The sequence below is a fragment of the Streptomyces sp. NPDC015127 genome (genome assembly GCF_043080095.1).
In the GTDB taxonomy this organism is placed as follows: domain Bacteria; phylum Actinomycetota; class Actinomycetes; order Streptomycetales; family Streptomycetaceae; genus Streptomyces.
On sequence record NZ_JBIBVE010000010.1, the window covers coordinates 1 to 57,671 of the forward strand.

The 57,671-nt window shown below is 71.2% G+C and carries 47 protein-coding genes, 1 tRNA gene and 1 rRNA gene (1 of these 49 running past the window's edge); 31 read left to right on the forward strand and 18 right to left on the reverse strand.

What is annotated here, in order from left to right:
* Positions 1–87 (forward strand): 5S ribosomal RNA (rrf, locus tag ACF08N_RS20280); the annotation flags it as partial.
* A 168-nt stretch (positions 88–255) separates the two neighbouring features.
* Positions 256–331: transfer RNA gene (locus ACF08N_RS20285), tRNA-Thr, on the forward strand.
* 48 nt (positions 332–379) lie between these two features.
* Here the strand turns inward: ACF08N_RS20285 and ACF08N_RS20290 are convergent.
* Positions 380–3,034 (reverse strand): SpoIIE family protein phosphatase, encoded by a 2,655-nt coding sequence (locus ACF08N_RS20290; protein WP_392326016.1) that lies wholly within the window; start codon positions 3,032–3,034, stop codon positions 380–382.
* A gap of 268 nt (positions 3,035–3,302) precedes the next feature.
* On the opposite strand from ACF08N_RS20290, the gene ACF08N_RS20295 reads away from it, so the two are divergent.
* From ACF08N_RS20295 to ACF08N_RS20340, 10 genes are all read left to right on the forward strand, one after another.
* On the forward strand, positions 3,303–8,762 hold the full coding sequence (locus ACF08N_RS20295) for a HAMP domain-containing protein (RefSeq protein WP_392326017.1): 5,460 nt from the start codon (positions 3,303–3,305) through the stop codon (positions 8,760–8,762).
* 274 nt (positions 8,763–9,036) lie between these two features.
* Positions 9,037–9,720: a two-component system response regulator gene (locus ACF08N_RS20300; protein ID WP_392326018.1), complete on the forward strand. Its 684-nt coding sequence runs from the start codon at positions 9,037–9,039 to the stop codon at positions 9,718–9,720.
* A 133-nt stretch (positions 9,721–9,853) separates the two neighbouring features.
* Positions 9,854–12,655, forward strand: a complete 2,802-nt coding sequence (locus ACF08N_RS20305) for a DNA translocase FtsK (RefSeq protein WP_392326019.1) — start codon at positions 9,854–9,856, stop codon at positions 12,653–12,655.
* 189 nt (positions 12,656–12,844) lie between these two features.
* Entirely contained in the window at positions 12,845–13,663 is an 819-nt protein-coding gene (locus ACF08N_RS20310) for a helix-turn-helix domain-containing protein (protein WP_392326020.1), read from the forward strand.
* 114 nt (positions 13,664–13,777) lie between these two features.
* Positions 13,778–15,244, forward strand: a complete 1,467-nt coding sequence (rimO, locus tag ACF08N_RS20315) for a 30S ribosomal protein S12 methylthiotransferase RimO (protein WP_392326021.1) — start codon at positions 13,778–13,780, stop codon at positions 15,242–15,244.
* Positions 15,241–15,927: a CDP-diacylglycerol--glycerol-3-phosphate 3-phosphatidyltransferase gene (pgsA, locus tag ACF08N_RS20320; RefSeq protein ID WP_392326022.1), complete on the forward strand. Its 687-nt coding sequence runs from the start codon at positions 15,241–15,243 to the stop codon at positions 15,925–15,927. The genes rimO and pgsA overlap by 4 nt, the downstream gene beginning before the upstream one ends.
* On the forward strand, positions 15,924–16,433 hold the full coding sequence (locus ACF08N_RS20325; RefSeq protein WP_392326023.1) for a CinA family protein: 510 nt from the start codon (positions 15,924–15,926) through the stop codon (positions 16,431–16,433). The genes pgsA and ACF08N_RS20325 overlap by 4 nt, the downstream gene beginning before the upstream one ends.
* A 109-nt stretch (positions 16,434–16,542) precedes the next feature.
* Positions 16,543–16,926, forward strand: a complete 384-nt coding sequence (locus ACF08N_RS20330) for a helix-turn-helix domain-containing protein (protein WP_392326024.1) — start codon at positions 16,543–16,545, stop codon at positions 16,924–16,926.
* A 149-nt stretch (positions 16,927–17,075) separates the two neighbouring features.
* A complete protein-coding gene (locus ACF08N_RS20335; protein WP_392326025.1) occupies positions 17,076–17,546 on the forward strand; it encodes a Dps family protein in 471 nt (156 codons plus the stop codon).
* A gap of 194 nt (positions 17,547–17,740) precedes the next feature.
* Positions 17,741–17,980 (forward strand): hypothetical protein, encoded by a 240-nt coding sequence (locus ACF08N_RS20340; protein ID WP_392326026.1) that lies wholly within the window; start codon positions 17,741–17,743, stop codon positions 17,978–17,980.
* Here the strand turns inward: ACF08N_RS20340 and ACF08N_RS20345 are convergent.
* From ACF08N_RS20345 to ACF08N_RS20355, 3 genes are all read right to left on the reverse strand, one after another.
* Complete coding sequence (locus tag ACF08N_RS20345; protein WP_392326027.1) at positions 17,928–18,743, reverse strand: SDR family NAD(P)-dependent oxidoreductase; 816 nt, start codon at positions 18,741–18,743, stop codon at positions 17,928–17,930. The genes ACF08N_RS20340 and ACF08N_RS20345 overlap by 53 nt on opposite strands.
* Before the next feature lie 32 nt (positions 18,744–18,775).
* Positions 18,776–19,576 carry an Fpg/Nei family DNA glycosylase gene (locus ACF08N_RS20350; RefSeq protein WP_392326028.1) on the reverse strand — a complete coding sequence of 267 codons (801 nt, stop codon included), beginning with the start codon at positions 19,574–19,576 and terminating at the stop codon, positions 18,776–18,778.
* A gap of 280 nt (positions 19,577–19,856) precedes the next feature.
* A complete protein-coding gene (locus ACF08N_RS20355; protein WP_392326029.1) occupies positions 19,857–24,482 on the reverse strand; it encodes an ATP-dependent helicase in 4,626 nt (1,541 codons plus the stop codon).
* A gap of 91 nt (positions 24,483–24,573) precedes the next feature.
* Between ACF08N_RS20355 and ACF08N_RS20360 the strand changes: the two genes are divergently transcribed.
* The 3 genes from ACF08N_RS20360 to ACF08N_RS20370 are packed head-to-tail and all read left to right on the forward strand — an operon-like array spanning position 24,574 to position 26,598.
* The gene (locus tag ACF08N_RS20360) at positions 24,574–25,446 is read left to right on the forward strand and encodes an AraC family ligand binding domain-containing protein (RefSeq protein WP_392326030.1); all 873 of its coding nucleotides are present in this window, start codon (positions 24,574–24,576) and stop codon (positions 25,444–25,446) included.
* A gap of 10 nt (positions 25,447–25,456) precedes the next feature.
* Positions 25,457–26,293 carry an AzlC family ABC transporter permease gene (locus ACF08N_RS20365; RefSeq protein ID WP_392326031.1) on the forward strand — a complete coding sequence of 279 codons (837 nt, stop codon included), beginning with the start codon at positions 25,457–25,459 and terminating at the stop codon, positions 26,291–26,293.
* Complete coding sequence (locus ACF08N_RS20370; RefSeq protein WP_392326032.1) at positions 26,290–26,598, forward strand: AzlD domain-containing protein; 309 nt, start codon at positions 26,290–26,292, stop codon at positions 26,596–26,598. Before ACF08N_RS20365 ends, ACF08N_RS20370 begins: the two co-directional genes overlap by 4 nt.
* Before the next feature lie 109 nt (positions 26,599–26,707).
* On the opposite strand, the gene ACF08N_RS20375 is transcribed toward ACF08N_RS20370, so the two are convergent.
* Complete coding sequence (locus ACF08N_RS20375; RefSeq protein ID WP_392326033.1) at positions 26,708–27,643, reverse strand: hypothetical protein; 936 nt, start codon at positions 27,641–27,643, stop codon at positions 26,708–26,710.
* A 79-nt stretch (positions 27,644–27,722) separates the two neighbouring features.
* Between ACF08N_RS20375 and ACF08N_RS20380 the strand changes: the two genes are divergently transcribed.
* The 4 genes from ACF08N_RS20380 to recX all read left to right on the forward strand — a co-directional run bounded on the left by ACF08N_RS20380 (position 27,723) and on the right by recX (position 31,285).
* A complete protein-coding gene (locus ACF08N_RS20380; RefSeq protein ID WP_392326034.1) occupies positions 27,723–27,917 on the forward strand; it encodes a DUF3046 domain-containing protein in 195 nt (64 codons plus the stop codon).
* Between the two features lie 196 nt (positions 27,918–28,113).
* Positions 28,114–29,277 (forward strand): AI-2E family transporter, encoded by a 1,164-nt coding sequence (locus tag ACF08N_RS20385; protein WP_392326262.1) that lies wholly within the window; start codon positions 28,114–28,116, stop codon positions 29,275–29,277.
* 307 nt (positions 29,278–29,584) lie between these two features.
* A complete protein-coding gene (recA, locus tag ACF08N_RS20390; protein ID WP_392326035.1) occupies positions 29,585–30,712 on the forward strand; it encodes a recombinase RecA in 1,128 nt (375 codons plus the stop codon).
* Positions 30,713–30,715: 3 nt separating this feature from the next.
* A complete protein-coding gene (recX, locus tag ACF08N_RS20395) occupies positions 30,716–31,285 on the forward strand; it encodes a recombination regulator RecX (protein WP_392326036.1) in 570 nt (189 codons plus the stop codon).
* A gap of 214 nt (positions 31,286–31,499) precedes the next feature.
* On the opposite strand, the gene ACF08N_RS20400 is transcribed toward recX, so the two are convergent.
* The 8 genes from ACF08N_RS20400 to ACF08N_RS20435 all read right to left on the reverse strand — a co-directional run bounded on the left by ACF08N_RS20400 (position 31,500) and on the right by ACF08N_RS20435 (position 37,777).
* On the reverse strand, positions 31,500–31,886 hold the full coding sequence (locus tag ACF08N_RS20400; RefSeq protein WP_392326037.1) for a rhodanese-like domain-containing protein: 387 nt from the start codon (positions 31,884–31,886) through the stop codon (positions 31,500–31,502).
* Complete coding sequence (locus ACF08N_RS20405; protein ID WP_392326038.1) at positions 31,883–32,497, reverse strand: cysteine dioxygenase; 615 nt, start codon at positions 32,495–32,497, stop codon at positions 31,883–31,885. The genes ACF08N_RS20400 and ACF08N_RS20405 overlap by 4 nt, the downstream gene beginning before the upstream one ends.
* A 67-nt stretch (positions 32,498–32,564) precedes the next feature.
* On the reverse strand, positions 32,565–32,651 hold the full coding sequence (locus ACF08N_RS20410) for a putative leader peptide (protein WP_311605579.1): 87 nt from the start codon (positions 32,649–32,651) through the stop codon (positions 32,565–32,567).
* A gap of 32 nt (positions 32,652–32,683) precedes the next feature.
* Positions 32,684–34,279: an FAD-dependent monooxygenase gene (locus ACF08N_RS20415; protein WP_392326039.1), complete on the reverse strand. Its 1,596-nt coding sequence runs from the start codon at positions 34,277–34,279 to the stop codon at positions 32,684–32,686.
* Between the two features lie 175 nt (positions 34,280–34,454).
* The gene (locus ACF08N_RS20420; protein WP_392326040.1) at positions 34,455–35,360 is read right to left on the reverse strand and encodes an amino acid ABC transporter permease; all 906 of its coding nucleotides are present in this window, start codon (positions 35,358–35,360) and stop codon (positions 34,455–34,457) included.
* The gene (locus tag ACF08N_RS20425) at positions 35,357–36,025 is read right to left on the reverse strand and encodes an amino acid ABC transporter permease (RefSeq protein WP_392326041.1); all 669 of its coding nucleotides are present in this window, start codon (positions 36,023–36,025) and stop codon (positions 35,357–35,359) included. Before ACF08N_RS20425 ends, ACF08N_RS20420 begins: the two co-directional genes overlap by 4 nt.
* A 74-nt stretch (positions 36,026–36,099) precedes the next feature.
* Positions 36,100–36,939: a glutamate ABC transporter substrate-binding protein gene (locus tag ACF08N_RS20430; protein ID WP_392326042.1), complete on the reverse strand. Its 840-nt coding sequence runs from the start codon at positions 36,937–36,939 to the stop codon at positions 36,100–36,102.
* Positions 36,940–36,991: 52 nt separating this feature from the next.
* Complete coding sequence (locus ACF08N_RS20435) at positions 36,992–37,777, reverse strand: amino acid ABC transporter ATP-binding protein (protein WP_392326043.1); 786 nt, start codon at positions 37,775–37,777, stop codon at positions 36,992–36,994.
* Between the two features lie 319 nt (positions 37,778–38,096).
* Here ACF08N_RS20435 and ACF08N_RS20440 point away from each other — a divergent pair, with 319 nt between their 5' ends.
* Complete coding sequence (locus tag ACF08N_RS20440) at positions 38,097–38,804, forward strand: response regulator transcription factor (RefSeq protein WP_392326044.1); 708 nt, start codon at positions 38,097–38,099, stop codon at positions 38,802–38,804.
* Positions 38,805–38,819: 15 nt separating this feature from the next.
* A complete protein-coding gene (locus tag ACF08N_RS20445; protein WP_392326045.1) occupies positions 38,820–40,211 on the forward strand; it encodes a sensor histidine kinase in 1,392 nt (463 codons plus the stop codon).
* 58 nt (positions 40,212–40,269) lie between these two features.
* On the opposite strand, the gene ACF08N_RS20450 is transcribed toward ACF08N_RS20445, so the two are convergent.
* The gene (locus ACF08N_RS20450; protein WP_392326263.1) at positions 40,270–41,268 is read right to left on the reverse strand and encodes a TAXI family TRAP transporter solute-binding subunit; all 999 of its coding nucleotides are present in this window, start codon (positions 41,266–41,268) and stop codon (positions 40,270–40,272) included.
* A gap of 125 nt (positions 41,269–41,393) precedes the next feature.
* Between ACF08N_RS20450 and miaB the strand changes: the two genes are divergently transcribed.
* Complete coding sequence (gene miaB / locus ACF08N_RS20455; RefSeq protein ID WP_392326046.1) at positions 41,394–42,884, forward strand: tRNA (N6-isopentenyl adenosine(37)-C2)-methylthiotransferase MiaB; 1,491 nt, start codon at positions 41,394–41,396, stop codon at positions 42,882–42,884.
* A 244-nt stretch (positions 42,885–43,128) separates the two neighbouring features.
* Positions 43,129–43,836, forward strand: a complete 708-nt coding sequence (locus ACF08N_RS20460; protein WP_392326047.1) for a class III extradiol dioxygenase subunit B-like domain-containing protein — start codon at positions 43,129–43,131, stop codon at positions 43,834–43,836.
* A gap of 64 nt (positions 43,837–43,900) precedes the next feature.
* Here the strand turns inward: ACF08N_RS20460 and ACF08N_RS20465 are convergent, their stop codons facing one another.
* Both ACF08N_RS20465 and ACF08N_RS20470 read right to left on the reverse strand, forming a co-directional pair.
* Positions 43,901–44,149: an antitoxin gene (locus ACF08N_RS20465; RefSeq protein WP_392326048.1), complete on the reverse strand. Its 249-nt coding sequence runs from the start codon at positions 44,147–44,149 to the stop codon at positions 43,901–43,903.
* A 33-nt stretch (positions 44,150–44,182) separates the two neighbouring features.
* A complete protein-coding gene (locus tag ACF08N_RS20470) occupies positions 44,183–44,419 on the reverse strand; it encodes a gliding motility protein (protein ID WP_392326049.1) in 237 nt (78 codons plus the stop codon).
* 181 nt (positions 44,420–44,600) lie between these two features.
* On the opposite strand from ACF08N_RS20470, the gene miaA reads away from it, so the two are divergent.
* From miaA to hflX, 6 genes are all read left to right on the forward strand, one after another.
* Positions 44,601–45,539 carry a tRNA (adenosine(37)-N6)-dimethylallyltransferase MiaA gene (gene miaA / locus ACF08N_RS20475; RefSeq protein ID WP_392326050.1) on the forward strand — a complete coding sequence of 313 codons (939 nt, stop codon included), beginning with the start codon at positions 44,601–44,603 and terminating at the stop codon, positions 45,537–45,539.
* Positions 45,540–45,645: 106 nt separating this feature from the next.
* Positions 45,646–46,086, forward strand: coding sequence for a hypothetical protein (locus tag ACF08N_RS20480; RefSeq protein ID WP_392326264.1), 441 nt, complete (start codon positions 45,646–45,648; stop codon positions 46,084–46,086).
* Positions 46,087–46,290: 204 nt separating this feature from the next.
* A complete protein-coding gene (dapF, locus tag ACF08N_RS20485) occupies positions 46,291–47,205 on the forward strand; it encodes a diaminopimelate epimerase (protein WP_392326051.1) in 915 nt (304 codons plus the stop codon).
* A 138-nt stretch (positions 47,206–47,343) separates the two neighbouring features.
* Positions 47,344–49,422: a RelA/SpoT family protein gene (locus ACF08N_RS20490; protein WP_392326052.1), complete on the forward strand. Its 2,079-nt coding sequence runs from the start codon at positions 47,344–47,346 to the stop codon at positions 49,420–49,422.
* A 76-nt stretch (positions 49,423–49,498) separates the two neighbouring features.
* Positions 49,499–50,962 carry a M1 family metallopeptidase gene (locus ACF08N_RS20495; protein WP_392326053.1) on the forward strand — a complete coding sequence of 488 codons (1,464 nt, stop codon included), beginning with the start codon at positions 49,499–49,501 and terminating at the stop codon, positions 50,960–50,962.
* Between the two features lie 183 nt (positions 50,963–51,145).
* Positions 51,146–52,636, forward strand: a complete 1,491-nt coding sequence (gene hflX, locus ACF08N_RS20500; RefSeq protein WP_392326054.1) for a GTPase HflX — start codon at positions 51,146–51,148, stop codon at positions 52,634–52,636.
* Between the two features lie 88 nt (positions 52,637–52,724).
* On the opposite strand, the gene ACF08N_RS20505 is transcribed toward hflX, so the two are convergent.
* Together ACF08N_RS20505 and ACF08N_RS20510 are read right to left on the reverse strand one after the other, a co-directional pair.
* On the reverse strand, positions 52,725–53,897 hold the full coding sequence (locus tag ACF08N_RS20505) for a trypsin-like serine peptidase (RefSeq protein ID WP_392326055.1): 1,173 nt from the start codon (positions 53,895–53,897) through the stop codon (positions 52,725–52,727).
* 317 nt (positions 53,898–54,214) lie between these two features.
* The gene (locus ACF08N_RS20510) at positions 54,215–55,390 is read right to left on the reverse strand and encodes a trypsin-like serine peptidase (protein ID WP_392326056.1); all 1,176 of its coding nucleotides are present in this window, start codon (positions 55,388–55,390) and stop codon (positions 54,215–54,217) included.
* 333 nt (positions 55,391–55,723) lie between these two features.
* On the opposite strand from ACF08N_RS20510, the gene ACF08N_RS20515 reads away from it, so the two are divergent.
* Together ACF08N_RS20515 and ACF08N_RS20520 are read left to right on the forward strand one after the other, a co-directional pair.
* Entirely contained in the window at positions 55,724–57,097 is a 1,374-nt protein-coding gene (locus ACF08N_RS20515) for a diaminobutyrate--2-oxoglutarate transaminase family protein (protein WP_392326057.1), read from the forward strand.
* A gap of 35 nt (positions 57,098–57,132) precedes the next feature.
* Positions 57,133–57,671 carry the start of an IucA/IucC family protein gene (locus tag ACF08N_RS20520; RefSeq protein WP_392326058.1) on the forward strand. 1,420 nt of this gene lie beyond the right edge of the window, so the window shows 539 of its 1,959 coding nt (coding positions 1–539); its start codon is at positions 57,133–57,135; the stop codon falls past the right edge of the window.

Sequence of the window (57,671 nt, forward strand, 5' to 3'; positions counted from 1 at the left end):
GGTTACATTCCGAACCCGGAAGCTAAGCCTTTCAGCGCCGATGGTACTGCAGGGGGGACCCTGTGGGAGAGTAGGACGCCGCCGAACAATCATTGAGCCTCAACCCCCGGATACTCTTCGGGGGTTGAGGCTTTTTTGCGTCCTGCCGTGCTCCCTTGCGACTCCGGACGTACGGCGCTCACACGTTTTGGAAACGCCCGTACGGATGGGCTATGCTTCATCTCGTTGCCGCGCGGAGCACCGCGAAAGCAACAGGCCCCTATAGCTCAGTCGGCAGAGCGTCTCCATGGTAAGGAGAAGGTCAACGGTTCGATTCCGTTTGGGGGCTCCAAACTGAAGAAGGCCCCCCGCCATGTGGCGGGGGGCCTTCTTCATTTGGTCAGTTCTGGTGCGGCTCGTGGACGCGCATCGCCAGGATCGCCATGTCGTCCGATGCCGGCTCCGCGGCGAAGCGTTCGACCGCCCTGAGCACTCGGGCCGCCACCGCTCCCGCCGTCAGGCCCGTGCACGTCGTGAACACGTCGGCCAGGCCGTCGTCGCCCAGCATGCGCGTGCCCTCGCGGCGCTCGGTCACGCCGTCCGTGACGCACAGCAGGACGTCGCCCGGATCCAGCGTGACGACCTGCTCGTACAGCTCCAGGTCGTCCATCACGCCGAGCAGCGGCTGAGGGTCCGCCGCCGGCTCCACGGTGCCGTCCTGGCGCAGGCGCAGGGGCAGCGGATGGCCGGCGCAGACCACCTTGAGGACGGCGCTGCCGTCCTCCTGGGGCCACAACTCCCCGTACAGCAGCGTGAGGAAGCGACTGCGTGCGCCCTCGTCGAGGATGGCGGCGTTCAGCCGCTCCAGCACCGCGGGGCCGCCGAAGCCCTCACGGGCCAGCAGCCGCAGGGCGTGGCGGGCGAGGCCGGTGACGGCCGCGGCCTCCGGGCCCGTACCGCAGACGTCGCCGATGGCGAAGCCGTAGGCACCGTCGCGGATGGGGAACAGGTCGTAGAAGTCGCCGCCCACCTCGTTGCCCTCGCCGGCGGCGCGGTAGATGACCTCGACCTCGACGCCCGGGATCTGCGGCAGTTCCGGCGGCAGCAGGCTGCGCTGCAGGGACTGGCTGATCGCCATGCGCTCGGAGTAGAGGCGGGCGTTGTCGAGGGCGAGAGCGGCCCGGCGCGAGAGGTCCTCGGCGAGTTCCAGGATTTCCTGGCGGAAGTGGTCGTCGGACGGCTTGCCGAGCGTCAGCATGCCGATGACGCGGTTTCGCGCGACGAGTGGGAGAACGACCGTCTCGCCGCCGACGGCCGCGGCCGTTGCCAGCGTCGCGCCGATGCCGGAGGAGACCGGTGGGGTGGAGCCGAGGCCCAGTTCACGCTTGGAGGCGAGCAGGGCGGCGCGTTGTGCCGTCTCGGCCGGAGCGTTCCACACGCGGGCGCCTGGGGTCGGTACGGGTTCCGGTGGATCGATCCTGGACAGAAGGGCCTTGAGGCCGTCGATGCGGTCCTCGTCCTCGTGGAGCACATAGCTGAGGTACGGCTCCGAGGACTGGTCGGCGATCGTGTAGACGGCGCACCAGGTGGCGAGGGTGGGGACCGTCATCTGGGCCATCAGGGCCAGGGTCTGGTCGCGGTCCAGCGTGCCCGCGAGAAGGTCGGAGGCCTCGACGAGGAAGGACAGGGAGCCGCGTCGCAGCCGTTCAAGTTCGCCGAGGCGGGCCGACTCGACGGCCAGCGCGATGCGGTCGGCGGCGAACTGCAGGCGCAGGGCCTCCTCGTTGGAGTAGCGCCCCGCGGACTCGGCGGCCACGCCGAGGGAGCCGGTGAGCCGGCCCTCGACCTTGAGCGGGACGGTGACGACCGAGCGCATGCCGGTGGAGTTGAGGAGCGGTACGGCGCCGGGGACGGCGGTGAGGTCCTCGTGGACGGCGGGCATGCGTGCCGAGCCGTAACGGCCGGTGCCGGCCTCGACCGGGACGCGGGCGAACCGCTGGCGTGCCGAGGGGAGTCCGGTGGTGGCGCGTACTTCGAGCTCGGTCTCGTCGTCGGTGGCGAGGAGCAGGAAGGCGGCGTCGCCGTCGAGCATGTCGCGGGCCCGTTCGACGGTGCGTTGGAGCAGGCCGTCGAGATCGTCCGGCGCCGGGGAGCCGATGAAGACCTCGAACGGGTCGGTGGCGCGGTTCTCGGAGCCATGGTCGGAGCCCGGAGCGCGCTGAGGGGTCTGCAGAATGGCCCGTTCCTCGTCGCGTACGAGGAGACAGACCGTGGAGGGCTCACCGTTGGTGTCGCGTACCCGGAGGTGGGAGGCGTAAACCGGAACGACGCGGCCGTCGGTGCCGCGGATGCCGTAGCTGCCCTCCCAGCGGGAGAGTTGCAGCGCCTCGGCGATGCCCGTGCCGATGCCGGGGGTGTGCGGCCAGGCGGCGAAGTCTGTGAGCGGTTTGCCGATGACCTGTTCCGACGGGTAGCCGAAGAGGCGTTCGGCGTCCTCGTTCCATACGACGATCGTCCCGGTGCGGTCGATCTGGGTGAGGGCCACGCGTACCCGCTCGTCGGCGACCGGCAGCAGGGCCGTGGGGAGGGCGGGGCCCGCGGAGCGGGTGCCCACCCGGCGCTGGGGGAGGTCGAGTTGGAACCAGACCTGTTTGTGGGTGGGTGTGTACTCGACGCCCCAGCGGGAGGCGAGTGCCGCGCACAGCAGCAGGCCGCGGCCGTTCTCCCGGTCGGGGCTGCCGAGCGGATGGCCGGTGCCCTGGATCGGGATCTCGCGCTCGGGATAGCGGTCGGCGACCTCGATCCGTACGCCGTCCTCGCTGCGCAGGCACAGGACGTCGGCCGAGGTGCCCGCGTGGATGACGGCGTTGGTGACCAGCTCGCTGGTGAGGACCACGGCGTCGTCGACGACGTCCGAGTACCCCCAGCCCTGGAGGGTGTCGCGGACAAAGGCACGGGCGGTCGCGACGGACCGCCCGACAGGATCGAAGCTGGCGGCCGCCCGCGCGGTGATCACAGAACTCCTCGTACGCGTCTCGACGCCCGGCTCTGCCATGATCGGCTCGCCCCTCCCCGTGCCCGGTGGTCGTAGATGCACCGCACCGCCCCCGCCGGGCGGACCGGGGCGGTTGGACAGCCGGATGCCAGGTTACTTACCTTCGCTGTCCGAGCGGATGCCGGTTACGGCTGTTTCCGCCCTCCGGGGGTGGGGACGCTATGCGAAGCTGCCGAACTGTTATGGCCTGGTTCCGGCATGGTGAAACACTGGGCAGGCTTCTTGAGTAGGCCCGGGCAGTACGGTCAACCCCTGCGGGAGGGACACGGTGGAGTCTGGCGTGGCGGCGCGTGGCAAGGATACGCGCGCGAAAGGCGGACGGTCCCGGAACAATGGGACAACCGAAGTCGATACAGCGGCTGCGAACAGGCTGCTGTCGGCACTGGTGGCGATGCGGGACGGGAACTTCCGGCGTCGTTTGACGGTGTCGGGCGACGGCGTCATGGCCGAGATCGCGGCGGTCTTCAACGAGGTCGCCGACCGTAATCTGCACCTCACCGGGGAGATCGCGCGCGTCCGCAGGATGGTCGGTCGCGAGGGAAAACTCACAGAGCGGCTGGAGACCGGGGCGTGCGAGGGCTCCTGGGCGGCGGCCATCGACGCCTCCAACGAGCTGGTGGACGACCTCGCGCGGCCGGTCTCGGAGGTCGGCCGGGTGCTGTCGGCGGTCGCCGAGGGTGACCTGGACCAGCGCATGGAGCTGCGCTCGCATTCGACGGACGGCCAGGACGGCACGGTGCGGCCGCTGCGGGGCGAGTTCCTGAAGGTCGCTCGTACGGTGAACAGCCTGGTGGACCAGCTGTCCGCGTTCACCGACGAGGTGACGCGGGTCGCGCTGGAGGTGGGCACCGAGGGCAAGCTCGGCGGCCAGGCGCAGGTGCGCGGAATGTCCGGTTCGTGGAAGGACCTCACGGATTCGGTCAACACCATGGCGTATCGGCTGACGGCTCAGGTGCGGGACATCGCCCTGGTGACGACGGCCGTCGCCAAGGGCGATCTGTCGCAGAAGGTGACCGTCCATGTGGCGGGCGAGATGCTGGAGTTGAAGAACACCGTCAACACGATGGTGGACCAGCTCCAGTCGTTCTCCTCCGAGGTGACGAGGGTCGCCCGTGAGGTGGGTACCGAGGGTGAGCTGGGCGGTCAGGCGACCGTCCCGGGTGTGGCCGGCGTGTGGAAGGACCTCACCGATTCGGTGAACACGATGGCCGGGAACCTGACGTCCCAGGTGCGGGGCATCGCCGAGGTGACCACGGCCGTGGCCAACGGCGACCTGTCGCAGAAGGTCACGGTGAGCGCACGCGGCGAGGTCGCGCAGCTCGCCGAGACGATCAACCAGATGACGGAGACGCTGCGGACATTCGCGGACGAGGTCACGCGCGTGGCCAGCGAGGTCGGCGCGGAGGGTCTGCTGGGCGGCCAGGCGCAGGTGCCGGGTGCGGCGGGTACGTGGAAGGACCTCACCGATTCGGTGAACACCGTCTTCCGTAATCTGACCACCCAGGTGAGGGACATCGCCCAGGTGACGACGGCGGTGGCCAACGGTGACCTGTCGCAGAAGGTCACGGTGGATGTCGCGGGCGAGATGCTGGAGTTGAAGAACACCGTCAACACGATGGTGGACCAGCTCCAGTCGTTCGGTTCCGAGGTGACCCGGGTGGCCCGGGAGGTCGGTGTCGAGGGCCGGCTGGGCGGCCAGGCCGAGGTGCCGGGTGCGGCGGGTACGTGGAAGGACCTCACCGATTCGGTGAACACCGCGTTCCGCAATCTGACCGGCCAGGTGAGGGACATCGCCCAGGTGACGACGGCGGTGGCCAACGGTGACCTGTCGCAGAAGGTCACGGTGGATGTCGCGGGCGAGATGCTCGAGCTGAAGAACACCGTGAACACGATGGTGGCGCAGCTTTCCTCGTTCGCCGACCAGGTCACGCGGATGGCGCGGGACGTGGGCACGGAGGGCCGGCTCGGCGGTCAGGCCCGTGTCGACGGCGTCAGCGGTACGTGGAAGGAGCTGACGGACTCCGTCAACTTCATGGCCGGCAATCTGACGTCCCAGGTGCGCCAGATCGCACAGGTGACGACGGCTGTGGCGCGCGGTGACCTGTCGCAGAAGATCGACGTGGACGCGCGCGGCGAGATCCTGGAGCTGAAGAACACCATCAACACGATGGTCGACCAGCTCTCCGCGTTCGCGGAGCAGGTGACGCGGGTGGCCCGTGAGGTGGGCACCGACGGACGGCTGGGCGGTCAGGCGCAGGTGCCCGGCGTGGCCGGCGTGTGGCGCGATCTGACGGACTCGGTGAACGGCATGGCCGAGAACCTCACCGGCCAGGTGCGCAACATCGCCCAGGTCGCGACGGCGGTGGCGCGCGGTGACCTGTCGCAGAAGATCGACGTGGACGCGCGCGGCGAGATCCTGGAGCTGAAGAACACGCTCAACACGATGGTCGACCAGCTGTCGAACTTCGCGGAGCAGGTGACGCGGGTGGCCCGCGAGGTGGGCACCGAGGGCATCCTCGGCGGCCAGGCGGAGGTGCAGGGCGTCTCCGGCACCTGGAAGGACCTCACGCAGTCCGTCAACTTCATGGCGAACAACCTCACCAGTCAGGTGCGCAACATCGCCGAGGTGACGACGGCGGTCGCCAAGGGCGATCTGTCGAAGAAGATCACCGTCGATGCCAAGGGCGAGATCCTGGAGCTGGTGACGACGGTCAACACGATGGTCGACCAGCTGTCCGACTTCGCCGACGAGGTGACGAGGGTCGCCCGCGAGGTGGGTACGGAAGGTGTGCTGGGCGGCCAGGCGCGGGTGCGCGGCGTCACCGGCATCTGGAAGGACCTCAGCGACAACGTCAACCTGATGGCCAACAACCTGACCAACCAGGTGCGCAACATCGCCCGCGTCTCCTCCGCGGTCGCCAACGGCGACCTGACCAAGAAGGTGACGGTCGAGGCGCGCGGTGAGGTGGCCGAGCTCGCGGACACGGTCAACACGATGGTGCGGACGCTGTCTTCCTTCGCCGACGAGGTGACCCGCGTGGCCCGTGAGGTGGGCACGGACGGGCGGCTGGGCGGTCAGGCGCATGTGCCAGGTGTCTCCGGCACCTGGAAGGACCTCACCGAGTCGGTGAACTCCATGGCCTCCAACCTCACCGGCCAGGTGCGGCAGATCGCCACGGTCACCACCGCCATCGCCAAGGGTGATCTCACTCGCAAGATCGACATCGATGCGCGCGGCGAGATCCTGGAGCTGAAGACGACGATCAACACGATGGTCGACCAGCTGTCGTCGTTCGCCGAGGAGGTCACGCGGGTGGCCCGCGAGGTGGGCACCGACGGGCAGCTGGGCGGTCAGGCGAGGGTGCGGGACGTCGACGGCACCTGGCGCGACCTGACCGAGTCGGTGAACGAGATGGCTGGGAATCTGACCCGGCAGGTTCGCGCCATCGCGGCCGTCGCGACCGCGGTGACCCGCGGCGATCTGAACCTGAAGATCGACGTGGATGCGGCCGGGGAGATCCAGGTTCTCCAGGACAACATCAACACGATGATCGCGAATCTGCGCGACACCACCCTCGCCAACGAGGAGCAGGACTGGCTCAAGGGCAACCTGGCCCGTATCTCCGGTCTGATGCAGGGCCGGCGCGATCTGGACGACGTGGCCTCGCTGATCATGAGCGAGCTCACCCCGGTGGTCTCGGCGCAGCACGGCGCGTTCTTCCTGGCGATGCCGACCGGCAGCGGCCCGGAGGTGTCGGACGGCGGGGAGTCGTACGAGCTGGTCATGCGCGGCAGCTACGGCTACTCGGCGGGCCTGATGCCGACGTCGTTCCGGCCGGGGGAGACCCTGATCGGTACGGCGGCCGAGGAGAAGCGGACCATCCAGGTCAATGTGCCGCCGGGTTATCTGAAGATCTCCTCGGGGCTGGGTGAGGCGTCCCCGGCGTATGTGATCGTCCTGCCGGTGCTGTTCGAGGGGAAGGTCCTCGGGGTCATCGAGCTGGCGTCGTTCCAGCCGTTCACGCAGATCCAGCGGGACTTCCTGAACCAGATCGCCGAGATGATCGCCACGAGCGTCAACACGATCAGCGTCAACACCAAGACCGAGGTGCTGCTGAAGCAGTCGCAGGAGCTCACGGAGCAGCTGCGCGAGCGGTCGGCCGAGCTGGAGAACCGGCAGAAGGCGCTCCAGGCGTCCAACGCCGAGCTGGAGGAGAAGGCCGAGCTGCTGGCGCAGCAGAACCGCGACATCGAGGTGAAGAACACGGAGATCGAGGAGGCGCGGCAGGTGCTGGAGGAGCGGGCGGAGCAGCTCGCGGTCTCCATGCGTTACAAGTCGGAGTTCCTGGCGAACATGTCGCACGAGCTGCGCACGCCGCTCAACTCGCTGCTGATTCTCGCCAAGTTGCTCGCGGACAACGCCGACGGGAACCTGTCGCCGAAGCAGGTCGAGTTCGCGGAGACGATCCACGGCGCCGGTTCCGACCTGCTCCAGCTGATCAACGACATCCTCGACCTGTCGAAGGTCGAGGCGGGCAAGATGGACGTCAGCCCGACGCGGATCGCGCTGGTGCAGCTCGTCGACTACGTGGAGGCGACGTTCCGGCCGCTGACGGCGGAGAAGGGGCTCGACTTCTCGGTCCGGGTCTCCCCGGAGCTGCCCGCCACGCTGCACACCGACGAGCAGCGGCTGCTGCAGGTGCTGCGCAACCTGCTGTCCAACGCGGTGAAGTTCACCGACAGCGGCGCGGTCGAGCTGGTGATCCGGCCGGCGGGCGCCGATGTGCCGCAGTCCATCAGGGAGCAGCTGCTGGAGGCGGGTTCCCTGCGGGACGCGGATGCGGACCTGATCGCCTTCTCGGTGACGGACACCGGCATCGGTATCGCGGCCGGCAAGATGAGGGTGATCTTCGAGGCGTTCAAGCAGGCGGACGGCACGACCAGCCGGAAGTACGGCGGTACGGGTCTGGGGCTGTCGATCAGCCGGGAAATCGCACGGCTGCTCGGCGGCGAGATCCACGCGGCGAGCGAGCCGGGCCGCGGCTCCACGTTCACCCTGTACCTGCCGCTGCACCCGAGCGAGCTGCCGCCGCACGGGTACCCGCAGCTCGTGCCCGGAGCGGGCGACCTCCGGGACGAGGACACGGCCGCGGAGGACGCGGGCGCCCCGGCGCGGACCGTTCCCTCGCGTCCGGCCGCGGCTCCCGCGGGCACGGCGGCGCTGCTGCGCCGCCGCCGCAAGGCGCTGAACGCGATGAACGCGCAGCAGGCGCACCCCGGGGAGGTGCAGGAGCCGTGGGGTGATGCGACGGCCGGTCAGGAGGGCGCCGAGGAGCGGCGGGTGTTCGCTTTCGACGGCGAGAAGGTGCTGATCGTCGACGACGACATCCGCAACGTGTTCGCGCTGACGAGCGTGCTGGAGCAGCACGGCCTGTCCGTGCTGTACGCGGAGAACGGCCGGGAGGGCATCGAAGTCCTGGAGCAGCACGACGATGTGACGGTGGTGCTGATGGACATCATGATGCCCGAGATGGACGGGTACGCGACGACGACGGCGATCCGCAGGATGCCGCAGTTCGCGGGGCTGCCGATCATCGCCCTGACCGCCAAGGCGATGAAGGGGGACCGGGAGAAGGCGATCGAGTCCGGCGCTTCGGACTATGTCACCAAGCCGGTCGATCCCGACCATCTCCTCTCCGTCATGGAGCAGTGGATGCACGCGAAGTGAGCGGGTGTGGCCCGGATCACCGGTTGTTGCTGATCGGTTGCGTTCGAATGCGTGTGGGAGCGAGAGCTGCGGGGAACTATCCGGTCTCCCCCCACGTTTTCGGTACGTGCACAGTGACATCACGGTGACAGGGTGTGGCGACGGGCGGGGTGCGGCTACCATGACCGGCACAAGGACGGGCGACGCAAGGGAGTCGTCCCCTGGGGCGGCGCCCGGTGCGTCCTCCGGCTCTGTGAGCCGGAGAGACCCCATGCCGGGGCGAGGAGGACGGGGCATGGTGCAGAAGGCCAAGATCCTCCTGGTCGATGACCGGCCGGAGAATCTGCTCGCGCTGGAGGCCATCCTCTCCGCGCTCGATCAGACACTGGTGCGGGCATCGTCAGGGGAGGAAGCGCTCAAGGCGCTGCTGACGGACGACTTCGCGGTCATTCTGCTGGATGTTCAGATGCCGGGAATGGACGGTTTCGAGACCGCCGCGCACATCAAGCGGCGTGAGCGGACCCGCGACATTCCGATCATTTTCCTCACCGCGATCAATCACGGCCCGCACCACACCTTCCGGGGGTACGCCGCGGGGGCCGTCGACTACATCTCCAAGCCGTTCGACCCCTGGGTGCTGCGCGCCAAGGTGTCGGTGTTCGTCGAGCTCTACATGAAGAACTGCCAACTGCGCGAGCAGGCGGCTCTGCTGCGACTCCAGCTGGAGGGCACCGGCCAGGTCGAATCGGGCGGCGGCCGCGAGCCCGCCGGCCTCCTCGCGGAGCTGTCCGCGAGGCTCGCGGCAGTTGAGGAGCAGGCGGAGGCGCTCTCCAAGCAGCTCGACGACGACTCCGCGGATGCCGCGGCGGTGGCGACCGCCGCCCATCTCGAGCGCAAGCTCACCGGTCTGCGCCGGGCTCTCGACGCGCTGGAGCCCGGGACCGGCGGCGGCACGCCGACGCTGCCCTCCCAGAGCTGAGCCGCCACCGGCCCGCGACACGGCCCACGACGCCCTGAAGAGGCGTCAGTTCCTGTCCCTCCAGGCACGACACGAACGGGTGAAGCAGTGGGCACACGTGTCCGCTGCCGTCAACACCGGTAACCTCACCACCATGGCCTCACGTACGTCCGGCAAGGGTTCCCAGGGCACGGCGGGCACCGCGAAGCCGCGCACCGGCCGTACGACCGGCGCGGCGAAGAAGGCGGCGCCCGCCAAGAAGACCGCCGCGAAGAAGTCGGCACCCGCCAAGAAGGCACCCGCGAAGAAGGCCGCGGCCAGGAAGACGGCCGCGCCGAAGCCCGCACCGTCCCCCACCGGGGGCGTGTACCGGCTCACGCGTGCCCTCTGGCTCGGCTTCGCGCACGCGGTGGGTGCGATGTTCCGCGGGATAGGGCGGGGCGCCAAGGGACTTGACCCCGCGCACCGCAAGGACGGCCTCGCGCTGCTGCTCCTCGGCCTCGCGCTCATCGTCGCCGCCGGTACCTGGTCGAACCTGCGGGGGCCGGTCGGCGATCTGGTCGAGATGCTGGTGACGGGCGCCTTCGGACGCCTCGATCTGCTCGCCCCCCTGCTGCTCGGCGGGATCGGCGTGCGCCTGATCCTCTATCCCGAGAAGCCCGAGGCCAACGGCCGCATCGTGATCGGCCTGTCCGCGCTCGTCGTCGGCGTGCTCGGCCAGGTCCACATCGCCTGCGGCTCACCCGGCCGCGGGGACGGCACCGAGGCCATGCAGGACGCGGGAGGTCTGATCGGCTGGGCCGCGTCCAAGCCGCTGATCTTCATGATGGGCGAGGTGCTCGCGGTCCCGCTGCTGGTGCTGCTCACGGTCTTCGGCCTGCTCGTCGTGACCGCGACCCCCGTCAATGCCATTCCGCAGCGCCTGCGCCTGCTCGGCTCCAAGCTGGGCCTGGTCGACGCCGAGCGCGGGCCGGCCGACGACCTCACCCACGACGACGAGCGCTACGACGATCAGTGGCGCGAGTCCCTGCCCGGCCGCCCGCGCCGTGCGGCCGCGCGGCGCCGGGACGAGACCGACGACGTCTACGACCACGACCACGCCGAGCAGGAGGCGCTCGCCCGGCGCAGACGACCGCGCCGGCCGTCCGTGCAGCCCGCCATGGGGCGCGAGATGGACGCCGTGGACGTCGCCGCCGCGGCGGCGGCCGCTCTCGACGGAGCCGTACTGAACGGCATGCCGCCGTCCCCGCTCGTCGCCGACCTCACGCGCGACGTCACCGCGGAGCGCCGGCGGGCCGCCTCCCCGGTGCCGACCGCGCGTGAGCCCGAGGAGGCCGCGCCGCAGCAGCCGGCGGCCGGGAGCTCCGTACCCGACCTGACGAAGCCGGCGGCCAAGGGCTCCGTGCCCGACCTGACGAAGCCCGCGCCCGACGAGTCACAGCCGCTGCCGCCGCGCGCCGAGCAGCTGCAGCTGTCCGGCGACATCACGTACGCGCTGCCCTCGCTGGACCTGCTGGAGCGCGGCGGCCCGGGCAAGACGCGCAGCGCCGCCAATGACGCGGTCGTCGCGTCGCTGACCAACGTGTTCATGGAGTTCAAGGTCGACGCGGCCGTCACCGGCTTCACCCGCGGCCCGACGGTCACCCGCTACGAGGTGGAGCTCGGCCCGGCCGTGAAGGTCGAGCGCATCACGGCCCTGACCAAGAACATCGCGTACGCGGTCGCGAGCCCCGACGTGCGGATCATCTCGCCGATCCCCGGCAAGTCGGCGGTCGGCATCGAGATCCCCAACACCGACCGCGAGATGGTCAACCTCGGAGACGTGCTGCGCCTCGCGGACGCCGCCGAGGACGACCACCCGATGCTCGTCGCGCTCGGCAAGGACGTCGAGGGCGGCTACGTGATGGCCAACCTCGCCAAGATGCCGCACGTCCTCGTCGCCGGCGCCACCGGCTCCGGCAAGTCGTCCTGCATCAACTGCCTGATCACCTCGGTGATGATAAGAGCCACGCCGGAGGACGTCCGGATGGTGCTGGTCGACCCCAAGCGGGTCGAGCTGACCGCGTACGAGGGCATCCCCCACCTGATCACGCCGATCATCACCAACCCCAAGCGGGCCGCCGAGGCCCTCCAGTGGGTGGTGCGCGAGATGGACCTGCGCTACGACGACCTCGCGGCCTTCGGCTACCGGCACATCGACGACTTCAACCAGGCCGTGCGCAACGGCAAGGCCAAGGCGCCCGAGGGCAGCGAGCGCGAGCTCCAGCCGTACCCGTACCTGCTGGTGATCGTCGACGAGCTCGCGGACCTGATGATGGTCGCGCCGAGGGACGTCGAAGACGCCATCGTGCGCATCACGCAGCTGGCGCGCGCGGCGGGCATTCATCTGGTATTGGCCACGCAGCGCCCCTCGGTCGACGTCGTCACCGGTCTGATCAAGGCGAACGTGCCCTCCCGGCTCGCGTTCGCGACCTCCTCGCTCGCCGACAGCCGGGTCATCCTCGACCAGCCGGGAGCGGAGAAGCTCATCGGCAAGGGCGACGGGCTGTTCCTGCCGATGGGGGCCAACAAGCCCACCCGTATGCAGGGCGCTTTCGTCACCGAGGAAGAGGTCGCGGCGGTCGTCCAGCACTGCAAGGATCAGATGGCACCGGTCTTCCGCGACGACGTCGTGGTCGGCACGAAGCAGAAGAAGGAGATCGACGAGGACATCGGCGACGACCTCGACCTGCTCTGCCAGGCCGCTGAGCTGGTCGTCTCCACCCAGTTCGGCTCGACGTCGATGCTCCAGCGCAAGCTGCGCGTGGGCTTCGCGAAGGCCGGCCGGCTGATGGACCTGATGGAGTCGCGCAATGTCGTCGGCCCCAGCGAGGGGTCCAAGGCGCGTGACGTTCTCGTGAAACCGGACGAATTGGATGGAGTGCTCGCCGTGATCCGGGGAGAGACTCACTCGTAAGGGTTCCGGGAGCAACCGTTTCCCTTGGTCGTACGTCAAGTTGGAGGGAGGGACAGACACATGTTCCGCCCCTGGGAAGTACGGCCATTCCGATGGCGTACAAAGTTACGCCGCCCGGTTGCCCCACCCTTTCGTACCACCCATAGACTGAACCTCCAGCAGGTGGCTACACGCTCGAAAGGCGCCCCCGTGTCCATCGGCAACTCCCCCGAAGACAACCGGCCTTCATTCGAAGACGACCGGCCGTCGATCGGCCACGCCCTGCAGCAGGCGCGTATCGCCGCCGGTCTGACCGTCGACGAGGTCAGCTCCTCCACCCGGGTGCGCATCCCCATCGTGCACGCGATCGAAGAGGACGACTTCACCCGCTGTGGCGGCGATGTGTACGCGCGCGGTCATATCCGCACGCTCGCGCGCGCCGTCGGGCTCAATCCGGAACCTCTGGTCGCGCAGTACGACGCCGAGCACGGCGGACGCCCTTCGCCGACGCCCGCCGCACCGCTGTTCGAAGCGGAACGCATCCGTCCCGAACGACGACGGCCCAACTGGACCGCGGCCATGGTGGCCGCCATCGTCGCCGTGGTCGGCTTCGCCGGCTTCACGCTCTTCAGCGACGGCGACAGCATGGACACCCAGGTCGCCGAGGGGCCCGCGCCCGAGAAGCCCGCCCCGACGAAGCCCGGGGTGACCAAGCCGGCCGACCCCAAGCCCGATCCCTCGGACAGTGCCATCGCGGCGGTGCCCAAGGACAAGGTCACGGTGAAGCTGTCCGCCACCCACGACAAGAGCTGGATCTCCGCGAAGTCGCACAACGGCAAGCTGCTCTTCGACGGCACACTGCTCAAGGGCGAGTCCAAGACCTTCCAGGACGACGAGCGCGTCGATCTGATCCTCGGCAACGCGGGCGCGATCGAGCTGTTCGTCAACGGCAAGAAGGTCGAGGGCGACTTCGAGATGGGCGGCGTCGAGCGGCTTTCCTACACCAAGGGCGACCCCGCGGCCGGCTGACCGGCCCGGGTGGCGCCCGGCCGACGGGCGGCCGTCGGGCGGCTGACAGGTGGCCGACGGCCCGGCGAACCCTCGGGGCAGGGACGCGGGCCGGGACAAAGTAGTCTTGAGTCCATGCCCGAACGCCGTACCGTCGCCCTCGTCACTCTTGGCTGCGCCCGTAACGAGGTGGACTCGGAGGAGCTCGCAGGCCGCTTGGCAGCGGACGGCTGGGAGCTCGTCGAGGAAGCCTCCGACGCCGATGTCGCCGTCGTCAACACCTGCGGATTCGTCGAGGCCGCCAAGAAGGACTCCGTCGACGCCCTGCTGGAGGCCAACGATCTCAAGGATCACGGCCGCACCCAGGCCGTCGTCGCCGTCGGCTGCATGGCCGAGCGGTACGGCAAGGAGCTCGCCGACGCGCTGCCCGAGGCCGACGGCGTGCTCGGCTTCGACGACTACGCCGACATCTCCAGCCGCCTCCAGACCATCCTGAGTGGCGGCAGCGTGGAGGCCCACACCCCCCGCGACCGGCGCAAGCTGCTGCCCCTGAGCCCCGTCGAGCGCCAGCAGGCCACCGAGGTGGCCCTGCCCGGCCACGGCGACGTCGCCCCGGCGCCCGAGGACCTCCCGGAGGGCGTCGCACCGGTGTCCGGCCCGCGCGCGCCGCTGCGCCGCCGCCTCGGCAGCAGCCCCGTCGCCTCCGTGAAGCTGGCCTCCGGCTGCGACCGGCGGTGCACCTTCTGCGCCATCCCGTCCTTCCGCGGCTCCTTCATCTCGCGCCGCCCGAGCGATGTGCTCGGCGAGACGCGCTGGCTGGCCGAACAGGGCGTCAAGGAGATCATGCTGGTCTCCGAGAACAACACCTCGTACGGCAAGGACCTCGGCGACATCCGGCTCCTCGAGACGCTCCTGCCCGAGCTGGCCGCGGTCGACGGCATCGAGCGTGTCCGCGTGAGCTACCTCCAGCCGGCCGAGATGCGCCCCGGCCTGATCGACGTGCTCACCTCCACGCCCAAGGTCGCCCCGTACTTCGACCTGTCCTTCCAGCACTCCGCCCCCGGCGTGCTGCGCGCGATGCGCCGCTTCGGCGACACACAGCGCTTCTGGGAGCTGCTGGAGACCATCCGGTCCAAGGCCCCGCAGGCAGGTGTACGGTCCAACTTCATCGTCGGCTTCCCCGGCGAGAGCGAGGCCGACTTCGCCGAGCTGGAACGCTTCCTCGGCGCGGCCCGCCTCGACGCCATCGGCGTCTTCGGCTACAGCGACGAAGAGGGCACCGAGGCCGTCTCCTACGACAACAAGCTCGACGCGGACGTCATCGCCGAGCGCCTCGCGCACCTGTCGAGACTCGCCGAGGAGCTCACGGCGCAGCGCGCCGAGGAGCGCATGGGTGAGACCCTCGAGGTACTCGTCGAGAGCGTGGACGACGAGGACGGCGCCGTGGGCCGCGCCGCGCACCAGGCGCCGGAGACGGACGGCCAGGTGCTGTTCACCTCCCCCGGGGGCCTGGTGCCCGGCCGGATGGTCGAGGCCAAGGTCGTCGGTACGGAGGGCGTCGATCTGGTCGCCCAGTGTCTTGGCGAGGAGGCGGGCAGATGACCGGAGTGCCGGCATCCGCTGCGGGCGGCACCGGGAAGCCGGCGCCCGGCGGGAAGCTGGGCGCTGCGGCCGTCAACCAGGCCAGCCTGTGGAACATCGCCAACATCCTGACCATGATGCGCCTGGTGCTGGTGCCCGGCTTCGTGGTGCTGATGCTCCAGGACGGCGGCTACGACCCGGCCTGGCGGGCCTGGGCCTGGGCGGCCTTCGCCGTCGCCATGATCACGGACATCTTCGACGGCCACCTCGCGCGCACGTACAACCTCGTCACCGACTTCGGGAAGATCGCCGACCCCATCGCCGACAAGGCGATCATGGCGGCGGGGCTGATCTGCCTGTCGGCCCTCGGTGACCTGCCGTGGTGGGTGACCGGCGTCATCCTCTTCCGGGAGCTCGGGATCACGCTCATGCGGTTCTGGGTGATCCGGCACGCGGTCATTCCGGCCAGTCGCGGCGGCAAGATGAAGACGCTCGCGCAGGGCACGGCGGTCGGCATGTACGTGCTGGCGCTGACCGGCCCGCTGGCGACGCTGCGCTTCTGGGTGATGGCGCTCGCGGTCGTACTGACGGTGGTCACCGGTCTCGACTACGTGCGACAGGCCATCGTCCTGAGGCGCAGGGGACTCGCCGAGGAGAGCGCGGCCCGGGCGGCGAAGGCCGAGGCCGAGGGCGCGGAACGGTGAACACGGCGGCTCGCGTGCTGGCGCTGCTTGCGGAGCGTGGCGAGACGCTGGCCGTCGCGGAGTCCCTCACGGGCGGTCTGGTGGCCGCGGAGCTGACGGCCGTCGCAGGAGCCTCCCGGTCCTTCCGCGGGTCCGTGACGGCCTACGCGACCACCCTGAAGAGGGATCTGCTGGGCGTGGACGGGACCCTTCTGGCGGAGCGCGGCGCGGTCGACGCGGACGTCGCGGCGCAGATGGCAGCGGGTGTACGGGGTCGTCTGGACGCCGTGTGGGGCATCGCCACCACGGGCGTCGCGGGCCCCGAACCGCAGGACGGACAGCCGGTCGGCACGGTCTACGTTGCCGTTTCGGGACCTTCCGGGGTCGGGAAAGTGGCCGCTTTGCGGTTGAACGGCGACCGGCAGGAAATCCGTAGAGAGAGTGTACGCAGAGTGCTCGACCTGCTCTCTGACGAACTTCACGGGAATGCGCGGACACAGGATACGGAACAGAACGGGGGGACTTGATGTTTGCAGCCCTGAGTGAACACGACATCGCTCCCCGCACGGCCGCGGCGCAAGGCGGTACGGTGGGGCGTGAAGGATGCGGCTACGCGGTCCGAGGAGGGAGCCACCGATGATTCTGCTCCGTCGCCTGCTTGGTGACGTGCTGCGTCGGCAGCGCCAACGCCAGGGCCGTACTCTGCGCGAAGTCTCCTCGTCCGCCCGAGTCTCGCTCGGCTATCTCTCCGAGGTGGAGCGGGGGCAGAAGGAGGCATCCTCCGAGCTGCTCTCCGCCATCTGCGACGCGCTTGACGTACGGATGTCCGAGCTCATGCGTGAGGTGAGCGACGAGCTTTCTCTGGCCGAACTGGCCGAGTCGGCAACCGCCACCGAGCCGGTGCCCGCGCCGGTACGCCCGATGCTCAATTCCGTCTCTGTGACGTCGGTGGCAGGCGTGCCGACGGAGCGGGTGACGATCAAGGCGCCCACGGAAGCGGTCGACGTCGTCGCCGCCTGATCCGTAAGGCACTGCACGGCTGGGTTTGAGGCAGGCCCCGAGTGGTACGCGAGTACCGGTCGGGGCTTTCTTCTTGTCCCCGAATGACCCTTTTGAGTAGTTGTGCGATCGTGGAGCGTAGTCGTGCACAGCCAAGGGAGGACATCCACATGTCAGTCGTGAAGAGCCCTCTGCCCGAGGCGGACCTCAAGACGGTCGGTGACGCGCTGAAGGGCGCGCTGGTCGATCTGGTCGATCTGGGCCTGGTGGCCAAGCAGGTCCACTGGAACGTGATCGGCCCTCGCTTCAGGTCCGTGCACCTCCAGCTCGACGAGGTCGTCGCCACCGCGCGCCAGCACTCCGACACAGTGGCGGAGCGTTCGTCGGCGATAGGTGTGACGCCGGACGGGCGGGCCGCGACGGTGGCCAAGCAGAGCGCGATCGGGTCCGTGCCGGACGGCTGGGTCAAGGACGGGGACGCGGTGCAGATTCTGGTCGACGCGCTGGGGGCCGTCATCGTCCGGATGCGGGAACGCATCGACGCGACGGAGAAGCCGGACCCGGTGACCCAGGACATTCTCATCCAGCTGACGGCCGACCTCGAGAAGCACGCCTGGATGTTCCAGGCGGAGAACGGGTAACCGGCGGCAGGGTGCGGAGTGTTCGTCATGCCGGGGCTCCGCCGCCGGAGGATGCGCGCGTCGCGCGCCGGGAACCGGTGGCCCCCGGTGCCGGTCTGCCGGGCGGACACGGACGTTCGAGCGCCGGGGGCTGCTGACCGTGCGCCCTCCCGGCGCTCGGATCCGTCCCGCTAACGTGGACCGGAGGAGGCGGCATGGCGATACGCACAGCGGTCCTCGTGCCCGTCGCGATGCTCGTGCTCGTGGCGGGCGCGGTGTGGTGGTGGGCCGTCCTGCGGCTGGCGCTCGTGCCGGAGGACGCGGGGGTTCTCGAGGGGGCGGTGGCGGCGAGCGGTTGGGGACTGAGCCTGCTGCCTGTGCACGTGTCGGCGTCCCGCGGAGTCACCAGGGCATCGCGACGCCGCCGTTCGGACGGAATATCTGACCCGTCGTGAAAGACGAGGCGTCGGACGCCAGATGGAGCACGATGTGCGCGATGTCCTCCGGTTCTCCGACGCGGCGCAGCGGGGACATCCAGATGAGCGCCGCCTCGACTTGGTGCTGCTTCTCCGCTTCGTGACGGTCCGTCATCGGTGTGCGGATCCAGCCGGGGGCCACCGCGTTGACGCGGATGGCGTGCGGCCCGAGTTCGGTCGCGAGGGTTCTGGTGAGCTGGACGACCGCCGCCTTGGCCGCGCTGTAGCAGAGCAGGCCCGCCTGGGCCGCGTCCACGGCGCCGGACGCCATGGTGATGATCGAGCCGCGGCTCCCGCGATCTCGGTTGGTGTCTCCGGACCGTGGTCCGACGGCCGGCGAATCCGCACAGGCGATCATGGCGCGGGCCGCCTCCTGGCAGGTGTACAGCACACCCTTGAAGTTGACGGCAAGGACGTGGTCGAGGTCCTCGTCGCGTGTGTCGAGCACCGTGCTGGTGTGCATGATCCCGGCGATCGCTGCCGTGATGTCGAGGCCGTCCGCACTCTCGATCGCGGACCTGACCTGTGTCCGGTCGGTGACGTCCAGGGTGTGGGTGACGGCGGTGCCGCCGCAGTCCCGGATCAGGGACCCGGTCCCCTCCAGGCCCTTCTCGTCGATGTCGGCGCAGTGCACGACGGCCCCCGCTTCGGCGAGCAGGACGGCCGTGGCGCGACCGATGCCGCCGGCGGCTCCGGTGACGAACGCGGTGCGGCCGCTGAGGTCGTACGCCGAGAGGCCCATGAGCGGAACGTACGACTGAATCTGACGGGTAGTCAACCAGTGGGTCCGGTCTGACAGCGCGGACACCAGTAGGTGGGACGCTCGCGGCTGCCGTCGCCCTGGTCGGCCTTGCGCACGGGGGCGCCGCAGCGCGGACAGGGCCGCCCCTCACGGCCGTAGACGTACAGCCGCTGCCCGGGGCCGCGGCGGCCCGTGGTGACGCGGTCCGGACGGGACTTGTTGGCGTCGAGGAGCCGCTGGGCGGTGGCCACGAGACGGGCGAGCGTGCCGGCGGGCAGCTCGCCGACGGGGAGCCAGGGCGTCACGCGCGCCAGGAAGGCCAGCTCGGACTTGTAGACGTTCCCGATGCCGGCGAGATTGCGCTGGTCGAGAAGGGCCTCCCCGAGGGGGCGGGCGGGGTCGGCGAGGAGGTTGGCCACCGCGGTGTCCCGGTCCCAGTCGGGGCCGAGGAGATCGGGGCCGAGGTGGCCCACGGCCTGGTCCTCGTCCGCGGTACGGATCAGCTCGAGGACGGGCAGGCGGTAACCGACCGCCGTGTACGCCTCGTTGCCGAGGACGGCACGGATCTGGTGCGCTGGGCCGCCGCGCCAGCGCTCACCGGCCTCGTACACATGCCAGGAGCCGTCCATCCGCAGATGCGAGTGCAGCGTGAGGCCGCCCTCGACGCGGGCGAGGAGGTGCTTGCCGCGCGGGGTGACGTCCAGGACGGTCCGGCCGGTGAGGTCCGCGGTGGCGAAGCGGGGCACCCTCAGATCGGACCGGGTCAGCACACGGTCGGCCAGCGCATTGTGCAGGCGTTGGGCGGCCAGCCAGACGGTGTCTCCTTCGGGCATGGCATCAATGATGCGCGACGGGGTGGGATGGGGCTGGGCCGGGCGGGATGGGGCCGACGCCGAGGCAGGCCGGGGTCGGCGTCGGGGGTGCGTCCTCGGTGCGCCGGTCCGGGCGGGCCCTGGGCCGGCGTGGAGGTTCGGGTGGGCCCTGGGCCGGCGTGGAGGTCTGGGCGGGCCCGGGGGCCGTGCGGGATCCGGCCGCTTCGGACCCGTCCAGGCGCGGGCCCCCGCGGCATGGCGGGGACGGGGCCGGGGCCCCGACAGGTGGGGTGCCCTGTGGTCACGGGCGCAGGCGCAGTCCTCTCGGGGTGGCGTGGAATCCGGCGGTCTCCAGGGCGCGGCCCAGGGGCGAGGTCAGTGCCGGAGAGCCGTTGGCCCGCTCCACCGTGACCGTGCCCAGCGCGCCCTCGCGGGCCGCCGCGGCCAGCGCGGTGGCAGCCGCGTGCAGGGCTGGGGCCTCCGGGTCGGTCAGCCAGGACAGCAGCGTCTTGCCGCCGCGCTCCATGTAGAGCGTCAACTCGCCGTCCACCAGCACGACGAGGGAACCGGCCTTGCGGCCCGGCTTGTGCCCGGCGCCCTCGGGCGGCTCGGGCCACGGCAGCGCCGCGCCGTAGGCGTTCGCCGGGTCGGCGGCGGCAAGGACGACCGCGCGGGGCGCTGCCTGGCCCTCCTCCCGGTCCCGGGCGGTGGAGGCGGCGCGCAGCCGGTCGACCGCGCCGTCCATCGCGAACTGGGCGGCCCCCAGGCCCTCGACGACATAGCCCCGCCGGGCCTGCCCGCTGTCCTCGAAGGCCGAGAGGATGCGGTACGTCGCGGAGAAGCCGCCCTCCACGCCTTCGGCCGCCACCGCGCCGCGGGTCACCACGCCGTGGCGGTCGAGCAGGGTGCGGGCGAGGGCGTGCGCGCGGTGGGTCGGCTCGGGCTCGGCGGCCGGGAGCAGGGACCAGCGGCCGCTCACGGTCGGCGGGCCGGAACGGGAGGCGGGACGGGCTGCCGCCGTCAGCGTGCCGTAGCGGCCGCGGGGGACGGTGCGCTTGGCGCGGTGCGCCGTCGAACCGGCCGTGCGCCCCGAGCCCAGCAGGGCGCGCAGGGGTGCGAGCGTGTCGTTGGTGAGCCGGCCGGACCAGGCCAGGTCCCAGATCACATCGGCCAGTTGGGGATCGGTGGCGTCGGGGTGGGTGGTGGCGCGGACCTGGTCGGCGATCTGGCGGAAGAAGAGTCCGTATCCGCCGGACAGGGCACCGAGAACCGACTCGTGCAGGGCCGTCAGCTCCAGCGGGTGCGGCGGCGGGAGCAGGAGCGGTGCGGCGTCGGCGAGGTAGAGGGAGACCCAGCCGTCCTTGCCGGGCAGGGCGCCGGCGCCCGCCCACACCACCTCGCCCGTCGTGGTCAGTTCGTCGAGGAGCGTGGTGCTGTAGTGGGAGACGCGGGACGGAAGGACGAGCTTCTCGAGTGCGGAGGCCGGGACGGCGGCGCCCTGGAGCTGCTCGACGGCGCGGGCCAGCCCGTCGATGCCGCGCAGCCGGTTGTTGCCCATGTGCTGCCACTGGGGGAGGAACGCGGCGAGCGCGGCGGGCGGGACCGGCTCGAGCTCATGGCGGAGCGCGGCCAGGGAGCGGCGGCGCAGACGGCGCAGCACGGCCGCGTCGCACCATTCCTGGCCGATGCCCGAGGGATGGAACTCGCCCTGGACGACCCGCCCCGATGCGGCGAGCCGCGCAAGGCCCCCGTCCGTGACGGCCGCGCCCAGCCCGAAGCGGGCCGCCGCCTGGGCCGACGTGAACGGCCCGTGCGTCCGCGCGAAGCGGGCGAGGAGGTCGCCGAGGGGGTCCTTGACCGGCTCGGTGAACGCCTCGGGGACACCCACGGGAAGCGCGGTGCCCAGGGCGTCGCGCAGGCGCCCCGCGTCCTCGACCGCGGCCCAGTGGTCGGCGCCCGCGATACGGACGCGGATGGCGCGGCGCGCGCCCGCCAGCTCCCGGGGCCAGTCCGGGTCGCCACCGCGCTCGGCGAGCTCCGCATCGGTGAGCGGGCCGAGCATGCGCAGCAGGTCGGCCACGCCCTCGGCGTCCTTGACGCGCCGGTCGTCCGTCAGCCACTGGAGCTCCCGCTCCAGCTCGGTGAGGACGTCCGCGTCGAGCAGCTCCCGCAGCTCCGCCTGTCCCAGCAGCTCGGACAGGAGCCGGGAGTCCAGCGACAGGGCGGCCGCGCGCCTTTCCGCGAGCGGCGAGTCGCCCTCGTAGAGGAACTGGGCCACGTAGCCGAACAGCAGGGAGCGGGCGAACGGCGAGGGCTCGGGGGTGGTGACCTCGACCAGGCGGACCCGGCGGGACTCGATGTCGCCCATGAGCTCGGTGAGCCCGGGGACGTCGAAGACGTCCTGGAGGCATTCGCGGACCGCTTCGAGGACGATCGGGAACGAACCGAATTCGCTCGCCACCTGGAGCAGTTGAGCCGCACGCTGGCGCTGCTGCCACAGTGGGGTGCGCTTGCCGGGGTTGCGCCGCGGCAGCAGCAGCGCGCGGGCCGCGCACTCCCGGAACCGCGAGGCGAACAGGGCCGAGCCGCCGACCTGGTCGGTCACGATCTGACCGATCTCGCCCTTGTCGAAGACGGTGTCCGCCGCCCCGACCGGTGCCTGCTCGCTGTCGTACGCCGTGTCGACATGGACGGGGTCCTGGTCGAGGAGGTCGAGGCCCATGAGGTCGGCGTCGGGCAGGCGCAGCACGATGCCGTCGTCCGCGTGCATGACCTGCGCGTCCATGCCGTACCGCTCGGCGAGGCGGGCGCCCAGTGCCAGCGCCCAGGGCGCGTGGACCTGCGCGCCGAACGGCGAGTGGATCACCACCCGCCAGTCGCCCAGCTCGTCCCGGAAACGCTCCACGAGGATCGTGCGGTCGTCCGGGACATGACCGCAGGCCCGGCGCTGCTCGTCGAGATACGCCAGCACATTGTCCGCCGCCCAGGCGTCCAGGCCCGCCGCCACCAGGCGCAGCCTGGCGTCGTCCGGCGCCAGCCCGCCGACCTCGCGCAGGAACGCGCCGACCGCACGCCCCAGCTCCAGCGGGCGGCCCAGCTGGTCGCCCTTCCAGAACGGGAGGCGGCCGGGCACGCCCGGGGCAGGGGAGACGAGGACCCGGTCCCGGGTGATGTCCTCGATCCGCCACGACGTGGTGCCCAGGGTGAAGACATCGCCCACCCGGGACTCGTACACCATCTCCTCGTCGAGCTCGCCCACCCTGCCGCCGCCCTTCTTCGGGTCGGCACCGGCGAGGAAGACCCCGAAGAGACCGCGGTCGGGGATGGTGCCGCCGGAGGTGACGGCGAGCCGCTGCGCGCCCGGCCGGCCGGTCACGGTGCCCGCGACCCGGTCCCACACCACGCGCGGGCGCAGCTCGGCGAACGCGTCCGACGGATAGCGCCCGGCGAGCATGTCGAGGACCGCCGTGAACGCCGACTCGGGGAGGGAGGCGAACGGCGCGGCGCGGCGGACCAGCGCCAGCAGGTCGTCGAACTGCCACGTGTCCATCGCGACCATGGCCACGAGCTGCTGGGCGAGCACGTCGAGCGGATTGGCCGGGACGCGCAGCGATTCGATGGAGCCCGTGCGCATCCGCTCCGTGACCACGGCCGCCTGCACCAGGTCGCCGCGGTACTTGGGGAAGACGACGCCCGTGGACACGGCGCCCACCTGGTGTCCCGCGCGGCCGACGCGCTGGAGACCGGAGGCGACCGAGGGCGGTGACTCGACCTGGACGACCAGATCGACCGCGCCCATGTCGATGCCCAGCTCCAGACTGGACGTGGCGACGACGGCGGGCAGCCGGCCCGCCTTGAGGTCCTCCTCGACCAGGGCGCGCTGCTCCTTGGAGACCGAGCCGTGGTGGGCGCGGGCCAGGAGCGCCGGGGCGCCCTGGGCCGCCCCGGACTGCGCCATGATCTCTGCCGGAGGCCCGTCCTCCGGCAGAGGAGCGCCCGTGGCCCGCTCGTAGGCGATCTCATTGAGGCGGTTGCACAGACGCTCCGCGAGGCGGCGCGAGTTGGCGAAGACGATCGTGGAGCGGTGGGCCTGGACGAGGTCGGCGATCCGCTCCTCCACGTGCGGCCAGATCGAGGGCTTCTCCGCCGGCCCGTCGGCCGCGTCGGCCGCGGGCGAGCCACCGAGCTCGCCGAGGTCCTCGACGGGGACGACGACCGAGAGGTCGAACTCCTTGCCCGAAGGCGGCTGGACGATCTCCACCCTGCGCTGGGGCGACAGATAGCGGGCGACCTCGTCGACCGGCCGCACCGTCGCGGACAGGCCGATCCTGCGCGCGGGACGCGGCAGCAGCTCGTCGAGGCGCTCCAGGGACACGGAGAGGTGCGCGCCGCGCTTGGTGCCCGCCACGGCGTGGACCTCGTCCAGGATGACGGTCTCGACGCCGGCCAGAGCGTCCCGCGCGGAGGACGTGAGCATCAGGAACAGCGACTCGGGCGTGGTGATCAGGATGTCCGGCGGCCGGGAGACAAGCGACCGGCGCTCGGCGGCCGGAGTGTCACCGGACCGGATGCCGACGCGCACCTCGGGCTCGGGCAGGCCCAGCCGCATCGCCTCGTGCCGGATCCCCGTGAGCGGACTGCGCAGATTGCGCTCGACGTCGACCGCGAGCGCCTTCAGCGGGGACACGTACAGCACACGGCAGCGCTTCTTCGTCTCCGCGGGCGGCGGTGTGGACGTGAGCCGGTCGAGGGCGGCGAGGAAGGCGGCCAGCGTCTTGCCGGAGCCGGTCGGCGCCACGACCAGGACGTCCGAGCCCTCGCCGATGGCCCGCCAGGCACCCTCCTGCGCGGCGGTGGGCGCGCTGAACGCCCCCGTGAACCAGCCTCGGGTCGCGGGGGAGAAGGAGTCGAGCGCAGTCCTGGCCATGCCCTCCATCGTGCACCCGACCACTGACAACCCGTGTCCGGGACGTGGACGAGCAGATCGCGGCGCCATCGGGCGGGCGCAGAATTGCCGTATGGAGACCGACGGGGCACCGGACCGGAAGGACGAATGGGCGCGGCACTGGCAGTACCCGGGCGTGCCGGGTCTCGACCTGCTGCGGGCCCGCTATGTGCGCCACTCCTTCACCCGGCACACGCACGAGGGCTTCGTACTCGGCGCCGTTCGCCGCGGCATCGAGGACGTGCTCATGCCGGAGGGCACCATCAGTGCCCGGCCCGGCACCGTCGTGATGATCAACCCCGAGGTGCCGCACTCGGCGAAGGCGGGGGTGCCCGAGGGCTGGGTGTACTCCACCCTGTACCCGTCGTCCCAGCTGGTCGCGACGATCGCCGAGGACGTGACCACGCTGCGCGGCACAGCCGGATTCGCCGAGACGATCGTCGAGGACCCGGACACCGCCCGCCTGGTGCACGAGGTGCACCGCGCCGCCGAGGAGGGCAACGCGCTGGCCGCCGACAGCGTGCTGCGCGTCACGGTCGCGAGGCTGCTGCGGCGCCACGGCCGTGCGCTGCCCGCCCGCACGCCGCTCGCCTCCGGGGCCCGCACGGCGGCGCTCGCCAGACAGCTCCTGGAGGAGCGGATGGCCGAGCCGCCGTCCCTGGAGGAGCTCGCCCAGGAGCTCGGCACCAGTCCCTTCGCGCTCCTGCGCGCCTTCAAGGCCGCGTACGGGCTGCCGCCGCACACCTGGCTGACGGACGCGCGCGTGCGCCGCGCCCGTCACCTCCTGGACTCCGGAACGTCGCCGTCCGAGGCCGCCGTCGCCGTCGGCTTTACCGACCAGCCGCATCTCAACCGCCACTTCACCCGGATCGTGGGTGTGCCGCCGGGCGCCTACCGGCGCGAGCGCGCAAGAACGTACAAGACGGCCCACCCGAAGCCTGCGTAACGTCCCTGACGTGGCAGAACAGACAGCTCACCCAGAGATACCCACGACCGCGGCACCGGAGCCCGGGCCGCAGGGAGTGACCAAACCGGACTCGGCCGTCGTCCGTGACGCGCTCGGCGTCGGGATCGCCGTCGGCCTGTCCGGATTCGCCTTCGGCGTGACGTCGGCGGGCTCCGGCCTCACCCTTCTGCAGACCTGCGCGCTCAGCCTGCTGGTGTTCACCGGCGCCTCGCAGTTCGCGCTCGTCGGCGCCATCGCCGCGGGCGGCAACCCCTTCGCCGCCGCCGCGGGCGCCTTCTTCCTCGGCGTGCGCAACGCCTTCTACGGCCTGAGGCTGTCCCAACTGCTCGCCCTGCCCCGCTTCGTACGGCCGCTGGCGGCCCACTGGGTCATCGACGAGACCACCGCCGTCGCCCTCGCACAGCCCACGCGGCGCAGCGTGCGCATCGGCTTCACGGTCACCGGGCTCACCCTCTACGTGCTGTGGAATCTGACCACGCTCCTCGGAGCACTGGGCGCCGAGGCGATCGGCGACACCGACGCGTGGGGGCTGGACGCGGCCGGGCCGGCCGTCTTCCTCGCCCTGCTCGCACCGATGCTGCGGACGGCCACCGAGCGCGCGGTGGCCGGACTCGCGGTGGTGCTCGGACTCGGGTTCCTGCCCGTCCTGCCCGCCGGAGTGCCGGTGCTGGTTGCGGCGTTGGCCGCCCCCGCCGTGCTGTGGCTCAAGGGCCGTGCGATCGGCGGGGGAGGCCGGGACGCCGGCGGAACCGGCCGGGGGAACGACGGAGGCACGACCGACGGGACCGCCCGTACGGCGGCCCGCAGGAAGGGAGAGGACCGTTGAGCGTCTGGATCGCGATCGCGGCGACCGCCGTCGGCTGTTACCTCGTCAAACTCGTCGGCCTGCTCGTGCCCGCCGACACCCTGGAGCGTCCGCTCGTGCAGCGGCTGGCCGCGCTGCTGCCGGTCGCCCTGCTGGCGGCTCTCACCGCGCAGCAGACCTTCAGCGTCGGCGACTTGCTCGTCCTCGACGCACGGGCCGCCGGACTGGGCGCCGCCGCCGCGGCCCTCGTGCTGCGCGCCCCCTTCCTGGTCGTCGTCGGGGCGGCTGTGGCCGTCACGGCGGGCGTACGGGCGCTCGGGGGCTGAGCGGCCACGCGCGCGCGTGGTCGCCGCCGCCCGCGCGTGGGCGTCGGCGACGGGCCGACCAGCCCGGTGAGGCCCCGCGGGACCGGCCCGAGTCGGGACGGCCGGTGGATCAGCCGATGGGCCGGCCGTACGCCTGGAGGGTCCGCAACGCCTCGATGGTCACCAGCGGCCGGGCCTCCAGCACGGTCCCCGGCGCCCACGCGCGGTAGGTGATCGGCCATCCGCCGTCCGGTTCCTGCTGCGCCGCGAGGTGTTCCAGGGAGCGGGCCATCTCCTCGTCCGTGAACCAACGGCGGGCCAGTGAGGCCGGCGTGGGCGCGTAGTGGTGCGGGAAGTGGTGCTCGCCGGGCGCGTAGCCCGGCGCCACGGGCTGGTCGTCCAGCCGGCGCGGATCGAGGGCGACCAGCCGTTGCTCGCGGACCATCCGGCCGAGCCGGTCGGCGGCCGCCTCGGCGCGCGAGCGGTCCGGGGCGCTGTCCAGGAAGGCGACGGCCGCCTCGATCTCGTACGGATGGGACTTGTCCAGGGCGTCGACGGCCGCCCAGCAGAAGTCCGTGGCCCGGAACAGCCACGCGTGCCACACCTGATTGCGGTGCAGCAGACCGACAACCGGGCCGGTCGCCAGCAGCTCGCTCGGCGGGTCGTCGACGATCGGGAGGAACGGCGCGGCCGGATATCCGCGCTGGGACGGATGGATGGCAGGCAGCGCGCCGTCCGGCGTCGACACCTGGGTGAAGTAGCGGCAGATCCGCTCCACGCGCAGACCGCCGCAGCGGCCGATGGAGTCCAGCACCCTGAGGGCGTGTGCCGTGTGCAGGGGCTGGCTGACAGGGCCCCGCAGATCGGGTTCCAGCGCGTGGCCGTAGCCGCCGTCCTCGTTGAGGTACGCGGCCAGGGCCGCCTCGACGGCTTCCGAGCCGCCGTTGAGGAAGTGGTACGCGAACCGCCGCTGTTCGAGGACACGGGCGGTCAGCCAGATGAAGTGCTCGGCGCGGGCGAGAGGAGACGCGAGAGGCGTCTCATTGGTTGCTCCGGTTCCAGCCATGTTCCGACCGTAGGCCGGAAAGGGCTTCTGGCAAGCCCGACGGGCGGGGCTGCACTCTCAGGGGCGGGATACTGGGGGCATGCGGTTGACGATTTTCTGGGAGCGGATGGCCGACCACTTCGGTGCGGCCTACGCCGACTCGTTCGCACGCGATCATGTGATGGCCGAATTGGGCGGACGTACGGTCCACGAGGCGCTGGCCGCGGGCTGGGAGGCGAAGGACGTCTGGCGCGCTGTCTGCGCCGCCATGAACATCCCCGCCGACAAGCGCTGAGACACCGGGCGGACCACCCCCTGTCACCGGCGTACGGGACACTTGTTCCGTGGACCGGACCGACAGCAACCCCCAGGACGAGACCGCTGCGGAGGCGACCGCGCGGGACACAGCCGCCTCCACCACACCGCCGAGCACGCCACCGCCGAGCACGCCTCCACCGACCACGGCCGGCGGGAACGGCGGCACTGCTCGCATGCCGCGCTGGCTGCCGCGCGCCATGGTGCTGGCCCTCGGGCTCTACGCCTCCTTCCAGCTCGCCAGCTGGGCCTTCCACCAGCTCATCGGGCTGCTGATCAACATCCTGATCGCGTTCTTCCTGGCACTCGCCATGGAACCGGCCGTGGGACGCATGGCCGCGCGCGGCATGCGCCGGGGGCTCGCCACGTTCCTGGTCTTCTTGTCGGTGCTGGTGGTGGGGGTCGGCTTCGTCGTTCTGCTCGGCTCGATGCTGGCCGGGCAGATCATCGACATGGTCGAGGACTTCCCCAAGTACCTCGACTCCGTCATCCGCTGGATCAACGGCGTCTTCCACACCGAGCTGTCCCGGGTCGACGTGCAGGACAGTCTGCTGCGCTCCGACTGGCTGCGGAAGTACGTGCAGAACAGTGCCAGCGGAGTGCTCGACGTCTCGGCGACGGTGCTCGGCGGGCTGTTCCAGCTGCTGATGATCTTCCTGTTCTCGTTCTACTTCGCGGCCGACGGGCCGCGGCTGCGCCGCGCGCTGTGCTCCGTCCTGCCGCCGGCCAAGCAGGCCGAGGTCCTGCGCGCCTGGGAGATCGCGGTCGACAAGACCGGCGGATACATCTACTCGCGCGGACTGATGGCGCTGATCTCCGGCGCTGCCCACTTCGTCCTCCTGGAGATCCTCGGCGTGCCGTACGCTCCCGCGCTCGCGGTGTGGGTCGGCCTCGTCTCGCAGTTCATCCCGACCATCGGCACCTACCTCGCGGGCGCGCTGCCGATGCTGATCGCGTTCACGGAGGACCCCTGGTACGCCCTGTGGGTGCTCGGGTTCGTCGTCGTGTACCAGCAGTTCGAGAACTACGTGCTCCAGCCCAAGCTGACGGCCAAGACGGTGCACATCCATCCGGCGGTCGCCTTCGGCTCGGTGGTGGCGGGAACGGCGCTGCTGGGAGCAGTCGGCGCGCTGATCGCGATTCCGGCGGTCGCGACGCTCCAGGCCTTCTTCGGGGCCTATGTACGGCGGTACGACGTGACCGACGACCCCCGTGTGCACGGCCACCACCGGCCGCGCGCGAGGCGGGCGCTCGCACGGATGCGGGGCGCGCTGCGGCACGGCCGGACGGCACGGGACACGGGTGCGTCCGGCCCCGGCGGCTCCTCGCAGGAGGCGTGACCGCCTCGGTTCGCCAGGAGCGGCGGCCCGCCGGATCCGGTGCGCTGGGGGACGGGACTTCCCGCGGCGACGCTGTCCGCCGGGGAGTGGGAGGACCCTGGAGCTGTGCCGCCGACTCGGTCGTGCCGACCGGCGTGTGAGCTTGACACCAAAATCGAACATCCATTCTCATGGGGTTCCGGCCGCGGATCCCGGCGGAGTCCCGTGAGTTATCCACAGGCTGGAGGGACGGCGGGGCCCATTGTCAGTGGCAGGGGTTAGCGTCTTTGACGTGAAGCGATCGACTCAAGCAAATCGGGTGGAACCCATGGCAGGAACCGACCGCGAGAAGGCGCTCGACGCCGCGCTCGCACAGATTGAACGGCAATTCGGCAAGGGCGCCGTGATGCGTCTGGGCGAGCGGCCGAACGAGCCCATCGAGGTCATCCCCACCGGGTCGACCGCACTCGACGTCGCTCTCGGCGTCGGCGGCCTTCCCCGCGGCCGTGTGGTGGAGGTCTACGGCCCCGAGTCCTCCGGTAAGACGACCCTGACCCTGCACGCGGTGGCCAACGCGCAGAAGGCCGGCGGCACCGTGGCCTTCGTGGACGCGGAGCACGCCCTCGATCCGGAGTACGCGAAGAAGCTCGGGGTCGACATCGACAACCTGATCCTGTCCCAGCCGGACAACGGCGAGCAGGCGCTGGAGATCGTCGACATGCTCGTGCGCTCCGGCGCGCTCGACCTGATCGTCATCGACTCGGTCGCCGCGCTGGTGCCGCGGGCCGAGATCGAGGGCGAAATGGGCGACTCGCACGTCGGTCTCCAGGCGCGACTGATGAGCCAGGCGCTCCGGAAGATCACCAGCGCGCTGAACCAGTCCAAGACCACGGCCATCTTCATCAACCAGCTCCGCGAGAAGATCGGCGTCATGTTCGGCTCGCCGGAGACCACGACCGGTGGCCGCGCGCTCAAGTTCTACGCGTCGGTGCGTATCGACATCCGCCGTATCGAGACGCTCAAGGACGGCACCGAGGCCGTCGGCAACCGCACCCGCTGCAAGGTCGTCAAGAACAAGGTGGCGCCGCCCTTCAAGCAGGCCGAGTTCGACATCCTCTACGGCCAGGGCATCAGCCGCGAGGGCGGTCTGATCGACATGGGCGTGGAGCACGGCTTCGTCCGCAAGGCGGGCGCCTGGTACACGTACGAGGGCGACCAGCTCGGCCAGGGCAAGGAAAACGCGCGCAACTTCCTGAAGGACAACCCCGACCTGGCCAACGAGATCGAGAAGAAGATCAAGGAGAAGCTGGGCGTCGGCGTCCGCCCGGAGGCGCCGGAGACCGAGCCCGGCGCGGACGCGGCAGGCGTCGCGGCGGTGCCGGACGACGCGGCGAAGTCGGTCCCCGCGCCGGCTTCCAAGGCGAAGTCGGCCAAGACGACGGCGGCCAAGAGCTGACCCGTGGCCCGGCGTACCGAATGGCCGGGCGACAGCGCCGACTCGTCGAGGGCCGAGCCGGCGCTGCCGCCCCAGGATCCGGCCGAGCGGGCGCGGGCGATATGCCTGCGCCTGCTCACCGGGACACCCCGCACTCGCAAGCAGCTGGCGGACGCGCTGCACAAGCGGGAGGTTCCCGCCGAGGTGGCCGAGGAGGTCCTCTCCCGGTTCGAGGACGTGGGGCTGATCGACGACGCCGCCTTCGCCGACGCCTGGGTGGAGTCACGGCACCACGGCCGTGGCCTCGCCCGCCGGGCGCTCGCCCGTGAGCTGCGGACCAAGGGTGTCGACGCCACGCTGATCGACGAGGCGGTGGGCCGGCTCGACGCGGACCAGGAGGAGGCGACGGCGCGGGAGCTGGTCGCGCGCAAACTGCGTGCGACCCGTGGTCTCGACCGTGACCGCCGCCTCCGGCGCCTGGCCGGGATGCTCGCCCGCAAGGGATACCCGGAGGGCATGGCGCTGAGGGTGGTCAAGCGCGCCCTTGAGGAAGAGGGCGAGGACACCGAGGACTTGGACGACACGGCGTTCTAGCAGGCGGCTGCTTGTGGGCGGACCGGCTCGGGGACCGGCCCGCCGCCGTGCGGCGCCGCGCACGGCGGAGGCGGCGCCTGCCCGGAGCCGCGCCGTGACCGGCAGGCCGGTCGACGCCCACGTGGTGACCGGCAGGCCGGCGCCTACACGGATCCGCGCCGTGACCGGCAGGCCGGCGCCTGTCCACAGCCGCGCCATGACCAGCACTCTGCGTCTACGTCGTGACCGGCAGCCCCGCCGCGCGCCATGCCTGGAAGCCTCCGGCCAGGTCCGTGGCGCGGTGCAGGCCGAGCCGGTGCAGGGACTCCGCGGCGAGGGAGGACGCGTAGCCCTCGTTGCAGATCACCACGATCCGCAGGTCGTGCCCGGTCGCCTCCGGTGCGCGGTGGCTGCCCCGCGGGTCGAGCCGCCACTCCAGCTCGTTGCGTTCCACGACCAGCGCGCCCGGGATCAGGCCGTCCCGCTCGCGCAGGGCCTGGTAGCGGATGTCCACGAGGAGCGCTCCGTCCTGGGAGGCCTCGTAGGCCTCCCGCGGCCCGACGCGCACCAGCCCTTCCCGTATGCGCTCCAACAGCTCGTCGATTCCCGGGCGTTCACTCACTGCCAGTCCTCCGGACGCTCGACCTGCTCCAGTCGGAGCACCGCGCCCGACCGGCTGAAACGCCTCATCAGCGGGAGCGGCGGATAGTAGGCGTGCACCGAGACGGCGTGGTCGGTGGTCGACTCGTTGAGCACTTCGTGGACGTGGTGCCGCCCGAAGGCGCGTGCGCGCCCCGCTCTCAGGTGGCGCCTGCGGTCCGCGTCGTCGTTCAGTTCGAGGGTCTTCCAGCCGGTTGCCGGAAGCCGGACCGCCAGGGAGTGCTCGGTCAGCTGCCCCTCGGCGGTGGCGAACGCGCCCAGGGACTCGGCGTGGTCGTGCCAGCCGGTTCCGGTGCCCGGCGGCCAGCCGATCAGCCATGCCTCACTCCCGCGCGGTCCGTCGAGCCGCAGCCAGGTGCGGCCTTCGGGGTCGCGCGGAAGGGAGGCGATCAGTTCCTTGTCGGCAGCGGCGCGCCGCACGAAGTCGAGCAGTTCGGCGGCGGTGGGCCCACCTGGTTCGTCGAGCGGTTCGGCGGCGGTGGGCCCACCTGGTTCGTCGAGCGATTCGGCGGCGGCGGCTTCGGCCGGGCGCGGAGCAGGGGTGACAGCGGATGCGGGAGCAGGCTGGGACACGGATACCGTCCTGGAGGTTCGCTGGTGAGCGCACGGGCACAGCAGGCCACGGCGCGGGGAAGGCGATTCAGCAGGACGGACGACACACGCAGCCCGCATAGCGGACGAGGTCCATATGGACCCTCCGCCACAGGCGCACATCGGTGTCGGTCACGCTCCGGAGTACACCATGTGGACCCGCGAGGGTCAATTGATGTCCGCTGTACGGCCGGTGCGGGCCGCGGACGGTGCGCCGCCGCGCACCGTGTCCGCCGCCGCGTACAGTTCGGCGGGCTGTACGCCCGCGAACGCCGCCGCCAGGTGACCGTCCGGCCGGACGAGCAGCACAGCGTGGGCCGACGCCCCCGGATAGCTCTCCGTCACCAGCAGCTCCGCCGGGACCGGCAGGGCGGCGACGGCCTTCGCCAGCCTCGGCATCACCCCGGCGCTCACCCAGTGCCGCCGGTCCCACACCCCGGTGCCCGGCGCGACGAGGACGACGAGCAGGCGGCCCTGCCCCAGCCGGTCCCGCAGCCGCGCGGCCGTGCCGTCGGGAGCCGTCACCCGCACGTCCTCGACGGGGGCACCCGCCTCCGTGCCCACCGCGGTCTGCGGGGCCACGGGCTCGGGCGTGAGCACGGAGTGGGCGTAGACGGGCGGTGCGCCGAGCGCGCCCTGACCGAGATGACTGTCGGTGAGCATCGTGTCGTGGCCGCGCGCCGCGCCGGGCAGGTAGGTCCGCAGACCGCTGCCGCTGCGCAGTATCGGGAGCGACTGGTCGGCGGCGCGCAGCCGTGCGGCGACAGCGGTGCGGCGCTCCTCCTGGTAGCTGTCCAGCAGCGTGCCGGACGCCCCGTGGTGCCAGGCCTGAGCCAGCTTCCATGCCAGGTTGTCGATGTCCCGCAGCCCCTCGTCGACGCCCTGGGTGCCGAGCGCACCGAGCAGATGCGCGGCATCGCCTGCGAGGAAGGCCCGGTCGACGCGCCAGCGGCGGGCCAGCCGGTGGTGGAGGGTGTAGACGCCGGTGTCGATCAGCTCGTACGGCGGTGTGCTGCCGCACCAGCCCGCAAGGGTGTCCCGCACCCGGGCCACCAGTGCCTCGGGGGTGACGAGTTCACCGCGGGGCGGCAGCAGCCAGTCCAGGCGCCACACGCCGTCCGGCAGGGGGCGCGCGACGACCTCGTCGCCCCCCGACGGCCACGGAGGCCGGCGGTGCAGCAAGGCTTCGCCTGGCCAGGGCAGTTCGGTGCGCAGCGCGGCCACGGCATGGCGTTCCACCGCCGTACGTCCGGGGAAGCGGATGCCGAGGAGCTTGCGGACCGTCGACCGGGCGCCGTCGCAGCCGACGAGATGACTGCCGCGCCACCAGGTGCCCGAGGGGCCGCGGCTGTGTGCGGTGACGCCGCTGCCGTCCTGTTCCAGCGAGTCGAGGCGGCTGTCGGGCACGAGCCGCACGAGCCGCTGCCCGGCGACCGCGTCCCGCAGGCCGCGGGTGAGCGCGTGCTGCGGGATGTGCAGCGGAGCGGGCGTCGTGCCGTCGCCGAGGGGAAGCTGTCGCCCTTCCTGCTTGCGCCGCATCGACCGCCAGCCCGTCCAGCGGACGCCCTCGTCACGGAGGGTGCCGCAGCCGAGCCGGTCCACCAGGGCGGCGGTGTCCGCGCGGAGGACGACGGTGCGGGCGGGCCGCGGCTCGTCCTTTCCGTTGCCCTCGTCGAGCACGACGGACGGGACGCCCTGGGAGGCGAGGGCGAGGGACAGGGCGAGGCCGACCGGGCCGGCGCCGACCACGATCACCGGGTCCACGAGGTCACTCCTCGGGCGCGAAGGGTCATGCGAAGAGGTGCGGAGGGAGCCCGGTGCGCGATCACAGAACGTATGCAACTCACTGCCGGTGCCTGCGTCAAGCGACGCCGGGGCGCGGCGAGGGGCGGTGGCCATGCGGCCACCGCCCCTCACTGGTCGAACATCCGATGAACCGTCAGATGGTGCGCCCGTCCTCGGGCTTGACACCGGGCTCGGCCACCGGCTCCTCGGCGCCCCCCTGCTCCGCGGGCAGCACCGCGCCGGTGCTGCGCTTCGCGCGCCGCAGGCGGCGCTCCAGCCACGACGCGAAGGTCGTGAGGATCAGGTTGAGGACGATGAAGATCACCGCGACGACGATGAAGCTGGGGATGACGTTGGCGTAGTTGGCGGCCAGCGTCCCCCTGGCGTTGAGCAGCTCGGCGAAGGCGAGAACCGCGCCGCCGAGCGCCGTGTCCTTGACGATGACGACCAGCTGGCTGACCAGCGCCGGCAGCATCGCGGTCACGGACTGCGGGAGCAGGATGCTCGTCATCGTCTGGCCCTTGCGCAGGCCGATTGCCTTGGCGGCCTCCGTCTGGCCCTTGGGCAGCGACAGGATGCCGGCCCGGACGACTTCCGCGAGGACCGACGCGTTGTACAGCACGAGGCCGGTGACCACGGCGTACAGCGGACGGACGTCACTGCTGATGTCGGTGGACGTCGAGTAGAACTGGTTCGCGAACAGCATCAGGAGCAGGACCGGAATGGCGCGGAAGAACTCCACCACGACCGAGGCCGGAACCCTGACCCAGCGGTGGTCGGACAGCCGCGCGATGCCGAACACGGCGCCCAGCGGAAGCGCGATGATCATCGCCAGCGCTGCCGCCTCCAGCGTGTTGGTGAGCCCGGGCAGCAGATACGTCGTCCATGCCTGGGCCTCGGTGAAGGGCTTCCACAAGGACCACTCGAGCTGTCCGTTGTCGGCCATGACCCCGATGGCCCACCACACGCCGAGCGCGAGCAGGACGAAGAAGGCGACCGTGTAGAAGACGTTGCGACGCTTGGCGCGGGGCCCTGGAGCGTCGTAGAGAACCGAGGTCATCGCTTCACCGCCACACGCTTGCTGACCCAGCCGAGGAGGAGGCCGGTGGGAAGGGTCAGAACGACGAAACCGAAGGCGAAGATCGCCGAGATGAGCACGAGCTGCGCTTCGTTCTCGATCATCTCCTTCATGAGCAGAGCAGCCTCCATCACACCGATGGCCGCGGCGACCGTGGTGTTCTTGGTGAGGGCGATCAGCACGTTGGTGAGCGGACCGACGACCGATCGGAAGGCCTGCGGGAGAACGACGTTCGTCAGCACCTGAGTGAAGCTCAGGCCGATGGCCCGTGCCGCCTCCGCCTGGCCGACCGGGACGGTGTTGATGCCGGACCGCACCGCCTCGCACACGAAGGCAGCGGTGTAGGCGGCGAGGCTCAGTACGGCGAGCCGGAACGCCAGGGCGTTGAAGTCGTCCGCCGCCCCCAGGGTCATCCCGAAGACATCGGCGAGACCGAGGGAGGAGAAGACGATGATGACGGTCAGCGGGATGTTCCGGACCACGTTCACATAGACCGTGCCGAACGCACGCATCAGAGGAACCGGGCTCACCCGCATCGCGGCGAGTATGGTGCCCAGCACCAGGGAGCCGATACCGGAGAAGACGGTGAGTTTCACCGTCATCCAGAACGCCCCGAGCAAGTCGTAACCTTCAAGAAAGTCGAACACGATCTCCCGCGCTTCCGCGTGTAGGAGGGCCCGGCGCGCCGCCGTCAGCGGCGGCGCGCCTCGTCAGCCCTGCTTCACTTGACGATGTTGCCGATCTTCGGGGCGGGCTCGTTCTTGTAGTTCGCCGGGCCGAAGTTTGCCTTCACGGCCGCGTCCCAGGACTTGTCCTGGACCATCTTCTCGAGGGCGGCGTTGATCTTCTTGACCATCTCGGCGTCGCCCTTCTTGACGCCGATGCCGTAGTTCTCGTTGCTCAGCTTGAGGCCGGCGAGCTTGAACTTGCCCTTGTACTGGTCCTGCGACGCGTAACCGGCGAGGATCGAGTCGTCCGTGGTCAGCGCGTCGAAGATGCCGCTCTGCACCCCGTTGAGGCACTCCGAGTACGTGCCGACCTGCCTCAGCTGTGCCTTCGGCGCGAAGTCCTTCTTGACGTTCTGCGCGGAGGTCGAGCCCGTGACCGAGCAGAGCTTCTTGCCGTTGAGGTCCTCGCCGCTGGCGACGTTGTCGTCGGCGCGGATCAGCAGGTCCTGGTGGGCGAGGAGGTACGGGCCGGCGAAGTCGACCTTCTGCTTGCGCTCGTCGTTGATCGAGTACGTGGCGACGATGAAGTCGACGTCGCCGCGGGCCAGCGCGGTCTCGCGGTCGGCGCTCTTCGTCTCCTTGAACTCGATGTCGCCCTCGGCGTAACCAAGCTCCTTGGCGACGTACTTGGCGACATCGACGTCGAAGCCGGTGAACTTGCCGTCCGGCGTCTTCAGACCGAGGCCGGGCTGGTCGTACTTGATGCCGACGGTGATCTTCTTGCCGCCGCCGCTGCCCGAGCCGCTCTCCTTGTCGTCGGAGCCACAGGCGGTGGCCGTCAGAGCGAGCGCCAGCACGGTTGCCGAAGCGGCGGTGACCTTACGAAGCTTCATGATGTGACTTCCCTAAGTTGACGCGAAGTGGTGGATCAGCTGGATCCAGGACTCAGTGGTGAAGGATCTTCGACAGGAAGTCCTTGGCCCGGTCGCTGCGCGGATTGCTGAAGAACTCCTCGGGCGTTGCCTCTTCGACGATCTTGCCGTCCGCCATGAACACGACCCGGTTCGCGGCGGATCGGGCGAAGCCCATCTCGTGGGTGACGACCACCATTGTCATCCCGTCACGCGCCAGCTGCTGCATGACCTCGAGGACCTCGTTGATCATCTCGGGGTCGAGGGCCGACGTCGGCTCGTCGAAGAGCATGACCTTCGGGTCCATCGCCAGCGCCCGCGCGATCGCGACGCGCTGCTGCTGGCCGCCGGAGAGCTGGGCCGGGTACTTGTCGGCCTGTGCGCTGACGCCCACCCGGTCGAGCAGCGCCCGTGCCTTCTCCTCGGCCGCCCTCTTGTCCGCCTTGCGCACCTTGACCTGGCCGAGCGTCACGTTCTCCAGCACGGTCTTGTGCGCGAAGAGGTTGAACGACTGGAAGACCATGCCCACGTCGGCGCGGAGCCGTGCGAGCTCCTTGCCTTCCTGGGGCAGCGGCTTGCCGTCGATCGTGATCGAGCCGGAGTCGATGGTCTCCAGCCTGTTGATGGTGCGACACAGCGTGGACTTTCCGGACCCGGACGGTCCGATCACCACCACGACTTCGCCGCGGGTGATCGTCAGGTCGATGTCCTGGAGCACATGCAGCGCGCCGAAGTGCTTGTTCACGTCGCTCAGTACGACCAGGTCGCCCGCAGCGGGTACGGCTTCGTCCGCGTCCTTGGTCACTGACACTCCGCTCATCGGCTTATTGCTCCGTCCTCCTCGGTTGCAGAGGACCCTAATCACGCAGTGCGACGACAGTCATTACATCTGAGGGGAAATTGAGCATAACGATCCGGCCGCAATCGGACACTCTGCGTGAACAGGGCGGGGATCAGCGTACCGGGTGGGTAACGGAAACCCCTGTGCACCAGGATGCCCCTTGACGTCGTCGGGGGACATCGGCGTTCATGCCCTGTTAGATGCCGCGACAATGCTCTGACACGCTCACGTCCGCACGATCCGTCCGCAAGACCGCGTCGCCGACCGAACGACCACGACGCACGAACGTAGGGGGGCCATGAGGCTGCTGCTCGTCGAGGACGACGATCACGTCGCCGCCGCCCTGTCCGCTGTGCTCGCCAGACACGGGTTCCAGGTCGTCCACGCCCGCAACGGCGAGGAGGCGCTGCGGGCCGTGCTCCCCGACAGCCACCCGGACAAGGCGCCGTTCGGCGTCGTGCTCCTCGATCTGGGCCTCCCCGACCAGGACGGCTACCAGGTCTGCGGCAAGCTGCGGAAGCTCACCTCCACGCCCGTGATCATGGTGACGGCGCGTTCGGACGTCCGGTCCCGCATCCACGGGCTCAACCTCGGCGCCGACGACTACGTGGTCAAGCCGTACGACACCGGTGAGCTGCTGGCCCGTATCCACGCGGTCAGCCGGCGCACCGGAGCCACCGAGGACACCCCCCAGGGCGCGACGGACAACGCCCTGCGGCTCGGCGCGGTCGTCATCGACCTGCCGACCCGGCGCGTCAGCGTCGACGGCGCCGATGTCCAGCTCACCCGTAAGGAGTTCGACCTGCTGGCGCTGCTCGCCCAGCGGCCCGGGGTCGTCTTCCGCCGCGAGCAGATCATCAGCGAGGTGTGGCGCACCAGCTGGGAGGGGACCGGCCGCACGCTGGAGGTCCACGTCGCGTCCCTGCGGTCCAAGCTGCGCATGCCGGCGCTGATCGAGACCGTGCGCGGGGTCGGCTATCGGCTCGTCGCGCCCGCCGGGGCGTAAGGCCGGCCGTTCCCGTTGCGTACCCGACTGCTCCCGCTGCTCATCGTGCTCATGGCCGGTGTGCTGCTCGCGCTCGGCTTCCCGCTGGCCGTGAGCGTCGCCGCCGCGCAGCAGCAGCGGGTCGTCGTCGACCGGATCGACGACACCGTGCGCTTCGCGGCGCTGGCCCAGTTCGTCACGGGGCCGTCGGTGATGGACGAACGCCGCTCCACCCTCCAGGAGCAGCTCGACCGCTACCACGACACGTACGGCATCCGGGCGGGCGTCTTCTACCGCGAGATGAACTCCATGGCCCGCGCGCCGCAGAACTGGACGCTCCCGGGGGAGGGCGAGGGGCACAAGGCCTTCGAGGAGGCGCTCTCCGGCCGGCGCAGCCAGGACCCGCCGCAGGTCTGGCCCTGGCAGCGGGGCGAGCGCCTGATCGTCGCCTCGCCGGTCGTCCGGGACGGCGACGTCGTCGCCGTCGTGTTCACCGACTCGCCCACGGGTCAGCTGCGTTCACTTGTCCTGCGGGGCTGGCTGCTCATCGCGGCCGGGGAGAGCGCCGCGATGCTCCTGGCCGTGGGCGCCGCGTTCCGGCTCACCGGCTGGGTGCTGCGGCCCGTACGGGTCCTGGACGCGGCCACGCACGACATCGCCACCGGCCGGATGAACTCGCGGGTCGCCGCAGCGGGCGGCCCGCCGGAACTCAGGCGGCTGGCCCGCTCCTTCAACGAGATGGCCGACAACGTCGAGGAAGTCCTCGAACAGCAGCGGGCGTTCGTCGCCGACGCGTCCCATCAGTTGCGCAACCCCCTGGCCGCCCTGCTGCTGCGCATCGAGCTCCTGGCGCTGGAGCTGCCGGCCGGCAACGAGGAGATCGCCTCGGTGCGCACCGAGGGAAAGCGTCTCGCCCAGGTGCTCGACGACCTTCTCGACCTCGCCCTGGCCGAGCACGCCGCCGCGGACCTCCGGCTGACCGACATCGGCGAGCTGGCGGCGGAACGGGTCGCCGCGTGGCGGCCGCTGGCGGAGGAGAAGGGCGTCCTGCTGGGCGGGGACACGGCGCCGGTCACCGCGTGGGCGGACCCGGTCGCGCTCTCCAGCGCCCTCGACGCGGTGATCGACAACGCCCTGAAGTTCACCCCGCGCGGGGAGTCGGTCACCGTCGACGTCGCGTCGACGGGCGCCGCGTCCACGATCGTCGTGGCGGACGGCGGGCCGGGGCTGACGGACGAGGAGCTCTCCCGCATCGGCGACCGCTTCTGGCGCAGCGGCCGCCATCAGAACGTGAAGGGGTCGGGCCTCGGGCTCTCCATCGCCCGCGCCCTGCTGGTGGCGGGTGACGGCTCGATCGACTACTCCCGCAACGAGCCGCACGGGCTGTGTGTGACGGTGACGGTGCCGCGTACGCCCCCCGGCGGGTGAGGCCCGGCGCGGTGTGCCCGCGGATCCGACGGCCGGGATGTCCCGGGCCGGACAAGCCCTACGGCTTGGCCGACCGGTAGTAGCGCCGAGCGCCCTCGTGCAGCGGCAGCGGGGCCGTGTAGACCGCGGTCCGCAGATCCACCAGCTGGGCCGGGTGCACCGTGTTGCCGATGTGGTCGCGGCTGTCGATCACCGTCCGCGTGAAGCCCTCCGTCATCGCCGCGTCCGTCCGTTCCGTGGTCACGAGGAGGTTCGCGACGGCGACGGTGGGGACGGGCGTACCGCCCTGCGCCTGGAGATACGCGTCCGCCGGCATCACCGCGGAGCGGTAGTAGCTGGTCGTGTCACCGGCGGCGTGCAGTTTGTCGACGAGCTCCGGTTCGAGCGGGACCAGCCGGATGTCGAACCGCTCGGACAGTTCCTGGACGGTGTTCGTGGGCAGGCCGCCCGACCAGAAGAACGCGTCGAGGCTGCCGTTCTCCAGCCGCCCCGGCATGGTGTCTATCCCGGCGGGGACGGGAGTGATGTCCCGCCGCGGATCCAGGTCCGCCGCGGTCATCAGCCGGTCGGCGACGAGCCGGACCCCCGACCCCTGCTGGCCGACGCCCACGACCTTGCCCCGCAGATCCCGCACCGACGAAATCGGCGACTTCTCCGGCACGATCAGGTGGACGTAGTCGTCGTAGAGCCGCGCGCATCCGCGCAGCCGGTCGGCGCCCGGCAGGCCCTGCCGCTTGTACGTGGCCACCGCGTCGGCCGTGGCGATGGTGAAGTCCGCCTCGCCGGACGCCACGCGCGCGAGGTTCTGCTGAGAGCCCTCGCTCGTGATCAGGTCGATCTCCACATCGGGCATGTCCTTGGCCAGCGCCTGCTCCAGCAGCACGCCGTACCGCTGGTAGACACCGCTGCGCGACCCGGTGCTGAAGGTGAGCTCCCCGCTGGGCGACGTCTTCCCGAACGGCAGCAGCCACCAGAGCAGCAGCCCGAAGGCGACAAGGGCGGCCGCCGAGCCCGCGAGGGCACGTCGGCGGCTGAGGTGGAGACCGGCCGGGAACATGGCGCGATCCTGCCAGCTCACCGGCCGTACTGGCCAGGCCCCTCCGCGGCGGACCGGTCCCCTCCACGCAGCGGCGTCACGGCAGGGGCGTGGCGGCCCGGGGACCCCGTACCCTGGTTGGCGCGATGAGTGCGAAAACTTACGAGGTGCGCACCTACGGGTGCCAGATGAACGTCCACGACTCCGAGCGGCTGTCGGGCCTGCTGGAGGACGCCGGTTACGTCCGCGCGCCCGAGGGCGCCGACGGTGACGCCGATGTCGTCGTCTTCAACACCTGCGCGGTGCGGGAGAACGCCGACAACAAGCTCTACGGCAATCTCGGCCGCCTCGCGCCGATGAAGGCCAGGCGTCCGGGGATGCAGATCGCCGTCGGCGGCTGCCTCGCGCAGAAGGACCGCGACACCATCGTCACGAAGGCGCCGTGGGTCGACGTCGTCTTCGGCACGCACAACATCGGCAAGCTCCCGGTGCTGCTGGAGCGCGCCCGCGTCCAGGAAGAGGCGCAGGTCGAGATCGCCGAGTCGCTGGAGGCGTTCCCCTCGACGCTGCCGACCCGCCGCGAGTCCGCGTACGCCGCCTGGGTCTCGATCTCGGTCGGCTGCAACAACACCTGCACCTTCTGCATCGTCCCCGCGCTGCGCGGCAAGGAGAAGGACCGCAGGCCCGGCGACATCCTGGCGGAGATCGAGGCACTCGTCGCAGAGGGCGTCTCCGAGATCACCCTGCTCGGCCAGAACGTCAACGCGTACGGCTCCGACATCGGCGACCGCGAGGCCTTCAGCAAGCTGCTGCGCGCCTGCGGGAAGATCGAGGGCCTGGAGCGGGTCCGGTTCACCTCACCGCACCCGCGCGACTTCACCGACGACGTCATCGCGGCCATGGCCGAGACGCCGAACGTGATGCCGCAGCTCCACATGCCGCTGCAGTCGGGGTCGGACACGATCCTCAAGGCGATGCGCCGCTCGTACCGGCAGGAGCGTTTCCTCGGGATCATCGAGAAGGTGCGCGCCGCGATTCCGCACGCCGCCATCTCCACCGACATCATCGTGGGCTTCCCCGGTGAGACCGAGGAGGACTTCGAGCAGACGATGCACACCGTGCGCGAGGCCCGCTTCGCCAACGCCTTCACCTTCCAGTACTCCAAGCGCCCCGGCACTCCCGCGGCGACCATGGAGGGCCAGATCCCCAAGGAGGTCGTCCAGGAGCGCTACATGCGCCTGGTCGCCCTGCAGGAGGAGATCTCCTGGGAGGAGAACAAGAAGCAGGTCGGCCGCACGCTGGAGGTCATGGTCGCCGAGGGCGAGGGCCGCAAGGACGGAGCCACGCACCGGCTCTCGGGCCGTGCCCCCGACAACCGCCTCGTGCACTTCACCAAGCCGGACACCGAGGTGCGCCCCGGTGACGTCGTCACGGTCGAGATCACGTACGCAGCCCCGCACCACCTGCTGGCGGAGGGCGCGGTGACGGCCGTACGCCGCACCCGCGCGGGCGACGCGTGGGCGAAGCGCAACGCCGCCGAGGCGGCGAAGCCGGCCGGTGTGATGCTCGGCCTGCCGAAGATCGGCGCCCCGGAACCGCTGCCCGCGGCGTCGGCGCCGGGCTGCGGCTGCGACTGAGCCGGTCTGCGGCGCTCGGCTTCGTGCCGGGGTGCGTGGATGTGCCCGGGGGCGCGGTTCGCGGGTGATCCCGGGCCGCCGTCGGACGTCGTCCGTGGCTTGACCGCGGGTCGGACCGCAGGGGGCGCGGCCCGCGTGGGGTGTGCGGCAGGGCCGCGGCCCTGGCAGGGGGCCTCCCGCGAGCGCCGCCTCGCACGGTGCGGTCGCCGACCGGGTCGCACGGCCACGCATTAGGCTGCGGATCATGCTTGTCGCCGCCGCCGTGTGCCCCTGCCCGCCGCTCCTGGTGCCCGGCATCGCCGCCGGAGCCGCACCCGAACTCGACGCCGCCCGAGACGCGTGTTCCGACGCCGTGGGGGTGCTCGCCGCCGCCAGGCCCGACCTGCTGCTCGTGGTCGGGCCCGCCATCGAGGCCCAGAGCGGCCCGTACCCGGCCGGCACGCGCGGCTCCTTCCGGAGCTTCGGCGAGGACCTGACCGTACGCCTGGGGGAGGGCCCCGAGCAGGAGCGGCAGCTGCCCCCGTCGCTCTCCGTGGCGGCATGGCTGCTGGAGCGTGCGCACTGGGCGGCCTCTCCGGTCGAGGGCCTCGGCGTGGACGAGCGGCTCGCCGGCGACCGGTGCGCCGCCGCCGGCCGTGAGGGCGCCGCGCGGAGCGGGCGGATCGCGATGCTGGTGATGGGCGACGGGAGCGCCTGCCGGACGATCAAGGCCCCGGGCTACCTCGACGCCCGCGCGGAGGGCTTCGACCGGGAGGCCGCGCGGGCGCTGGGCGCGGCGGACGCCGAGGCGCTGATGGCGTTGGACGGGGCGCTGGCCGAGGAACTCAAGGCCGCCGGCCGGGCGCCCTGGCAGGTGCTCGCCGGGGCAGCGGAGGGCGCGGGGCTGGAGGGGCGTCTGCTGTACGAGGACGCGCCGTACGGGGTGGGCTACTTCGTCGCGACCTGGTCCTGACCAGCACGAGCGCGTCGTGCCGACGGCCGCGGAGCACGCGCTCCGCGGCCGTCGGCCGTTCGCCTCAGGCTGCCGGCGGCGTCGTGCCGGGGCCCTTGTTCTCGTCGCGGTGCGCGATGCGGCCCAGGGCCTCCTTGGCCTTGCCTGTACCCGTCTCGATCTTGCTGCTGTACTTGCCCTTGGTCTTGTCGTCGACCTTCTTGGCGGCCCGGTCCAGGCCCTGCCCGATCCTGCCCTCGTGCTGCTGGGCCAGGTCGGTCACCTTGTCCTTGGCCGGGGCGAGCTTGGCCTTCACGGTGTCCAGGAAGCCCATGGTTCACCTTCCCTCGTCATCCCTTGTCGGGGACTACTTACGGGCGCCTTCTCCGGCCTCGCTGTCCGCCGCCTCCTCGACGGACTGCTGCTTCGGGATGTCCACCCCGGTGGCGGCCGTGTCCTCACCGAACGTGTCGTCGGCACCGGTTTCGGAGTCGGACGGGGCGCCGGCCGGAGGCTCTGTCGCCACGGCGGCGACGGGGGCCTCCTGGTCCGACGCCTCGGCGGTCGCCGCAGGCTTACCGCGGAACCATGAAAAAACGCCCATATCTGCTCCATAGCGTACTCGTGGGTGCGAAATTCCGCGCCGCCCGGAGCGTCCCATTGCGCCGCTCGCGGGTACCGGTCCGAAACCGGCGTCCGGAACCTCGCAACAGGCAACGACCCCCGGCCCCTGCCGTCACCTCGCTCGTTCGGGGAGCGGCCCCGGGGTTTGCGAGACTGGGGCGGTGAGAAGTGCAGCTCCCGCACCGCGGGTCATCGCCGTCGTCGGTCCCACAGCGGCCGGAAAGTCCGATCTGGGGGTTTTCCTGGCCCAGCGACTCGACGGCGAAGTCGTCAACGCCGACTCCATGCAGCTCTACCGCGGGATGGACATCGGCACCGCCAAGCTGACGACCGAGGAGCGCGCCGGTGTCCCGCACCGCCTGCTCGACATCTGGGACGTCACCGAGACGGCGAGCGTCGCCGAGTACCAGCGGCTCGCCAGGGCGGAGATCGACCGGCTGCTCGCCGAGGGCCGCACACCCGTCCTCGTGGGCGGCTCCGGGCTGTACGTACGCGGGGCGATCGACGCCCTCGAATTCCCCGGCACCGACCCGGAGATCCGCGCCCGGCTGGAGGAGGAGCTGACCGTGCGCGGCCCCGGGGCACTCCACGCACGTCTCGCCGCGGCCGACCCGGAGGCGGGCCGGGCGATCCTGCCGAGCAACGGACGGCGCATCGTGAGGGCCCTCGAGGTCATCGAGATCACGGGCAGGCCCTTCACGGCCAACCTGCCCGGGCACGACTCCGTGTACGACACCGTGCAGATCGGCGTCGACGTCGAGCGCCCCGAACTCGACGAGCGGATCGCCCTGCGCGTGGACCGCATGTGGGAGGCGGGGCTCGTCGACGAGGTGCGCGCCCTGGAGGCGCAGGGGCTGCGCGAGGGACGCACCGCGTCCCGAGCCCTCGGCTACCAGCAGGTGCTCTCCGCTCTCGCGGGGGAGTGCACCGAACCCGAGGCACGCGCGGAGACCGTGCGCGCCACGAAACGCTTCGCACGCCGCCAGGACTCCTGGTTCCGGCGCGACCCGAGGGTGCACTGGCTCAGCGGCGCGGCCGAGGACCGGGTGGAACTTCCGCAGCGTGCCCTGGCGTTGATCGAACGAGCGGTCACAGCCTGATCACGTGATGGCATCGGGACGCTCCGCCCGTCATTTCGGCCACCTGGAGCGTGCCATCATCGAGCATCGATCGACAGCTGAGTCCGAGTTGGGAGGGCGCGTGGCGATGGAGGCCGGCCCTCGCGACACCGAGCGGGAGCGCCGAGATGCCGCGGAAGGCACCTCGGGGCTGAGCCCGGACGGTCCCGACGAGCAGGACGTGCTCACCGACGAGGTCGAGGTGGAGCTCCGTCCGCAGCGGCGCCTGCGCATCTGGCAGCTCGCCCCGATCGTGGCGCTCGCCGCCGTCGGCTCGCTGATGTTCGCCTTCCCGCTCGCCTTCGGCACGGGAGACGGCGGCGCGGTCGTCGCCATGCTCGGGCTGCTGATCAGCTGCTGCGCGGCCGGCTGGGGCGTGATGGCGGCCCGCCGCGTCGGCCACACCTGGCCCGGCCTGCCCGTCCGGGGCTCCGGCGAGCGCCCCGACTGGCGCGTCATCGCCCTCTACGTCGGCGTGGGCGCGGTCCTCGTCGCGCTCGCGGTCTGGCGGGTCGCCCGCCTGCGCTGAGCGCGGGGCCCGGCACCGGCAGCACCCGTCCACGTACCGTGCCGGGCGGCGCACCGGCAGTACCAGCGCCTACCGCGGGGACCGGGCGTCGGCGGCACCCGCCCTACCGCGCGTGGCCGTCGGCAGCACCCGCACCACCTACCGCGCGGGCGCAGCCCGCCCCCGCTCCCTCCGGGCGTCCTGCTGTCGGAGCGCCCTCGTACGATGGTGGACGTGACCACTTCGCAGACCTCGCCCATCCCCTTCCTCAAGGGCCACGGCACCGAGAACGACTTCGTGATCGTCCCGGACCCGGACAATGCCGTCGACCTGCCCGCGGCCGCTGTCGCCAGGCTGTGCGACCGCCGCGCCGGCATCGGCGGGGACGGACTGCTGCACGTCGTCCGCTCGGCGGCCCACCCCGAGGCGAGGGCCATGGCGGACGAGGCCGAGTGGTTCATGGACTACCGCAACGCCGACGGCTCGATCGCCGAGATGTGCGGAAACGGCGTCCGGGTCTTCGCCCGCTACCTCCAGCGCGTCGGCCATGCCGAGGCCGGAGACATCGCCGTGGCGACCCGTGGCGGCGTCAAGAGGGTCCACATCGCCAAGGCGGCGGCAGGCACCGGCGCGGACTCGGGTGACATCACCGTCTCCATGGGGCGCGCGCTGCTCCCCGAGGACGGCGTGACGGTCACGGTCGGCGACCGCAGCTGGCCCGCGAGGAACGTGAACATGGGCAACCCCCACGCGGTCGCCTTCGTCGAGGAGCTGGACCACGCGGGGAACCTGTACTCGGTGCCCTCGTTCAGCCCGGCCTCGGTCTACCCGGACGGGGTGAACGTGGAGTTCGTCGCCGACCGCGGCGAGCGCCATGTCGCCATGCGTGTGTACGAGCGCGGGTCCGGCGAGACCCGCTCCTGCGGCACGGGCGCGTGCGCGGTCGCCGTCGCGGCGGCCCGCAGGGACGGCGTGGCCCCCTCCGTCACCGGCACCCCCGTCGCGTACACCGTGGACCTGCCCGGCGGCCGTCTCGTCATCACCGAGCACCCCGACGGCGAGATCGAGATGACCGGCCCGGCCGTGATCGTTGCCGAGGGATACATCGAGCCCGCCTTCCTCGAAACCGTGACCACCTAGAGCTTCGCTCGAATGGGTGATCCGTTTCACGCTGAGCGAGAGCGGGACTGCGCCACGTGGTGGGCTCGGTAGCATCAAGCACCGGCCCGGAGGCACGATCTGACCTTCCACCGCCGGTCGATGCAGCCGGAGGTGCCCATGAGTGCAGAGGCCGCCAACCCTGGTGCCCACAGTCGCAGGCGCGGCCGTCCCCGGATCGACCTCCGCCGCCTCGGCCGCGCCGCTCTGCTGGGCCCCGCCGGCCGTGACCGTCTTCCCGACGCGATCAGCCATGTCGTCGACGCACACCGCGCACACCACCCGGACGCCGATCTCGCCCAGTTGCACAAGGCATACGTACTGGCGGAGTCGTCCCACCGCGGCCAGTTCCGCAAGAGCGGCGAGCCGTACATCACCCATCCGCTCGCCGTCACCCTCATCCTCGCCGAACTGGGCGCCGAGACCACCACGTTGACCGCCTCCCTGCTCCACGACACGGTCGAGGACACCGAGGTGACGCTGGAACAGGTGAAGGCCGAGTTCGGCGCCGAGGTCGCCTACCTCGTCGACGGCGTCACCAAACTCGAGAAAGTCGACTACGGCGCCGCCGCCGAACCCGAGACCTTCCGCAAGATGCTCGTCGCCACCGGCAACGACGTCCGCGTGATGTCGATCAAGCTCGCCGACCGGCTCCACAACATGCGCACCCTCGGCGTCATGCGCCCCGAGAAGCAGGCCCGCATCGCCAAGGTCACCCGCGACGTCCTCATCCCCCTCGCCGAGCGGCTCGGTGTGCAGGCCCTGAAGAGCGAACTGGAGGATCTGGTCTTCGCGATCCTCCACCCGGAGGAGTACGAGCGCACCCGCGCCCTCATCGCCGAGAACGCCACCGCCTGCAACGCGCTCGCCGCCATCGCGGAGGACTTCCGGACCGTGCTGCGCGACGCCGGCATCACCGCCGAAGTCCTCATCAGGCCCCGGCACTTCGTCTCCGTGCACCGTGTCTGCCTCAAGCGGTCCGAGTTGCGCAGCACCGACTTCGGGCGCCTGCTCGTCCTCGTCGCCGAGGACGCCGACTGCTACGGGGTGCTCGGCGAGCTCCACACCTGCTTCACCCCGGTGGTCTCCGAGTTCAAGGACTTCATCGCCGCGCCCAAGTTCAACCTGTACCAATCGCTGCACACCGCCGTCGCGGGCCCCGACGGCGCCGTCGCCGAAGTCCTCATCCGCACCCACCAGATGCACCGGGTCGCCGAGGCCGGGGTGGTCGCGCTCGGCAATCCGTACGTGCCGACCGACGGTGCGGAGCCGCTCGACGGCGAGCACGCCGACCCCACCAGACCGGGCTGGCTGTCCCGGCTCCTCGAATGGCAGCAGTCCACCCCCGACCCGGACACCTTCTGGACCTCCCTGCGCGCGGACCTGGCGCAGGACAAGGAGATCACCGTCTTCCGGGCCGACGGCCGGGCGCTCGGCCTGCCCGCCGGAGCCACGTGCGTCGACGCGGCCTACGCCCAGTACGGCGAGGAGGCGCACACCTGCATCGGCGCCCGCGTCAACGGCCGCCTGGCCACCCTGAGCACTCAGCTCAACGACGGCGACACCGTGCACGTCCTGCTCGCCCAGGACGCCTCGTCCGGGCCGTCACCGGACTGGCTCGACCACGCCCGCACCCCGGCCGCACGGATCGCCATCAGCAGCTGGCTGGAGGCCCACCCCGAGGGTGTGAGCGCCCAGGCGGTCGCTCCCCGGCATCCCACGCCGCGCGCGGCCGACCGGCAGGCCTCGACGAACGCCGTAGTCGACCTCCCCGACGCGACCGTACGGCTCGCCGGCTGCTGTACGCCCGTACCGCCCGACGACGTCACCGGCTTCGCGGTACGCGGGGGAGCCGTGACCGTTCATCGCGTCCAATGCGCCGCGGTGGCGCGCATGGAGGGCCTCGGGCGTGCCCGGGTGGCCGTGCGCTGGGGCGATGCCGGCGAGTGCCGGGTCACGCTGGTCGCCGAATCGTTCGGCCGGCCCCGTCTGCTCGCCGATCTCACCGAGGTCATCGCCGGCGAGGGCGCGGCCATCGTCTCGGCCACCGTCGAGCCGCCCAGCCAGCAGCGGGTGAGGCACACGTACACCCTCCAACTTCCCGACGCCGCCGGGCTTCCCGCCCTGATGCGCGCCATGCGCGACGTCCCCGGGGTGTACGACGTGAGCAGGACCCAGCATCCGGCCTCGGCCGACTGACCTCGTTCGGGTGGGGACGGAACCGCCGGTCGCGCGCCGCCGCGGCCGTCCCGCGGCGTCCTGGTAGCGGTAGGGCATGCTGCACACTCCCCGACGCCGACTGCGTGCCGTACTGCTGGCCGCAGCATCGGCCACCCTCGTCGCCGCGACGCTGCCCGAACCCACCGCGCTCGGGATCGGCGACCCGCTCTTCCCCCGGCTGGGCAACCCCGGCTACGACGTCATCGAATACGACATCGCCCTCACGTACGAGGGCAGCAACACCAAACCCCTGGACGCCGTCACCAAGATCGACGCCTGGGCGCACCGGCGCCTCGGCCGCGTCAACCTCGACTTCACCCATGGCACGGTCCGCTCGGTCGAGGTCAACGGCAGCCCCGCCGAGTTCGCCTCCGCAGGTGAGGACCTCGTCATCGAGCCCTCCACGGCCGTCGCCGCCGGATCGCGCATGCAGATCACCGTCACCCACACCAGTGACCCGCGCGGGCCCAAGGGCGCCGGCGGATGGGTGCGCACCGCCGACGGACTGGTGATGGCGAACCAGGCGGACGCGGCCCATCGTGTCTTCCCCTCCAACGACCACCCGGCGGACAAGGCGTTCTTCGTCTTCCGCGTCACCACCCCCAAGAACCTGACCGCTGTCGCCAACGGACGGCGTGTGGCGCATTCCTGGAACGGCTCGCGCGCCTCCTGGATCTACCGGACCGCCCATCCCATGGCGACCGAACTCGCCCAGGTCGCCATCGGGCGCTCCGCCGTCGTCGAGCGGCAGGGCCCGCACGGACTGCCCATCCGCGACGTCGTCCCCGCCGCGGACAAGGCGAAGCTCGAACCGTGGCTGAAGAAGACCCCCGGCCATGTGCAGTGGATGGAGGACAAGGTCGGCGCCTACCCCTTCGAGACGTACGGCGTCCTGGTCGCCGACGCCGACACCGGGTTCGCGCTGGAGACGCAGACGCTCTCGCTCTTCGAGCGCTCCATGTTCACCAACGCCGCCTCCTCGAAGTGGTACGTCGACTCGGTGATGGTCCACGAACTGGCCCACCAATGGTTCGGCAACAGCGTCTCGCCCCGCACCTGGTCCGACCTGTGGCTGAACGAGGGCCACGCCACCTGGTACGAGGCCCTGTACGCCGAGGAGAAGGCAAAGCAGCCGCTGGCCGAACGGATGCGGCAGGCCTACGCCCGCTCCGACAGCTGGCGAACCGCCGGCGGACCGCCCGCCGCCCCCAAGGCACCGGCGGCCGGGCAGCAGCTCAGCCTGTTCCGGCCTGTGGTCTACGACGGCAGCGCCCTCGTCCTGTACGCCCTGCGGCAGACGATCGGCGCGGCAGCCTTCGAACGGCTGGAGCGCGAGTGGGTCTCCGAGCACCGGGACTCCACGGCGAGCACGGAGGACTTCACCCAGCTCGCATCCCGGGTCGCGGGGCGTGACCTGAGCGGCTTCTTCCAGGGCTGGCTGTACGGGAAGAAGACACCGGCCATGCCGGGTCACCCGGACTGGCGCAGCCAGGCCCCGAAGGCGCCCGCCGCCCGCTGAAAACCGGGGTGACGGCCCTGGCGGGCCCGTGGGACCATCGACGGGTCGGCGACGCTGCCGGGCCCGGACATCCCCCCAGGGGAATCTTCCGGGGCCGTCACACGTTGTGACTAGCGAAACAAGGGCATAAACCGTGTGGGCACGCCGTCCGCATCCGCTCTTTCCATCGACGTTAAGGATCCAATGACCTCCTCTTCATCCCCTTCCCAGGACAAGCAGAGCTTCGCGGAGACGCGCACCGAGAGCCTTCGGGCCGATGCCCTGATGGAAGAGGACGTCGCCTGGAGCTACGAGATCGACACCGAGCGGGACGGCGATCAGTTCGACCGCTCCGAGCGGGCCGCTCTGCGGCGTGTGGCGGGCCTCTCCACCGAGCTCGAAGACGTCACCGAGGTCGAGTACCGACAGCTGCGCCTGGAGCGCGTCGTGCTGGTCGGCGTGTGGACCTCGGGGACCGTGCAGGACGCCGAGAACTCCCTCGCGGAGCTCGCGGCGCTCGCCGAGACCGCGGGCGCCCTGGTGCTCGACGGAGTCATCCAGCGGCGCGACAAGCCGGACCCGGCCACCTACATCGGATCGGGCAAGGCGAGCGAGCTGCGCGACATCGTGCTCGAGACCGGAGCCGACACCGTGGTCTGCGACGGTGAACTCAGCCCCGGCCAGCTCATCCACCTCGAGGACGTCGTCAAGGTCAAGGTGGTCGACCGCACCGCCCTGATCCTGGACATCTTCGCCCAGCACGCCAAGTCCCGAGAGGGCAAGGCGCAGGTCGCCCTCGCGCAGATGCAGTACATGCTGCCGAGGCTGCGCGGCTGGGGTCAGTCGCTGTCCCGGCAGATGGGTGGCGGCGGCGGTGGCGGCATGGCCACCCGTGGTCCCGGTGAGACCAAGATCGAGACGGACCGGCGACGGATCCGCGAGAAGATGGCGAAGATGCGCCGGGAGATCGCGGAGATGAAGACGGGCCGCGAGATCAAGCGCCAGGAGCGCCGCCGCAACAAGGTGCCCTCGGTCGCCATCGCCGGCTACACCAACGCCGGTAAGTCGTCGCTGCTCAACCGCCTCACCGGCGCCGGTGTCCTGGTGGAGAACGCGCTGTTCGCCACTCTGGACCCGACCGTCCGCCGGGCCGAGACCCCGAGCGGCCGGCTCTACACCCTCGCCGACACCGTCGGATTCGTACGGCATCTGCCGCACCACCTGGTCGAGGCGTTCCGCTCCACGATGGAGGAGGTCGGCGACTCCGACCTGATCCTGCACGTGGTGGACGGTTCGCATCCGGCTCCGGAGGAGCAGCTGGCGGCCGTGCGCGAGGTGGTCCGCGACGTGGGCGCGGTGGACGTGCCCGAGATCGTGGTGATCAACAAGGCGGACGCGGCCGACCCGCTGGTGCTGCAGCGGCTGCTGCGCATCGAGCGGCACGCCATCGCGGTCTCGGCGCGCACCGGTTCGGGCATCGGGCAGCTCCTGGAGCTGATCGACGCCGAGCTGCCGCGCCCCGAGGTCGAGATCGAGGCGCTCGTCCCCTACACCCGGGGCGGGCTGGTCTCTCGCGTGCACGCCGAGGGCGAGGTCCTCTCCGAGGAGCACACCACGGAGGGCACCCTGCTCAAGGGCCGGGTCCACGAGGAGCTGGCCTCCGCACTGGCCCCGTACGTCCCGGCGGCGCACTGACGCCGGACAGCGACCGCAGAAGAAGCGGAAGGCCCGCCTCCCCTCGGGGAGGCGGGCCTTCCGCGTTGTCCGCCGCGCACGGACGGGCCTACTGGCCCGCGAACTTGTCGCTCATCATCGTGTAGATCTGCTGCGCTCCCCGGTCCAGCCGCGGTCCGGCCAGCCAGCCCGAGGTGACCGGGCCGATCGACGTGTTCGAGACGAGCACCGTCTTGCCGCCGGGCTGCTTGACGAACCAGCCGCCACCCGAGGAACCGCCCGTCATGGTGCAGCCGATGCGCCACATCGTGGGCGTGCCCGGAGCGATGGAGAGCCGGCCGGGCCGGTCCAGGCACTTGTGCATGATCGCCCCGTTGTACGGCGGCGCCGCCGGGTAACCCCACGCGCCCATCGTGCCGATGCTCCTGGCCTCGGGGGCCTCGAAGTCGACGTCGAGCGCGGCGCCCACCGTCTCCTCCAGCGACTTGGAGCCCCGCTCGGGCTTCACATGCATCACGGCGTAGTCGTAGGGGGCGCCGGTGCCGCCCGTCGGGCCGCCCTGGTCGATCCACTCGCCCGAGGTCGCGACCCAGTCCGCCCAGTAGACGCCGTACGGGGCGATTTCCTGCGGCTGTGCGTTCTCCAGCGCGGCGGGCGACTTGCCCTTGTCGTTGTAGGCCGGGACGAAGGCGATGTTGCGGTACCAGCCGCCTGCCTGGCCGGCGTGCACGCAGTGCCCGGCGGTCCAGACGAGGTTCGACCGACCCGGGTTCTTCGGGTCCTTGACGACCGTCGCCGAACAGACCATCGAGCCCTCGGGAGCGTCGAAGAACACCTTGCCGACCGGTGCGGCGTGCTTGTGGTAGGGCTTCTTCTCCTCCAGAGCCTGCACCGGGCGCGGCTCCGGGTCGGTGACGTCCTGGTCACCGGAGAGGTCACCCGCGGAGAGCGTCTTCGCCGGCGCCTTGGCCGTCGTCATCCGCTCGGGCTTCCACAGACCCTCGATCACCGGGTTGACGAAGTCCTTGGCCTCACGGAGCCACTTGTCCTTCTCCCAGTTCTTCCACTCGCCGTTCTTCCACTCGTCCAGGTCGACACCGTGCTCCTTGAGCTTGTCGGCCAGGTCGGCGGGCAGTGCGGCGTCTGCGCCGTTGTCTGCGCCTGCCGCGGACGCGGCGGGCTTGTCGGCAGCCTTGTCCTCGCCGGGACCGCAGGCGGTCGCCGTCAGCGCGAGTGCTGAGACGAGGCCGGCGGCAGCCAGCAGCGGACGTATGGATCGCATGGAAACGATTCCCCCTGAAGTGCTTGCGAAATGTGCCATGAAGCGGTGCACCGGCGCCTGATGCGACACGCGGGCGGCAAATGCGCGAGCGGTTGCCATGAGCGTGTCATGCAAAGGGGCGGCCTTCCGGGGCCGCCTCGGGTGCGGCACCACTCTAAGCCGGGGCGGGAGCGCGCAGTTGAGGGCGGTCGGCAATTACACGGAGTCTCCACGTGACGAGCAAGGGGCGCCCGGCCTCCGGCCGAACGCCCCTGTCCGTCACGGGACTGCTGCTCCGTCACACGACCGTCGGTCACGCGCGGGCATCAGCTGCCGGCCTACTGGCCCGCGAACTTCTTGCTGACCGCCTGGTAGACACCCTCGGCCTCCTTGCCGAGCCGCGGCCCCGCCAGCCAGCCGGCCGTCACCGGGCCGATGGAGGTGTTGGACACCAGCGCAGGCCGGCCGTCCTGGCCCTCGGCCACCCAGCCGCCGCCGGAGGAACCACCGGTCATCGTGCAGCCGATGCGGTACATCGTCGGCTCCTCGGCCTTCAGCGAGAGCCGGCCCGGCTTGTCGGCGCACTGGAACAGCTTCTGGCCGTCGTACGGCGGAGCCGCCGGGTAACCGGTCGCCGTCATGCTCGAGATGTCCGGCACGGCCGGGGCGTTGAAGTCGACCGGCAGCGCGGCGCCGACGGTCTCCTCGAGCGACTTGCCCGTGCTGCCCTTCTCCGGCGTGACGTGGATGACGGCGAAGTCGTACGGCGCACCCTGGCCACCGGTCGCCGCGCCCTGGGCGATCCACTGCTCGGACGTCTGCGCCCAGTCACCCCACCACACGCCGTACGGCGCGATCTCCTCCTTCGGAGCCTTCTCCAGCTCCGAGGTGGCCAGGGCGCTGTCGTTGTACGACGGGACGAAGGCGATGTTGCGGTACCAGCCGCCGCTCTTGCCGGCGTGGACGCAGTGCCCGGCGGTCCACACCATGTTCGACTTGCCGGGGTTGGCCGGGTCCTTCACCACGGTCGCGGAGCACACCATCGAGCCCTGCGGGCCGTCGAAGAAGACCTTGCCCGCCTCCGCGGCGCTCGCGTGGTACGGCGCCTTCACCGGAACGGCGTCGACCGGCTTCGGCGTCGGGTCGGTGACACCCTCGTCACCCGAGATGTCCGGGTCGACGGGCTTCGGGGGCGGCTTCTCGGCATCGCGCATGCGATCCGGATCCCACAGGTCCTCGATGATCGGGTTGACGAAGTCCTTGGCCTCACGGAGCCACTTGTCCTTGTCCCAGTTCTTCCACTCGCCGTTCTTCCACTTGTCCAGGTCGATCCCGCGCTCCTTGAGCCGCTCCTTGAGATCGTCCGGAATAGTGATCTTGTCGTCGGCGGTCTGGCCGGCCGACGCACTCGGCTTGTCGCCCGCGGTGTCCTCGCTCGGACCGCAGGCGGTGGCAGCCAACGCCAGCACGGCGGCAAGGGACGCCGCTGCCAGCGTCGGGCGAATGGGTCGCATCTCGTGATCCCCCTGGGACTTCGGTGCTGCTGTTCTGTCTGAACTGAGCCGCGTTTCGGCTGTGTAGGTGCTTCCGGCGGCGGACGAGTCCGCTGCCGTCCCGGCGGAGTTCACCTCCGGGGTGCGGCCCCCCACTATGCCGGTGCCGAAGGGGACGGCGTGCACCAGGTCCGCGGTTCCGCCCGCGCAAGGATCTTCCGTCCGGCCGTGATCCCCGGCGCGTCGCGTCGTTGGTACGGGCGGGGACACGGGGGCGGCTCAACGCCGAGCGGTCGCAGGGCCGGAGCCGTACCCATGGGAGACGCAACCGTGACAGCGGGAGGACCAACAGCCGTGGCCGTGACCGAACCTGCCCCGACCGCCCCGGCCGCCGCCCACGAGGGCATCCTGCGCCGGCAGTCGCTCCGCGAATCGGCCGCCCGGACCTACGCGCGCTCGCTGCCCATCGTGCCCGTACGCGCGCGCGGGCTGACGATCGAGGGCGCCGACGGCCGCCGCTACCTCGACTGTCTCTCCGGAGCGGGCACCCTCGCCCTCGGGCACAACCACCCCGTCGTCCTCGAAGCCATCAGGAAAGTCCTCGACTCCGGGGCGCCGCTGCACATCCTGGACCTGGCCACACCCGTCAAGGACGCCTTCACCACCGAGCTGTTCGCCACTCTCCCGCCGCAGTTGGCCGCCGACGCCCGGATCCAGTTCTGCGGTCCGGCGGGCACCGACGCCGTGGAGGCGGCACTCAAACTGGTCCGCACCGCCACCGGCCGCAACGGAATCCTCGCCTTCACCGGCGCGTACCACGGCATGACGGCGGGCGCCCTCGACGCATCGGGCGGCGCCACCGACGTCCGCGTGACACGACTGCCCTACCCGCACGACTACCGCTGCCCCTTCGGCATCGGTGGCGAACGCGGCTCCGAACTCGCCGCACGCTGGACGGAGAACCTCCTCGACGACCCCAAGGGCGGTGCGCCGGCCCCAGCCGGAATGATCCTCGAACCGGTGCAGGGCGAAGGCGGGGTGATCCCCGCCCCCGACGAGTGGCTGCGGCGGATGCGCCGCATCACCGCCGTCCGTTCCATCCCGCTGATCGCCGACGAGGTGCAGACCGGAGTGGGGCGCACCGGCACGTTCTGGGCCGTCGAGCACAGCGGGATCGTGCCCGATGTGATGGTGATGTCCAAGGCCATCGGCGGCTCCCTCCCGCTCGCCGTCATCGTCTACCGGTCCGAACTCGACATCTGGCAACCGGGGGCACACGCCGGCACGTTCCGCGGCAACCAGCTCGCGATGGCGGCCGGAGCGGCCACCCTCGCGTACGTGCGCGAGAACCGCCTCGCCGACCGGGCCGCCACGCTCGGCGCCCGCATGCTGGCCCGGCTGCAGGGCCTCGCCACCGCCCACCCCTGTATCGGAGACGTACGGGGCCGGGGCCTGATGATCGGCGTGGAGCTCGTCGATCCCGACTCCACCGCCCCCGACGCACTCGTCCCCCCACCTGCTCCCCAACTGGCCGCGGCCGTCCAGCGGGAGTGCCTGAACCGCGGCCTCATCGTCGAACTCGGCGGACGCCACTCCGCCGTCGTCCGCCTCCTGCCTCCTCTCACGATCACCGATGAACAGGCCGTGGCCGTCCTCGACCGCTTCGCGGACGCACTGGCCGCCGCAGGACGCTCCACCCCACACCGCGCCGACAGCGGGCAGTACTGACCCCGGACCCGGACCCCGTCACAAGGAAGCCCTCCGTGAACCCCAATCCCGCACCCGAAGTGCCCGAGGCCCACGGCCGCCCCACCGCCGCGCACCGCCCCCACGGCGCGATGAGCGGACCGCTCACGGCCGAGGCGGCGACGGTGCCGCGCCAGCAGACGGGGGGCCTCGACGACGAAACCCTGACCTCGGTCCGCCGCGTGACCACGACCCCCGAAGTGACCACGATCCCTCACGTGGCCACCACTCCCGAAGCGACCACGACCCCCGAAGCGGCGGACCGGCTCGACGATCCGGATCCACGCCGCGCGGCCGATGCCGCCGCGATCGAGAACCTGCTCCGCTGCTGGGTACGCGAGAACAACCTCGGCGAACCCGACGGCACCACCCTGCGCATCCCGCTTCACGGCAGCGGAACCGCGCTACTCGTCCCCGTCCGCTACTGGTCACCCACCGGCTGGCACCGATTCGGCCTGCCGACCCTGGAATCCGGCCCGCGCGACGCCCCCACCACCGACGCGGTGACCGTCGCCGCCCTCCTCGGCCGGGAAGCAGGCGGCGCCGAAGGGGCCGA

Bases quoted from the DNA above. Each gene is read 5' to 3' on its own strand.
- rimO (WP_392326021.1), top strand. From the start codon at position 13,778: ATGCCCGAACGCCGTACCGTCGCCCTCGTCACTCTTGGCTGCGCCCGT.
- ACF08N_RS20380 (WP_392326034.1), top strand. From the start codon at position 27,723: ATGCGGTTGACGATTTTCTGGGAGCGGATGGCCGACCACTTCGGTGCG.
- dapF (WP_392326051.1), top strand. From the start codon at position 46,291: ATGGTGGACGTGACCACTTCGCAGACCTCGCCCATCCCCTTCCTCAAG.
- ACF08N_RS20435 (WP_392326043.1), bottom strand. From the start codon at position 37,777: ATGAGCGGAGTGTCAGTGACCAAGGACGCGGACGAAGCCGTACCCGCT.
- ACF08N_RS20300 (WP_392326018.1), top strand. From the start codon at position 9,037: ATGGTGCAGAAGGCCAAGATCCTCCTGGTCGATGACCGGCCGGAGAAT.
- pgsA (WP_392326022.1), top strand. From the start codon at position 15,241: ATGACCGGAGTGCCGGCATCCGCTGCGGGCGGCACCGGGAAGCCGGCG.
- ACF08N_RS20465 (WP_392326048.1), bottom strand. From the start codon at position 44,149: ATGGGCTTCCTGGACACCGTGAAGGCCAAGCTCGCCCCGGCCAAGGAC.
- ACF08N_RS20440 (WP_392326044.1), top strand. From the start codon at position 38,097: ATGAGGCTGCTGCTCGTCGAGGACGACGATCACGTCGCCGCCGCCCTG.
- ACF08N_RS20430 (WP_392326042.1), bottom strand. From the start codon at position 36,939: ATGAAGCTTCGTAAGGTCACCGCCGCTTCGGCAACCGTGCTGGCGCTC.
- ACF08N_RS20330 (WP_392326024.1), top strand. From the start codon at position 16,543: ATGATTCTGCTCCGTCGCCTGCTTGGTGACGTGCTGCGTCGGCAGCGC.
- ACF08N_RS20460 (WP_392326047.1), top strand. From the start codon at position 43,129: ATGCTTGTCGCCGCCGCCGTGTGCCCCTGCCCGCCGCTCCTGGTGCCC.
- ACF08N_RS20470 (WP_392326049.1), bottom strand. From the start codon at position 44,419: ATGGGCGTTTTTTCATGGTTCCGCGGTAAGCCTGCGGCGACCGCCGAG.
- ACF08N_RS20375 (WP_392326033.1), bottom strand. From the start codon at position 27,643: ATGGCTGGAACCGGAGCAACCAATGAGACGCCTCTCGCGTCTCCTCTC.
- ACF08N_RS20355 (WP_392326029.1), bottom strand. From the start codon at position 24,482: ATGGCCAGGACTGCGCTCGACTCCTTCTCCCCCGCGACCCGAGGCTGG.
- ACF08N_RS20350 (WP_392326028.1), bottom strand. From the start codon at position 19,576: ATGCCCGAAGGAGACACCGTCTGGCTGGCCGCCCAACGCCTGCACAAT.
- ACF08N_RS20490 (WP_392326052.1), top strand. From the start codon at position 47,344: ATGAGTGCAGAGGCCGCCAACCCTGGTGCCCACAGTCGCAGGCGCGGC.
- ACF08N_RS20340 (WP_392326026.1), top strand. From the start codon at position 17,741: ATGGCGATACGCACAGCGGTCCTCGTGCCCGTCGCGATGCTCGTGCTC.
- ACF08N_RS20335 (WP_392326025.1), top strand. From the start codon at position 17,076: ATGTCAGTCGTGAAGAGCCCTCTGCCCGAGGCGGACCTCAAGACGGTC.
- ACF08N_RS20305 (WP_392326019.1), top strand. From the start codon at position 9,854: ATGGCCTCACGTACGTCCGGCAAGGGTTCCCAGGGCACGGCGGGCACC.
- recA (WP_392326035.1), top strand. From the start codon at position 29,585: ATGGCAGGAACCGACCGCGAGAAGGCGCTCGACGCCGCGCTCGCACAG.
- miaB (WP_392326046.1), top strand. From the start codon at position 41,394: ATGAGTGCGAAAACTTACGAGGTGCGCACCTACGGGTGCCAGATGAAC.
- ACF08N_RS20345 (WP_392326027.1), bottom strand. From the start codon at position 18,743: ATGGGCCTCTCGGCGTACGACCTCAGCGGCCGCACCGCGTTCGTCACC.
- ACF08N_RS20420 (WP_392326040.1), bottom strand. From the start codon at position 35,360: ATGACCTCGGTTCTCTACGACGCTCCAGGGCCCCGCGCCAAGCGTCGC.
- ACF08N_RS20450 (WP_392326263.1), bottom strand. From the start codon at position 41,268: ATGTTCCCGGCCGGTCTCCACCTCAGCCGCCGACGTGCCCTCGCGGGC.
- ACF08N_RS20385 (WP_392326262.1), top strand. From the start codon at position 28,114: ATGCCGCGCTGGCTGCCGCGCGCCATGGTGCTGGCCCTCGGGCTCTAC.
- ACF08N_RS20290 (WP_392326016.1), bottom strand. From the start codon at position 3,034: ATGGCAGAGCCGGGCGTCGAGACGCGTACGAGGAGTTCTGTGATCACC.
- ACF08N_RS20510 (WP_392326056.1), bottom strand. From the start codon at position 55,390: ATGCGACCCATTCGCCCGACGCTGGCAGCGGCGTCCCTTGCCGCCGTG.
- ACF08N_RS20495 (WP_392326053.1), top strand. From the start codon at position 49,499: ATGCTGCACACTCCCCGACGCCGACTGCGTGCCGTACTGCTGGCCGCA.
- ACF08N_RS20360 (WP_392326030.1), top strand. From the start codon at position 24,574: ATGGAGACCGACGGGGCACCGGACCGGAAGGACGAATGGGCGCGGCAC.
- hflX (WP_392326054.1), top strand. From the start codon at position 51,146: ATGACCTCCTCTTCATCCCCTTCCCAGGACAAGCAGAGCTTCGCGGAG.
- ACF08N_RS20505 (WP_392326055.1), bottom strand. From the start codon at position 53,897: ATGCGATCCATACGTCCGCTGCTGGCTGCCGCCGGCCTCGTCTCAGCA.
- ACF08N_RS20480 (WP_392326264.1), top strand. From the start codon at position 45,646: ATGGAGGCCGGCCCTCGCGACACCGAGCGGGAGCGCCGAGATGCCGCG.